44 protein-coding genes (2 of these 44 cut by a window edge) are annotated in these 57,671 nt (G+C 72.1%); 27 read left to right on the plus strand and 17 right to left on the minus strand.

Annotated elements, in window-relative coordinates:
* Positions 1–587, plus strand: the 3' end of a protein-coding gene (locus ACE1OA_RS27460) for an acyl-CoA dehydrogenase family protein (protein WP_356603012.1). The gene continues 604 nt to the left of window position 1, outside the view; only the last 587 of its 1,191 coding nucleotides appear in the window; its start codon lies beyond the left edge, outside the window; its stop codon occupies positions 585–587.
* Between the two features lie 39 nt (positions 588–626).
* Here ACE1OA_RS27460 and ACE1OA_RS27465 read toward each other — a convergent pair whose 3' ends face one another.
* On the minus strand, positions 627–1,061 hold the full coding sequence (locus tag ACE1OA_RS27465) for a cell division protein SepF (RefSeq protein WP_356603014.1): 435 nt from the start codon (positions 1,059–1,061) through the stop codon (positions 627–629).
* A 309-nt stretch (positions 1,062–1,370) separates the two neighbouring features.
* Here ACE1OA_RS27465 and ACE1OA_RS27470 point away from each other — a divergent pair, with 309 nt between their 5' ends.
* Positions 1,371–2,666 carry a DUF5685 family protein gene (locus tag ACE1OA_RS27470; RefSeq protein ID WP_356603016.1) on the plus strand — a complete coding sequence of 432 codons (1,296 nt, stop codon included), beginning with the start codon at positions 1,371–1,373 and terminating at the stop codon, positions 2,664–2,666.
* 110 nt (positions 2,667–2,776) lie between these two features.
* On the opposite strand, the gene ACE1OA_RS27475 is transcribed toward ACE1OA_RS27470, so the two are convergent.
* Both ACE1OA_RS27475 and ACE1OA_RS27480 read right to left on the minus strand, forming a co-directional pair.
* Complete coding sequence (locus ACE1OA_RS27475; RefSeq protein ID WP_432753532.1) at positions 2,777–3,874, minus strand: ABC transporter substrate-binding protein; 1,098 nt, start codon at positions 3,872–3,874, stop codon at positions 2,777–2,779.
* Positions 3,871–4,368: a GNAT family N-acetyltransferase gene (locus ACE1OA_RS27480; protein WP_356603018.1), complete on the minus strand. Its 498-nt coding sequence runs from the start codon at positions 4,366–4,368 to the stop codon at positions 3,871–3,873. The genes ACE1OA_RS27475 and ACE1OA_RS27480 overlap by 4 nt, the downstream gene beginning before the upstream one ends.
* A gap of 543 nt (positions 4,369–4,911) precedes the next feature.
* Here ACE1OA_RS27480 and ACE1OA_RS27485 point away from each other — a divergent pair.
* The 10 genes from ACE1OA_RS27485 to ACE1OA_RS27530 all read left to right on the plus strand — a co-directional run bounded on the left by ACE1OA_RS27485 (position 4,912) and on the right by ACE1OA_RS27530 (position 15,947).
* Positions 4,912–5,757, plus strand: a complete 846-nt coding sequence (locus ACE1OA_RS27485) for an amino acid ABC transporter permease (protein WP_356603019.1) — start codon at positions 4,912–4,914, stop codon at positions 5,755–5,757.
* Positions 5,754–7,547: an FAD/NAD(P)-binding protein gene (locus ACE1OA_RS27490; protein ID WP_432753533.1), complete on the plus strand. Its 1,794-nt coding sequence runs from the start codon at positions 5,754–5,756 to the stop codon at positions 7,545–7,547. Before ACE1OA_RS27485 ends, ACE1OA_RS27490 begins: the two co-directional genes overlap by 4 nt.
* 224 nt (positions 7,548–7,771) lie before the next feature.
* Positions 7,772–8,656 (plus strand): amino acid ABC transporter permease, encoded by an 885-nt coding sequence (locus ACE1OA_RS27495; protein ID WP_356780136.1) that lies wholly within the window; start codon positions 7,772–7,774, stop codon positions 8,654–8,656.
* 17 nt (positions 8,657–8,673) lie between these two features.
* A complete protein-coding gene (locus ACE1OA_RS27500; RefSeq protein ID WP_356603057.1) occupies positions 8,674–9,426 on the plus strand; it encodes an amino acid ABC transporter ATP-binding protein in 753 nt (250 codons plus the stop codon).
* A gap of 139 nt (positions 9,427–9,565) precedes the next feature.
* Positions 9,566–10,540 carry an ABC transporter substrate-binding protein gene (locus ACE1OA_RS27505; RefSeq protein WP_356603024.1) on the plus strand — a complete coding sequence of 325 codons (975 nt, stop codon included), beginning with the start codon at positions 9,566–9,568 and terminating at the stop codon, positions 10,538–10,540.
* Between the two features lie 114 nt (positions 10,541–10,654).
* Entirely contained in the window at positions 10,655–11,671 is a 1,017-nt protein-coding gene (locus tag ACE1OA_RS27510; protein WP_432753534.1) for an LLM class flavin-dependent oxidoreductase, read from the plus strand.
* Entirely contained in the window at positions 11,668–12,993 is a 1,326-nt protein-coding gene (locus ACE1OA_RS27515; RefSeq protein WP_356603027.1) for an NtaA/DmoA family FMN-dependent monooxygenase, read from the plus strand. Before ACE1OA_RS27510 ends, ACE1OA_RS27515 begins: the two co-directional genes overlap by 4 nt.
* The gene (locus ACE1OA_RS27520; RefSeq protein WP_356780142.1) at positions 12,990–13,811 is read left to right on the plus strand and encodes a DUF1684 domain-containing protein; all 822 of its coding nucleotides are present in this window, start codon (positions 12,990–12,992) and stop codon (positions 13,809–13,811) included. Before ACE1OA_RS27515 ends, ACE1OA_RS27520 begins: the two co-directional genes overlap by 4 nt.
* 197 nt (positions 13,812–14,008) lie before the next feature.
* A complete protein-coding gene (locus ACE1OA_RS27525; protein ID WP_356603031.1) occupies positions 14,009–14,863 on the plus strand; it encodes a S1 family peptidase in 855 nt (284 codons plus the stop codon).
* Positions 14,864–15,038: 175 nt separating this feature from the next.
* Positions 15,039–15,947: a S1 family peptidase gene (locus ACE1OA_RS27530; RefSeq protein ID WP_147977315.1), complete on the plus strand. Its 909-nt coding sequence runs from the start codon at positions 15,039–15,041 to the stop codon at positions 15,945–15,947.
* 132 nt (positions 15,948–16,079) lie between these two features.
* Here the strand turns inward: ACE1OA_RS27530 and ACE1OA_RS27535 are convergent, their stop codons facing one another.
* Both ACE1OA_RS27535 and ACE1OA_RS27540 read right to left on the minus strand, forming a co-directional pair.
* Positions 16,080–16,748, minus strand: coding sequence for a hypothetical protein (locus ACE1OA_RS27535; RefSeq protein ID WP_384874690.1), 669 nt, complete (start codon positions 16,746–16,748; stop codon positions 16,080–16,082).
* Positions 16,749–16,829: 81 nt separating this feature from the next.
* Positions 16,830–24,740: a ricin-type beta-trefoil lectin domain protein gene (locus ACE1OA_RS27540; protein ID WP_432753535.1), complete on the minus strand. Its 7,911-nt coding sequence runs from the start codon at positions 24,738–24,740 to the stop codon at positions 16,830–16,832.
* A gap of 492 nt (positions 24,741–25,232) precedes the next feature.
* Here ACE1OA_RS27540 and ACE1OA_RS27545 point away from each other — a divergent pair, with 492 nt between their 5' ends.
* Positions 25,233–28,394, plus strand: coding sequence for a hypothetical protein (locus ACE1OA_RS27545; RefSeq protein ID WP_432753536.1), 3,162 nt, complete (start codon positions 25,233–25,235; stop codon positions 28,392–28,394).
* Between the two features lie 139 nt (positions 28,395–28,533).
* Here the strand turns inward: ACE1OA_RS27545 and ACE1OA_RS27550 are convergent, their stop codons facing one another.
* Entirely contained in the window at positions 28,534–29,577 is a 1,044-nt protein-coding gene (locus ACE1OA_RS27550; protein WP_384869761.1) for a DUF3533 domain-containing protein, read from the minus strand.
* Positions 29,578–29,728: 151 nt separating this feature from the next.
* Here ACE1OA_RS27550 and ACE1OA_RS27555 point away from each other — a divergent pair, with 151 nt between their 5' ends.
* The 3 genes from ACE1OA_RS27555 to ACE1OA_RS27565 all read left to right on the plus strand — a co-directional run bounded on the left by ACE1OA_RS27555 (position 29,729) and on the right by ACE1OA_RS27565 (position 35,467).
* On the plus strand, positions 29,729–33,424 hold the full coding sequence (locus tag ACE1OA_RS27555) for a DNA polymerase III subunit alpha (RefSeq protein WP_432753537.1): 3,696 nt from the start codon (positions 29,729–29,731) through the stop codon (positions 33,422–33,424).
* Positions 33,421–34,380: a DNA polymerase Y family protein gene (locus ACE1OA_RS27560; RefSeq protein ID WP_356601122.1), complete on the plus strand. Its 960-nt coding sequence runs from the start codon at positions 33,421–33,423 to the stop codon at positions 34,378–34,380. Before ACE1OA_RS27555 ends, ACE1OA_RS27560 begins: the two co-directional genes overlap by 4 nt.
* 226 nt (positions 34,381–34,606) lie before the next feature.
* The gene (locus tag ACE1OA_RS27565; protein ID WP_356601121.1) at positions 34,607–35,467 is read left to right on the plus strand and encodes an esterase/lipase family protein; all 861 of its coding nucleotides are present in this window, start codon (positions 34,607–34,609) and stop codon (positions 35,465–35,467) included.
* Positions 35,468–35,498: 31 nt separating this feature from the next.
* Here ACE1OA_RS27565 and ACE1OA_RS27570 read toward each other — a convergent pair whose 3' ends face one another.
* Positions 35,499–36,533: a lytic polysaccharide monooxygenase gene (locus ACE1OA_RS27570; RefSeq protein ID WP_356601120.1), complete on the minus strand. Its 1,035-nt coding sequence runs from the start codon at positions 36,531–36,533 to the stop codon at positions 35,499–35,501.
* 340 nt (positions 36,534–36,873) lie between these two features.
* On the opposite strand from ACE1OA_RS27570, the gene ACE1OA_RS27575 reads away from it, so the two are divergent.
* The 4 genes from ACE1OA_RS27575 to ACE1OA_RS27590 all read left to right on the plus strand — a co-directional run bounded on the left by ACE1OA_RS27575 (position 36,874) and on the right by ACE1OA_RS27590 (position 40,088).
* The gene (locus ACE1OA_RS27575; RefSeq protein ID WP_432753538.1) at positions 36,874–38,334 is read left to right on the plus strand and encodes an HNH endonuclease; all 1,461 of its coding nucleotides are present in this window, start codon (positions 36,874–36,876) and stop codon (positions 38,332–38,334) included.
* Positions 38,331–38,933 (plus strand): hypothetical protein, encoded by a 603-nt coding sequence (locus ACE1OA_RS27580; protein WP_432753539.1) that lies wholly within the window; start codon positions 38,331–38,333, stop codon positions 38,931–38,933. Before ACE1OA_RS27575 ends, ACE1OA_RS27580 begins: the two co-directional genes overlap by 4 nt.
* Positions 38,934–39,100: 167 nt before the next feature.
* Positions 39,101–39,565 carry a GNAT family N-acetyltransferase gene (locus ACE1OA_RS27585; RefSeq protein ID WP_432753540.1) on the plus strand — a complete coding sequence of 155 codons (465 nt, stop codon included), beginning with the start codon at positions 39,101–39,103 and terminating at the stop codon, positions 39,563–39,565.
* A gap of 70 nt (positions 39,566–39,635) precedes the next feature.
* Positions 39,636–40,088, plus strand: coding sequence for a DUF6299 family protein (locus ACE1OA_RS27590; RefSeq protein WP_356601111.1), 453 nt, complete (start codon positions 39,636–39,638; stop codon positions 40,086–40,088).
* A 118-nt stretch (positions 40,089–40,206) separates the two neighbouring features.
* Here ACE1OA_RS27590 and ACE1OA_RS27595 read toward each other — a convergent pair whose 3' ends face one another.
* Positions 40,207–40,701 carry a DUF402 domain-containing protein gene (locus ACE1OA_RS27595; RefSeq protein ID WP_356601110.1) on the minus strand — a complete coding sequence of 165 codons (495 nt, stop codon included), beginning with the start codon at positions 40,699–40,701 and terminating at the stop codon, positions 40,207–40,209.
* Complete coding sequence (locus ACE1OA_RS27600) at positions 40,682–41,605, minus strand: GNAT family N-acetyltransferase (protein WP_356601109.1); 924 nt, start codon at positions 41,603–41,605, stop codon at positions 40,682–40,684. Before ACE1OA_RS27600 ends, ACE1OA_RS27595 begins: the two co-directional genes overlap by 20 nt.
* Positions 41,606–41,676: 71 nt before the next feature.
* Between ACE1OA_RS27600 and ACE1OA_RS27605 the strand changes: the two genes are divergently transcribed.
* The gene (locus tag ACE1OA_RS27605) at positions 41,677–42,051 is read left to right on the plus strand and encodes a GntR family transcriptional regulator (RefSeq protein ID WP_384869750.1); all 375 of its coding nucleotides are present in this window, start codon (positions 41,677–41,679) and stop codon (positions 42,049–42,051) included.
* 180 nt (positions 42,052–42,231) lie between these two features.
* Here ACE1OA_RS27605 and ACE1OA_RS27610 read toward each other — a convergent pair whose 3' ends face one another.
* A complete protein-coding gene (locus tag ACE1OA_RS27610) occupies positions 42,232–43,377 on the minus strand; it encodes a DUF5925 domain-containing protein (RefSeq protein ID WP_384869748.1) in 1,146 nt (381 codons plus the stop codon).
* Positions 43,378–43,650: 273 nt separating this feature from the next.
* On the opposite strand from ACE1OA_RS27610, the gene ACE1OA_RS27615 reads away from it, so the two are divergent.
* The gene (locus tag ACE1OA_RS27615) at positions 43,651–44,460 is read left to right on the plus strand and encodes an SGNH/GDSL hydrolase family protein (RefSeq protein ID WP_432753541.1); all 810 of its coding nucleotides are present in this window, start codon (positions 43,651–43,653) and stop codon (positions 44,458–44,460) included.
* Here ACE1OA_RS27615 and ACE1OA_RS27620 read toward each other — a convergent pair.
* Entirely contained in the window at positions 44,444–46,069 is a 1,626-nt protein-coding gene (locus ACE1OA_RS27620; protein WP_432753542.1) for a serine/threonine-protein kinase, read from the minus strand. The two genes, ACE1OA_RS27615 and ACE1OA_RS27620, sit on opposite strands and share 17 nt — an antisense overlap.
* A gap of 337 nt (positions 46,070–46,406) precedes the next feature.
* Here ACE1OA_RS27620 and ACE1OA_RS27625 point away from each other — a divergent pair, with 337 nt between their 5' ends.
* Positions 46,407–46,670: a hypothetical protein gene (locus ACE1OA_RS27625; protein WP_356601104.1), complete on the plus strand. Its 264-nt coding sequence runs from the start codon at positions 46,407–46,409 to the stop codon at positions 46,668–46,670.
* A gap of 192 nt (positions 46,671–46,862) precedes the next feature.
* Here ACE1OA_RS27625 and ACE1OA_RS27630 read toward each other — a convergent pair whose 3' ends face one another.
* The 3 genes from ACE1OA_RS27630 to ACE1OA_RS27640 form a co-directional block, all read right to left on the minus strand.
* Complete coding sequence (locus ACE1OA_RS27630; protein ID WP_356601103.1) at positions 46,863–48,059, minus strand: CaiB/BaiF CoA transferase family protein; 1,197 nt, start codon at positions 48,057–48,059, stop codon at positions 46,863–46,865.
* A gap of 123 nt (positions 48,060–48,182) precedes the next feature.
* Positions 48,183–48,998: an ABC transporter permease gene (locus tag ACE1OA_RS27635; RefSeq protein ID WP_384869741.1), complete on the minus strand. Its 816-nt coding sequence runs from the start codon at positions 48,996–48,998 to the stop codon at positions 48,183–48,185.
* Complete coding sequence (locus ACE1OA_RS27640) at positions 48,995–49,933, minus strand: ATP-binding cassette domain-containing protein (RefSeq protein WP_356778730.1); 939 nt, start codon at positions 49,931–49,933, stop codon at positions 48,995–48,997. Before ACE1OA_RS27640 ends, ACE1OA_RS27635 begins: the two co-directional genes overlap by 4 nt.
* A 62-nt stretch (positions 49,934–49,995) precedes the next feature.
* Between ACE1OA_RS27640 and ACE1OA_RS27645 the strand changes: the two genes are divergently transcribed.
* Positions 49,996–50,742, plus strand: coding sequence for a TetR/AcrR family transcriptional regulator (locus ACE1OA_RS27645; RefSeq protein ID WP_386541889.1), 747 nt, complete (start codon positions 49,996–49,998; stop codon positions 50,740–50,742).
* Here the strand turns inward: ACE1OA_RS27645 and ACE1OA_RS27650 are convergent.
* The 3 genes from ACE1OA_RS27650 to hmgA are packed head-to-tail and all read right to left on the minus strand — an operon-like array spanning position 50,739 to position 54,098.
* A complete protein-coding gene (locus tag ACE1OA_RS27650) occupies positions 50,739–51,950 on the minus strand; it encodes a type ISP restriction/modification enzyme (protein WP_432753543.1) in 1,212 nt (403 codons plus the stop codon). The genes ACE1OA_RS27645 and ACE1OA_RS27650 overlap by 4 nt on opposite strands.
* A gap of 49 nt (positions 51,951–51,999) precedes the next feature.
* Complete coding sequence (locus ACE1OA_RS27655) at positions 52,000–52,752, minus strand: GntR family transcriptional regulator (RefSeq protein WP_356601099.1); 753 nt, start codon at positions 52,750–52,752, stop codon at positions 52,000–52,002.
* Between the two features lie 23 nt (positions 52,753–52,775).
* A complete protein-coding gene (hmgA, locus tag ACE1OA_RS27660) occupies positions 52,776–54,098 on the minus strand; it encodes a homogentisate 1,2-dioxygenase (protein WP_356778728.1) in 1,323 nt (440 codons plus the stop codon).
* A 153-nt stretch (positions 54,099–54,251) separates the two neighbouring features.
* Between hmgA and ACE1OA_RS27665 the strand changes: the two genes are divergently transcribed.
* The 3 genes from ACE1OA_RS27665 to ACE1OA_RS27675 form a co-directional block, all read left to right on the plus strand.
* Positions 54,252–56,528, plus strand: coding sequence for a right-handed parallel beta-helix repeat-containing protein (locus ACE1OA_RS27665; RefSeq protein WP_386541892.1), 2,277 nt, complete (start codon positions 54,252–54,254; stop codon positions 56,526–56,528).
* Positions 56,529–56,830: 302 nt separating this feature from the next.
* The gene (locus tag ACE1OA_RS27670; RefSeq protein WP_384869765.1) at positions 56,831–57,619 is read left to right on the plus strand and encodes a hypothetical protein; all 789 of its coding nucleotides are present in this window, start codon (positions 56,831–56,833) and stop codon (positions 57,617–57,619) included.
* Positions 57,616–57,671, plus strand: the 5' end (the start) of a protein-coding gene (locus tag ACE1OA_RS27675) for a hypothetical protein (protein ID WP_432753544.1). Its footprint extends 1,234 nt past the window's final position; only the first 56 of its 1,290 coding nucleotides appear in the window; it begins with the start codon at positions 57,616–57,618; its stop codon lies beyond the right edge, outside the window. The genes ACE1OA_RS27670 and ACE1OA_RS27675 overlap by 4 nt, the downstream gene beginning before the upstream one ends.

Here is a 57,671-nt window from a genome sequence, read left to right on the forward strand (position 1 = left end):
ACGCGGCCGGATTCTCGGCGCCCGAGATCCGGCACAAGTGGTCGCTGCGCGCCAGCGTCACCAGCGAACTGGTCATGGACGACGTGCGCCTGCCGGCCGACGCCGTCCTCCCGGAGGTCGTCGGCCTGAAGGGACCGCTCAGCTGCCTCTCGCACGCCCGCTACGGCATCGTCTGGGGTGCGATGGGGGCGGCGCGGTCCTCGTTCGAGGCGGCGCTGTCGTACGCGAGGACGCGTGAGCAGTTCGGCCGGCCGATCGGCGGCTTCCAGCTCACCCAGGGCAAGCTCGCCGACATGGCGGTGGAGCTGCACAAGGGCATCCTGCTCGCCCACCACCTCGGGCGGCGGCTCGACGCCGGAAGGCTCCGCCCCGAGCAGGTCAGCTTCGGCAAGCTCAACAACGTGCGGGAGGCCATCGAGATCTGCCGGACCTCGCGCACCATCCTCGGTGCCAACGGCATCTCGCTGGAGTACCCCGTGATGCGGCACGCCACCAACCTCGAGTCCGTCCTCACCTACGAGGGCACGGTCGAGATGCACCAGCTGGTCCTGGGCAAGGCGCTCACCGGCCTGGACGCCTTCCGGTAGGCGGCGGCGCGGAAGGCCCTCCGGTGAGCGGCCCTGCCCTCAGCTCTGGTTGAAGAAACCGTCCTGCGCGCGGGACGCGGGGTCCCCGGTGACGATCTGCGTGTCGGCGGGGGTCAGCAGGAAGACCCGCGTCGCCACGCGCTCGATGGATCCGCGCAGGCCGAAGGCGAGGCCGGCGGCGAAGTCCACCACGCGCTTGGCGTCGGAGGGCTCCATGGCCGTGAGGTTCACGATGACCGGGACCCCGTCCCGGAAGAGCTCACCGATGCCCCGGGCGTCCCGGAACCCGTCCGGGGAGACGGTCGCGATCCGGCGGCCCTGCTCCTGCGCCGAGTCGGACGCCACCCGGACCCGGGGGTCCGTCACCCAGGCGTCGCCGCTCTCGGCACCCTCGGCGTACTCGTCGTCGTAGTAACGCTCGTCGTTGTCCTCGACGAGTCCCAGCCATGCACTCGCCTTGCGCACCGATCCCATGGACGCCTCCTTTCAGCGCGGTCACTTGTGGTTCCGCAATCCCTATCGTCGTCCATGATGCGGATTGCGCGCCAAGTGGATAGTCGGCGCGCGAGGGTTTCGTAACGGTACTGGTGCAGAACGTGAGGCCCGAATTCTGGCGATCAGTCAGGAATCTTGCGGTATGCGGGGCCTGACAGAGGATTGGATGGGGGTGTGCAACTCAAAATATGAAAGTCGGGCCAGAAGGGTGACGACAGGGGCGTACGGGTGAACGACCGGGCTCGGTACGATGCCTGCCGCACAGGCGCGCGAAGCACGGGGGATCACTTGTTCGGAATCGTCAGGCCCTGCACCCACCGCCTCGGGGACGGCCTCAAGACGGAGTGGATGGCCCACCTCTGCGGACTCTGTCTGGCGCTTCGTGCCGACCACGGGCAGTTCGCCCGGGTGGTCACCAACTACGACGGCCTGATCGTCTCCGTCCTGACGGAGGCTCAGACCGGCACCCGCGACGGCGCGGTGGCGGGCGGGCGCCGCACGGCGGGTCCGTGCCCGCTGCGCCAGATGAAGAGCGCCCCGGTCGCCCAGGGCGAGGGGGCCCGGCTCGCCGCGGCGGTCTCGCTGGTGCTCGCCTCCGCCAAGGTCCGCGACCACGTCGCCGACCGCGACGGTCTGCTGGCCCGCCGGCCGGTCGCCGCCGCGGCCCGCCGGGTCGCCAGGTCCTGGGACCGGGCGGGCGCGCGGACCGGGCGGGAACTCGGCTTCGACACGGCCGTCCTGGTCGACGCGGTGGACCGGCAGACCGGGATCGAGGCGCTGGCCGGCCCCGGCACGCCACTGCTGGTCGTGACCGAGCCCACGGAGACGGCGACGGCCGCGGCCTTCGCCCACACCGCGGTACTCGCCGGCCGGCCCGGGAACGTGGAGCCGCTCGCCGAGGCGGGCCGGCTCTTCGGCCGGCTCGCCCACCTGCTCGACGCCGTGGAGGACCGGGAGGCCGACGCCGCCACCGGCGCGTGGAACCCGCTCACCGCGACCGGGACCTCGCTCGACGAGGCGCGGCGGCTCGCCGACGACGCGCTGCACGGCATCCGGCTGGCGCTGCGGGACGCGGAGTTCGTCAACGGCCGGCTGGCCCACGTGCTGCTCGCGCACGAGCTGCGCAACTCCGTGGACCGCGCCTTCGGCACGACCGCCTGCGCGCACCGCGCCGGTCCGGCGGGGCATGCCGGGGACGCGATGCCGGACCCGGCGGGCGCGCACCAGCCCGGCCCCTACCAGCCGGGTCCCTACGCCCCGGGGCCGGTGCCCGGGAACCCGTACGCGCCCGGGCCGGGCGGACCCGGCGGCGGAGGCCCGTTTCCCCCGGAGCCGCCGAACCGCCGCCGAGGGCTGATCGCCGGCTGCGCGGTCTGGATGGGCCTGGCCTGCACCTGCCAGTTGTGCTGCGGCACCTACGAGGACCCCTGGAGCCGGCAGCGCAAGGAGAGCCTGTGCAGCAACTGTGACTGCAGCGGGTGCGGCGACTGCTGCAATTGCTGCAACTGCTGTGGTGGCGAGGGTGACGGCGGTGACGGAGGCTGCTGCGACGGCTGTGACTGCGGTTGCGACTGCGGCTGCTGACGGCACGTCCGGCCGCCCCGCGGCCCCGAGCACCGTGGAGCGGGGCGCCACGCGGCCCCGAGGACCGGGGAGCGGGGCGCCATGCGGCACCCCGCCCCGTACGGCCGTCGCTACTTCGTCGGCGCCGGGATCTCCGGGGGCGAGATGCGGGACTCGGCGATGGACGAGTCCGTCAGCCCCCACTTCCGCAGGATCCGGTCGTACGTGCCGTCCTTCTTGAGCCGGTTCACCGCCGCCTGGAAGGCCGGGGCCAGCGGCGTCCCCTTCTTGAAGGCGAAGCCCACGTCGAGGCGCCGGTACTCGTTGAGGAACCTCACGTTCTCCTGCTGGGTCACCGCGTAGCGCAGGCCGTTGACCGTGCTCATCAGCACGTCGCTGCGCCCCTGCTGGAGCGACATCCACTGGGCGCCCTGATCGGAGAAGCTCTGGATCGTGTAGGGCTTCTTGCCCGCCGCGGAGCACCGGGCCTTGTTCCGCTCCAGCGTCGCCTCGAAGGTCGTCCCGCCTCCCGTGGCCACGTTCAGACCGCACAGCTGGGTGAGGTCGGTGACCTTCTTCAGCGGGCTGTCCGCCCGCGCCGCGAACCCCTGGCCGTCGTTGATGTAGGTGACGAAGTCGATGGTCCGGCGCCGCTCCTCGGTCACCCCGAAGTTCCCGGTGCCGAAGTCGTACTTGCCGCTGCCCAGGGCCGGCAGGATCGCCTCCCAGCTCACCACCTCACGCGTGAGCCGGAGACCGAGGACCTTCGCCACCGCGTCCGTCAGGTCCACGTCCCCGCCGACCAGCGTGCGGCCGTCCGGGAGGTAGGCCGCGCCGGGCAGGCTGCCCGTCGACGAGGCCACCGAGACGGTGCCCCGCCGCCGTACGTCCGCCGGCAGCAGCGCGGCCGCCGCCTCGTCCTTGGTCACGGCCGAGACCACGTCGGCCGTCGGGACCGCTCCCTTCTTCGCGCCGGCCGCCCCGGCGGGCGTGGTCGCGGGGTCGCCCGTACCGCAGGCGGTGAGGGCGAGCGCGGCGGTGGTGATCAGGGCGAAGACGGCGGTGTGGCGCCGTACGCCGCCGGGGCGCGCCGCGGTGTTCCGCGGGGCGGTGGACCGTGCGCCGGCGGTCGCCGCGTCGGCGGGTCGGGTGTCGGTGGGCCGGGCGGCCTCGGAGCGCGTGCCGGCGGGCTGCGGCGTACGGGTGGGCCGGGTGCTGGTGGGGCTCATGGCTTCGGGGTCTCCAAGTGTTTCTCGAACGGCAGCGGGCCGATCGATTCCGGATCCGCCGACACGTCGAAGAGCGGGCGGTATCCGGCGGCCAGGTAGAGGCCCTTGGCCTCGGGCTGGCGCGGTCCGGTGGTCAGGAAGATGCGGGTGTATCCGGCGTCGGCCGCCTCCCGTTCGAGGACGGTCAGGACCCGCCGGGCGAGGCCGCGCCGGCGGTGCGCCGAGTGGGTCCAGATCCGCTTCAGTTCGGCGGTCCCGTCGTCGTAGCGGCGGTAGGCGCCGCCGGCGACGGGCCGGCCCTGTTCGAGCAGGAGCAGGAACGCACCCCCGGGCGCCGCGAACTCCTCGGGCGGATAGCGGTCGAGGTCGTCGGCGGAGCCGTAGCGGAGGTTGTACTCGTACGCCAGCTCGTCGAGGAGCGGGCGGGCCAAGGGGTCGTCGACCGTCGTCCGGCGCACGGACAGCGCGGACGCCGGGCTCGGGGTGAAGGTCATGGGTGTCCTTCGGGCCGCGGAGCGGGCAGGGGAGTCCAGGGCGAGGAGAGCCCGGACCGGGCGGAGGAGTTGGGCAGGGGTGACGCGGTGCGGGACGGCGGACGTCGAGACGCGACGACGTCGCGCCCGGGCAGGGCGAGGAGAGCCCGGACCGGCCGGATCAGGGCAGATCAGGCGAGGCCGAGGCAGGGCGGAGCGAGGGGAGGAAGAGCTCGACTACACAGGTGGAGACGCCGCGGAAGAGAGCGCGGGCAGGCGAAACGCAGGGGGTCGGCTCAACAGGAGGAGGACCACACGCGACCGAAGTCGATGTGGGAGCGCGTGACCAGCCATTGCTGCGAATGCATGGCCCAAGTGGAACAGGCATCCGTTTCCCCGTCAACCAGGTGAGACGTACAGCTCACAGTTCGGACACCCTTGACAGCCAACGGTGTTGACCGCATAGCCTCGAAGGGCGGATCGAGCTGAGGGGCTCGGATCCGCGCTCGTCTCCATGTGCAGGCGCACTCCCGTGTTCGATCGACGCATCCACGGAGCCTTCGCATGTCCGCGACCCTCACCAAAGCGGCCGGCCGCACCCCGGCCGCCGATCCTCCCCGCATCGTCCCCGCCCGCCGCACCGGCCAGTGGACCGCGGCCGCCGCCGTCCTCGTCCTCCTCGCGCTCGGACTCCTCTCGGTCGTCCGCAACGAGGCCTTCCAATGGGACGTCGTCGGCACGTACTTCACCTCGGCCGCCGTCCTGCGCGGTCTCGGTCTCACCCTCTGGCTGACCGCCCTCGTCATGCTCCTGGGCTTCGCGCTGGGCACCCTGCTCGCCGTGTTCAGACTCTCCGCCAACCCGGTCCTGAAGGCCGTCAGCTGGGGCTACGTCTGGTTCTTCCGTTCCACGCCGATCCTGGTCCAGCTGCTCTTCTGGTTCAACATCGGAGCCCTCTACCCGCAGATCCTCGGCATCCACACGGTCAACCTCCTCGGCCCGGTCGCCGTCGCCGTGATCGGACTGACCCTGCACGAGGCCGCGTACGCCGCCGAGGTGGTGCGCGGCGGCATCCTCTCCGTCGACCGCGGCCAGATCGAGGCGGCGCAGTCCCTCGGCCTCGGCCGACTGCGCCGGTTCTCCCGGATCGTGCTGCCCCAGGCGATGCGCTCTATCGTCCCGCCCGCCGGGAACATGCTGATCGGCACCCTCAAGGGCACCTCCATCGTCTCCGTGATCGCCGTCCAGGACCTGCTCTACTCCGTCCAGCTCGTCTACCACCGCACCTACCAGGTCGTGCCGCTGCTGCTGGTCGCCACGATCTGGTACGTCGCGGTCACCTCGGTCCTCGGCATCGGACAGCACTACGTGGAGCGGCACTACGCGCGCGGCACGGCGGGTGCGCGATGACGCCGCGAGCCGCTCTCGTCATCGTGGGAGCCGGGCCGCGGGGGACCGGACTCCTGGAGCGCGTCGCCGCCAACCTGCCCGAGCTGTACGGCGACCGGCCGCTGGACGTCCACCTCGTCGACCCCCACCCGGCCGGCGGCGGGCGCATCTGGCGCACCGGCCAGTCCCCACTGCTCTGGATGAACTCGCAGGCCGAGGACGTCACCATGTTCACCGACGAGACCGTGGAGATCGCCGGACCCGTCCGGCCGGGACCCACGCTCGCCGAGTGGGCGGGCCTCGACGGACGCACCTTCCCCAGCCGGCCCCAGCAGGGCGCCTACCTGCGCTGGGTGTACGAGGAGGCCCGCGCCGCCCTGCCGGCCTCCGTCACCGTCCACGAACACCGCACCAGCGCGGTACGGGTCAGCGGCCCGCGCGAGGGCCGCCAGCGCGTCTGGCTGGCGGACCGCTCCACACCCCTCCTGGCCGACCTCGTCGTCCTCACCATCGGGCATCTCGACGCCGAACCCGGCGAGGACCAGCGGGAACTGGCGGACTTCGCCGCCCGCCACGGACTCCTCCACCTGCCGCCCGACTTCACCGCCGACACCGACCTGTCGGCGCTCCCCGCCGGCGAACCCGTCCTCGTGCGCGGCTTCGGGCTGGCCTTCGTCGACCTGATGGTGCTGCTCACCGAGGGCCGCGGCGGACGGTACGAGAACGGGGAGTACGTGCCCTCGGGCAAGGAGCCGCTGCTCCACGTCGGATCGCGGCGAGGAGTCCCGTACCACTCCAAGATCGGCTACGCCCTGGAAGGCGAACGGCCCCCGCTGCCGCGCTTCTTCGGCCCCGCGGAGGTCGACGAGCTGCTGCGGCGGCCCGGCCCCGCCGACTTCCGGCGTGACGTGCTGCCCCTGATCGACAAGGAGCTCGGCTGGGCCCACTACCACCGGCTCCTCACCGCTCACCCCGAACGCACCGCCGCCGACCGGTCCGCCTTCGAGGAGGCGTACGCGGCCGCCGCGCCCGGCTCCGCCGAGCTCGCCGCGGTCGTCGCCGCCGCGGTGCCCGACCCCGCCGACCGGCTCGACCTCGACGCCCTCGACCATCCGCTGGACGGGCTGCGCTTCGCGTCGGGCGACGCCCTCCAGGACGCGCTGCGCCGTCACATCGGCGACGACCTGGAGCGGCGCCACGACCCCGGGCACAGCCCGGACCTGGCCGTCTTCGGCGCGCTCCTGTCGGTCTACGGCCAGCTCATCCGGCTCGGCGACACCGGCGATCCGGACAACTGGTGGCACGGGTTCTTCAGCTTCCTCGCCTCCGGGCCGCCCGGCCCCCGGCTCCGGCAGCTCCTCGCCCTGTCGCGCGCCGGGATCGTCCGCTTCCTCGGCGCCGGCACGACGGTCGAGGCCGACGAGGAACGCGGCGTCTTCCGGGCCACCTCCGCCAGCGTGCCGGGGGAGTGGACCGAGGCCCGCGCCCTGGTCGAGGCCCGGCTCCCCGACGCGACCGTCGAACTCACCGGCAGCCCGCTGCTGCGCGCCCTCCACGAGGAGGGCGCGCGGGCCACCGACGCGGGACTGCTCGCCGTCGACCCCGCCGACGGACGGATCCTGGGTCAGGACGGCCGGCCCCACCCGCGGCGCTTCGCGCTCGGCCCGCCCACCACCGCCCGGGCCGGCGGCGCCTTCACCCGGCCGCGCACCGGCGGGGTCGCCTTCCGACAGAACGACGCGACGGCGCGCACCGCGCTCGCGTTCCTGCGGGACCTCTCCTGTCGCGCCCCCCTGAGCGCGAGCGCGTGACGTCCGGCAGGTCCGGCCCCCGCCCCCGGCGGGCGCCCACCTCCTCGTAGCCCCACGGTCCCGTAGCCCCAAGTCCCTTGGCCCAAGTCCCGTGGCTCCGGGGCCCAGTGGCCCCGAAGGCTCCGGCCGTCCGCCGCCGCACGGCCACCCGATCCCGGCATCCCAGGCCCGCCCGCACCCGAGGGCGCGGCCCCCGCCTCCGCACCCCTTCCCAAGGAACCGTCATGGCCCTCACCAGCGATCCACCCCTCGACGTGGCGAAACCCCCGGCCGTCCCGGACGGAGCGGCGCTCACGGTCGTCCCCGTCCGCCACCCTTGGCGCTGGGTCGCCGTCGTCGTCACCGCCGTGCTGCTCCTGCAGTTCGCCCACGGCCTGGTCACCAACCCCGGCTGGGAGTGGGACGTCTTCGCCCGCTTCTTCAGCACCGAGACGATCCTCCACGCCGTCTGGGTCACCCTCCAGCTGACCTTCTACGGCACGGCCCTCGGCTTCGCCCTCGGCATCGTGCTCGCCTTCATGCGCCTGTCGGCCAGCCCGTTCCTGAAGGCCGTGGCCTTCGGCTACATCTGGGCGTTCCGCTCGATCCCGCTGATCGTCCAGCTGCTCTTCTGGTTCAACCTGGCCTACCTCTACGAAGAGCTGAGCTTCGGCATCCCCTTCGGGCCGTCCTTCTACTCCTTCGACACGATGGGCCTGGTCGGCGCCATGAGCGCGGCCGTCCTCGGTCTCGCCCTGCACCAGGCCGCGTACGCGGCGGAGATCGTCCGCGGCGGCGTCCTGGCCGTGGACCCCGGGCAACTGGAGGCCGCCGCCGCCCTCGGCATCCCGCGCCTGCGCCAGCTGCGCCGGATCGTCCTGCCCCAGGCGATGCGCTCGATCCTGCCCAACGCCGCCAACGAGATCATCTCGCTCTTCAAGGGCACCTCGATCGTCTCCGTGATGGCGATCGGCGAACTCTTCTACCAGGTCCAGGTCGTCTACGGCCGCAACGGACGCGTCGTCCCGCTCCTGATGGTCGCCACCGCCTGGTACGTCCTGCTGACCACCGCGCTCTCCGTCCTCCAGCACTACGTCGAACGCCACTACGCCAAGGGAGCCGTGCGATGAGCACCCCCACCCCGTCCATGGTCGAAGTCCGCTCCGTCCACAAGAACTTCGGGCCGCTGGAGGTACTCCGCGGCATCGACCTCGACGTCCGGGCCGGCGAGGTCACGGTCGTCCTCGGGCCGTCGGGCTCGGGCAAGTCCACCCTGCTGCGGACCATCAACCACCTGGAGAAGGTCGACAGCGGCTGGATCAGCGTCGACGGCACCCTGATCGGCTACCGCCGCTCCGGCGACAAGCTCTACGAGCTGCGCGAGCGCGAGATCCTCAAGCAGCGCACCCGGATCGGCTTCGTCTTCCAGAACTTCCACCTCTTCCCGCACCTCACCGTCCTCGAGAACATCGTCGAGGCCCCGGTGTCGGCCCTCAAGCGCCCCCGCAAGGAGGCCGTCGCCGCCGCGGAGAAGCTGCTCGCCCGTGTCGGACTCGCCGACAAGGCGACCGCGTACCCCCGGCAGCTGTCCGGCGGCCAGCAGCAACGGGTCGCCATCGCCCGCGCCCTCGCCCTCGAACCCACCCTGCTGCTCTTCGACGAGCCGACCTCCGCGCTCGACCCCGAACTGGTCGGGGAGGTGCTCGACGTCATCAAGGACCTGGCCGCCTCCGGAACCACCATGATCGTCGTCACGCACGAGATCGGCTTCGCCCGCGAGGTCGCCGACACCGTCGTCTTCATGGACGAGGGCCGGATCGTCGAGCAGGGCCCACCCGCCGAGGTCCTCGACAGCCCCCGCCACGCGCGCACCCGCGCCTTCCTCTCCAAGGTCCTCTGACCTCCCTGACCTCCCTGTCCGCCTACCTCCGCCTACCTCCGCCTACCTCCGGCTACCTCCGGCTACCTCCGCCTACCTCCGGCCACCTCCGGCCATCGACTCCTCTCCCTTCCCGCCCCGTCAGCAAGGAGCCCGCACCATGTCCCTTCGCCGCCCGCTCGCCGTCGCCCTCGCCGCCCTCACCTCCCTCGGTCTGCTCACCGCCTGCGGCACCAGCGACGCCGCCACCGACGAGATCCGGCCCAAGGGGCAGCAGGACGCCGGGATCAACCTCGGCCCCGACCAGAAGCGCATCCACACCGCCAAGGTCGACGCCATCGCGGCCCAGGTCCCCGAAGCCGTGCGCAAGCGCGGCACCCTCGCCCTCGGCGTCTCCACCGGCAGCGCGCCCCCGCTCGCCTTCTACGCCACCGACGACAAGACGCTGATCGGCGTGGAGGTCGACCTCGCCACCCTGGTCGCCGACACCCTCGGCCTGAAGCCCGAGTTCAACGCCGTGTCCTGGGAGAACCTCTTCGTCGGCCTCGACAGCGGCAAGTTCGACGGCGTCTTCTCCAACGTCACCGTGACCGAGGAGCGCAAGGACAAGTACGACTTCGCCACCTACCGCCTCGACGACCTCGCCTTCGAGGCGAAGAAGGGCTCCGGCTGGACCGTCAAGGGACCGCAGGACGTCGCCGGGAAGACGATCGCGGTCGGCTCCGGCACCAACCAGGAGAAGATCCTCGTCGACTGGTCGAAGGAGAACGAGAAGGCCGGCCGCAAGCCCGTCGACATCAAGTACTTCCAGAACGTCTCCGACTACTACCTGGCGCTCCAGTCCGGCCGCATCGACGCCTACCTCGGCCCGAACCCGACCGCCGCCTACCACGTGGCCTCCGCCGGACAGACCGAGGTCATCGGGAAGTTCTCGGGCGGCGGGGCCTCGATCCAGGGCAAGATCGCCGCCACCACCAAGAAGGACAGCGGCCTCGTCGCCGCCTACGCCGCCGCGCTCGACCACATCGTCGAGAACGGCACGTACGGCCAGGTCCTCAAGCGGTGGGGTCTGAACAGCGAGGCCGTGAAGAAGTCGGAGATCAACCCGCCCGGCCTGCCCCGTACCAAGAACTGACCCCGGACTCCCCCGTATCCGGGGGGTGCCGATCCTGCCGGGCTCCCGGTGTCCGGCCCGATCGACCGGACACCCCCGGGAACGACCGGCCACGACCGCCCCGAAAGAGGCCGCATGCCCGCCATCCGACCGCTCCACCTCGCCGCCGAACTCGGCGGCGGGGTGGGCACCACCCCCTTCACCGACGCCACCCGCCCGGTGGCCCTCGCCCGGCTCGCCGAGGAGGGGAGGCTCGACTTCGTCACCCTCGACGACTCCTTCACCCGGCCGGGCCTCGACGCCCTCGCCGTCCTCGCCCGGGTCGCCCCCGAGACCAGCCGCATCGGTCTCGTCCCGACCGTCACCACCACCCACACCGAGCCGTTCCACGTCCAGGCCGCCGTCGCCACCCTCGACTGGGTCAGCCGCGGCCGGGCCGGCTGGCGGGTCGGCGTGTCGACCGGGGACGCCGAGGCACGGCTCTTCGGCCGCCGCCCGGCCGCCCCGCTCGGCGCCGTCTGGCACGAGGCGGGCGAGGTCGCCGACGTCTCCCGCAGACTCTGGGACAGCTGGGAGGACGACGCCGAGATACGCGACGTGTCGACAGGGCGCTTCGTCGACCGGGACAAGCTGCACTACGTCGACTTCGAGGGCTCCGCCTTCTCCGTGAAGGGCCCCTCGATCGTGCCCCGGCCCCCGCAGGGCCACCCGGTGACCGTCGTCGACGCGACCCGGCCGGCCGCCCGGGACACCGCCGCCCGGTACGCCGACGTCGCCCTCGTCCGCGCCGCGTCCGCCGAGGAGGCCGCCGCGCTGCGCTCCGCCCTCCACGAACAGGCCCGGGCCCACGGCCGCGACCCGCAGCAGCTGCGCGTCCTGCTCTCGCTCACGGTCGACTTCGACACCCACGAAGGAGGGGACGGGGCCCTCGCCGGGCTGATCGCCGGCTGGCACGGCGGCGGCGCGGTCGACGGCTTCCACCTCGTGCCCGCCGTGCCCGAGCGGGACCTGGAGCGCTTCGTACGCGGGACCGTGCCGCTGCTCACCGACCGCGGCCTGTTCCCCACCTCGTACACGGGCACGACGCTCCGCGAGCACCTGGGGCTCGCCCGCCCCGCGAGCCGGTACGCCCGCCTCGGGGAGACGGCGTGAGCGCGGCGGGCGGCGACCGCCGCACGAAGCCCCTCCACCTCGCCGCCCACTTCCCGGGCGTCAACTCCACGACCGTCTGGGCCGATCCCCGCTCCGGCTCGCAGATCGACTTCTCCTCCTTCGAGCATCTGGCCCGGACCGCGGAGCGCGGCCTCTTCGACTTCTTCTTCCTGGCGGAGGGGCTGCGGCTGCGCGAGCACAACGGGCGCATCCACGACCTCGACGTGGTCGGCCGCCCCGAGTCGATCACGGTCCTCAACGCGCTCGCGGCCGTCACCGAGCGGATCGGACTGGCCGGCACCGTCAACGCCACCTTCAACGAACCGTACGAGCTGGCCCGGCGGTTCGCCTCGCTCGACCACCTCAGCGGCGGGCGCGCGGCCTGGAACGTGGTCACCTCGTCCGACGCGTTCACCGGCGAGAACTTCCGGCGCGGCGGCTATCTGGACCGGGCCGACCGCTACCACCGCGCCGCCGAGTTCGTCGCCGCGGCCCGCACCCTGTGGGACTCCTGGACCCCCGGCGGCGTGGCGCAGCCGTTCGCCCACAGCGGCCCGCAGTTCACCGTGGAGGGCGAGTTCACCGTCCCCCGCTCCCCGCAGGGGCACCCCGTCGTCATCCAGGCGGGGGACTCCGACGAGGGCCGCGAGTTCGCCGCGGCCACCGCCGACGTGATCTTCACCCGGCACTCCACCCTGGAGGCGGGCCGGGCCTTCCGCGCCGACGTGCACCGCCGGCTCGCCCGGCACGGAAGGCGACCAGACGACCTCAAGGTCATGCCGGGCGTGACCTACGTCCTCGGCGACACCGACGCCGACGCCCAGGAGAAGGCGGCCGAGATCCGCCGGCAGCAGATCTCGCCGCAGAACGCGATCCTCGCCCTGGAGCAGGTCTGGGGCCGCGACCTGTCCGCGTACGACCCCGACGGGCCGCTCCCCGAGATCGACCCCGACCCGGACTCCGCCCTCGTGCAGGGCCGGGTACGGGTCGCCGACCCCCTCGCCGTCGCCGCGAAGTGGCGGGCGTTGTCCGAGGCCAAGGGACTCTCGATCCGGCAGACGGTCGTCGAGTCCACCGGCCGGCAGTCCTTCGTCGGGTCCCCGCAGACCGTGGCCGCGGCCCTGGAGTCCTTCGTGGCCGCGGGCGCGGCGGACGGCTTCATCCTCGTCCCGCACCTGACCCCCACCGGCCTCGACGACTTCGTCGACCGTGTCGTCCCCCTCCTCCAGGAACGCGGCGCGTTCCGTACGGAGTACTCCGGCACGACGCTGCGGTCGCACCTCGGGCTCGCGGAGCCCGTATGGAAGGGTGGAACACCATGAGCACGGATCCCCAGCAGGACGCGCGCCAGGACGCGCGGGACGCGGCGCAGGAGTGGCGGGACTGGCACGAGCAGCGCACGGCGGCGGTCTCCTCGTCGTACGGTCCGCTCTCCCTCACCGGCACCCACTGGCTCTCCGACCACCCGGAGGGTCGAATTCCGGCCGTTCCCGGGCGGTGGCGAGAAGAGGGCGACGAGGTGCTGCTGACCGCCGACGCCGAGGACGCGATCACCGTCGACGGGAAGCCCCTGATCGGCAGCGTCCGGGTCACCGCCGACCACGCCCCGATCCACGAGTCCCGCGTCGAGTCGGCCGGGCGGCGCCTGGTGGTGCTGCGCCGCGAGGGCCTGTGGGCGGTACGCGACTTCGACCCCGAGTCCGCGGCGCGCCGCGCCTTCCAGGGCATCGAGGCGACGCCGTACGACGAACGATGGGTCGTGCCGGGCACCTACCGGCCGTACGAGGCGGCCCGCAGCGTGCGGGTGGAGAACGCGGACGGCAAGGAGCGCGGCCTCGGTCTCGCCGGCGTCCTCTCCTTCGACCTGCACGGAGCCGAGCACACGCTCCAGGTCGCGGTCGAGGACGACGGCACGCTCTGGGCGGTCTTCGCCGACGCCACCAGCGGCCGGGACAGCTACCGCTTCCGCTTCCTGCGCCCGGAGGCCCCGGCGGAGGACGGCTCGGTGACGGTCGACTTCAACCGCGCCCTGCTGCCGCCGTGCGCCTTCGTGGACCACTTCATCTGCCCCTTCCCGCCGCCCGGAAACACCCTCGACACGGCCGTGCCGGCGGGGGAGCGACGGGTGGTCGGGGGCTGACCAGGGGGCTTCGCCCCAGGCAGGCGCTCCGGGCGCCGGCGGTCTCGCGGCCGCCGGCGCCTTTTCCCGTGCGCGGTCTTGTGTCCCCGGCCGCGGGAGGCCACCATCACTGGCGGTGCATGTCAGGTACACCACATTCTGACGGCGCCTCACGGGCCCGCCACCCTCGGGCCCCTCCGCTTTTCCCAGGAGGATTAGTGAGGAACAGACGCACCCGACTGCTCGCCGTCGTGACCGGCCTCGTGGCCGCCACGGCCGTCGCACTGCCCGGCGCCCAGGCGGCCCCCACCCCGGCCCCCGCCTCGGCCGCCCAACTCTCCCGTGCCGACGCCGCCGTCCTCGGCGCCGACGTCGGAGGCACGGCCTGGCACGTCGACCGTGCCGCCGGCCGGGTCGTCGTCACCGTCGACTCCACCGTGACCGACGCCGCGATCGCCAGGATCCGCAGGGCCGCCGGAGCCGACGCCACGGCACTCGCCTTCACCCGCACCCCCGGAGTGTTCACGCCCCTGCTCGGCGCCGGAGACGCCATCTACGGCAGCGGCTACCGCTGCTCCCTCGGCTTCAACGTACGCAGCGGCAGCACGTACTACTTCCTCACCGCAGGCCACTGCGGCAACGCCGTGAAGACCTGGTACGCCAACTCCGCCCAGTCCACCCTGATCGGCCCCACGGTGGGATCCAGCTTCCCCGGCAACGACTACGCCCTGGTCCGCTACGACAACGCCGGGCTCAGCCACACCGGCGGCTTCACCGCGGCCGACGCCTACGTCGGCGAGTCCGTCAAGCGTTCCGGCTCCACCACCGGCACCCGCAGCGGCACCGTCACCGGCCTCGACGCCACCGTGCACTACTCCGGCGGCGGCACCGTGCGCGGCATGATCCAGACCAACGTGTGCGCCGAGCCCGGCGACTCCGGCGGAGCGCTCTACGACGGCACCAAGGCCCTCGGCATCACCTCCGGCGGCAGCGGAAACTGTTCCACCGGCGGCACCACCTTCTACCAGCCGGTGCCCGAGGCCCTCGCCAAGTACAGGGTCAGCCTCTACTGAACTGTCCGTCACATCCCTTGCTCCGCCCGGTAGTTGAGCGTCGTACGGCCGAAAGGCGCCCTTGCGGCGCCGCCCCGGGCGGGCCGAGACTCCCCCACAGCGCCGGCCCATGGCCGCGCCTCACGGGCCCGACACCCCACTGCGGGCCCCCGATTCCCCTCTGGAGGAACGCGAAGTGAGGATCAAGCGCACCACCCCCACCACCCCCCGCGGAGCCACGAAGCGGCTCCGTCTCGCCGCCGTCACCACCGGTCTCGTCGCCGCGGCGGCACTCGCCGTCCCCACCGCGAACGCCGACACCACCCAGACCTTCAGCACGAGCCAGCTCTCCGCCGCGGGCCAGGCCGTACTGACCGCCGACGTGGCCGGAACCGCCTGGCACGTCGACCAGGCCACCAACAAGCTGGTCGTCACGGCCGACTCCACCGTGTCGCAGGCCGAGATAGCCAGAATCAAGCAGCAGGCGGGTGCCAACGCCGGAGCGATCCGCGTCGAGCGCACCCCGGGCACGTTCAGCAAACTGATCTCCGGCGGCGACGCCATCTACGCCACCAGCTGGCGCTGCTCCCTCGGCTTCAACGTCCGCGACGGCGCGGGCAACTACTACTTCCTGACCGCCGGGCACTGCACCGACGGCGCCGGCACCTGGTACTCCAACTCCGGGCGCACCACCGTGCTCGGCACCACGTCGGGATCCAGCTTCCCGAACAACGACTACGGCATCGTCCGCTACACCAACAGCTCCGTCACCAAGTCCGGCACGGTCGGCAGCGTCGACATCACCAGCGCGGCCAACGCCACCGTCGGCATGTCGGTGACCCGCCGCGGCTCCACCACCGGCATCCACAGCGGCTCGGTGACCGGCCTCAACGCCACGGTCAACTACGGCGGCGGCGACATCGTCTACGGCATGATCCGCACGAACGTGTGCGCCGAGCCCGGCGACTCCGGCGGCCCGCTCTACTCCGGCAGCCGCGCGATCGGCCTCACCTCGGGCGGCAGCGGCAACTGCTCCTCGGGCGGCACGACGTTCTTCCAGCCGGTCACGGAGGCACTGAGCGCGTACGGGGTCTCGGTGTTCTGAGCCGGGTACCCGGTGAGCGATACCGCACGGAGGCCCTGCCTCCGTGCGGTAGCCGTGACCCGACGGCGTGAAAGGTTCCCCGGCCGGACGCGGCGGGGGACACCGATTCACCAGCTTCTGCCGCAGGGAATGTCACCATTCATCGTCGAATTCGACCTCGATCCACTCCACAGTCGAAACGGCATCCAGATAGCCGAGAGCCGATGGTGTGACACCAGCGATGCGTACCGATGAGTAACCATCCCTGTTCAGCCAAGGGGAGATGGGATCCACGGCAGGGCCGACGCTCGCGATCAGTGAGTCACTCATGTACGTGCGATAGCCGGAGCGTGGCCACTGCCATTCGCCGAAGCCAACCTCCTGCATGGGGGAAAGGATCCCGGGGAGCTCCTCATTAGGTACTTGGTCGCCAATCCTGCTGGATTCGGACACCGTGATTGTTTCGGTCACGGTGAGGTGCACCAGGAACTCGGGAAGCCGCTCGGGGACTCGCTCGAGCGTGGCACCCGGACTCCCTTCGTACACCAGATCAGGATTCTCCGAATCAAAGGCCCAGATCCAATCGCCAGTTGCGTCCGTCATGAACACGGCCCTCCCTAGATCGACTTGGATCCGGGACGGCTCGCTCATGCGATTGGCGCCCGAACGCAGCTTCTTCCATTGAAGCGCGAGGGCATGCCACTCCCGAAGGGGGGCGGGAAGCCAGGAAGCCTCGGCTGGAAGCGGTTGCTCGGAACTCAGTGGCGCACCGTGCCAGCGGGTCAGGAATTCGGACAATTCGATATCAGCGGGATCGATCACCCTGTCATTATGTCACGGCAGGTGAGACGAAAAAGCTCCCACCGGGCGGGTGCCGAGTGGGAGCCTTTTCGTCACTATCTATCAGCCACCAATGAACATTCTGTTCCTGATGGCACCGGCTTCATTCCTCCAGATCACCAGCATGCGCCCGCCTTGCGGGAGCATGGTCCGGATGGTCGCCCTGCAGTGCTGGCAGGCACCGTAGGTTCCGGTGATGTAGAGCGTCGCATTCACTCCGGGATTGCGTCGCATGATGGCAGCGGTCTGGTTCTCCAGGTGATGGAAGTTCTCCGGCGTCGTGCCCGGAGGCGCCACGTGCCCCGGAAGGCAATTGCGGCACCCTCCGCCCGGGGCTATACCCGACGACAGGTCGAAGCGTTGACCGTCGGCGAGGACGAGATGTCCTGACATTCCGCCGGGCTCGGCGAAGCTGTTTGCCGCCTCGTGTGCCCGGTTGAGGCCGTCCTCCATATCCGCTTCACAGGGAAGCGAATTGTGAGAAAGGACGGAGGAGTCGCCTGCCAGTACATAGTAGGTGTGGACGTTACCGACGGTGAGGTTGTGGACGACGGCGTCCTGCGCCGTCCAGCGCTCGATCGCAGCGATCTGGACGTAGGTGCCGGCGCTGGTCCGGAGCCATTCACCGGCTATGAGGTCGGTGGCGTCGACCCAGTCGTTGAGTTCGGGGACCCAGAAGGGGTGGCCGTCGGTCGCGGTGACCTGGGCCGTCTTCGTGCCCTTCTTGCCGTCGGTGTCGATCGTGATCTTGACGAGGTGCTTGAGGCCCTGGCCCTTGATCTCGGCGGTGACGGTCTCGATCCGGGTCTCCCCGGTCTTCGGGTCCGTGGCGACGACCTTGTCGCCGGCCTTGACCTTGTCGATCGGCTTGGTTGAGCCATCAGCCATGAGGACGTTCGTGCCGGGGACGAAGCTGTTGCAGGTGCCGCCGTCGGCCTTACCGTCGCCCCCACTGCCGCTGCTTCCGCCCTTACCGCGGGAGGAGCCACCGGAGCTGCCGCCAGGCTTGGAGCTGTTGGCCTTGCCGCCGCCCTTGCCGCCGCCCTTGCCGGAGCCCCCCACGGAGGAGGATTTGGGAGCGGCCTTGGACTGGGCCTTCTTGTGGACTGCGTTTCCGGTCTTCTTTGCCTGGGCGGCTGCCTTGTCGGCTGTTCTCTTGGCCTGCTCGGCTGCCTTCTTTTTGGCTCTCTGTGCGGCTTCCTTCTTGGCCTTCTCAATGGCCAACTTTTTGGCCTTCAAGGCTGCTTCTTCCGCGGCCTTGGCTGCTTTGAGGACGATCTCGGCGGCCTTCTTGGCTGCCTTGAACGCCTGAATGGCGTTGATCGTGCGGTCGATCGCCCTGAGAACCGAGGGAATCTTGCCGATCTTGCCCCACGGAATCGCGTCCAGGATCAGTCCGGCGCAGGACCACATGTCGCCGCCGAAGCAGGCCATGGCGTCGTTGATGCCGATGAAGTCCTTCAGCGTCTCCCACGCGATGGCGAGGATGACCGAGCTGAGGGACTTGCCCTGCATCGCCTGTGCCTGAGCGACCTGTGCCGCGGACAAGCCCGCGCCCGCGAGGGCCGCCGCTTGCTCCGAGGCGGTCAGGGAGATGGACAGACCGGTCGGGTCGGAGTAGGTGACCGGGTTGTTGTGGGCGTACGCGTACCCGTTGGACTGCAGGGGATCGTTCAGGTCGAGCACCGGGTCGGCGGACAGGAAGCGTCCGACCACCGGGTCGTACAGACGGGCACCCAAGGGCGTGTAGCCGGAGGCGTCGTCGCGGGTCTTACCGAGGAAGCCCTTGTGATCCTGCAGGTTGGCGACAGCCGTGCCGCGCTCGTTGCCGAACGCGTCCTGCTTGCGGATGCGGACCGACATGCCGCCGTAGAGAGCGACCTCCGCATACGCACTGCCCTGGTGATCCATGGTCTGGGCGACCAGGGTCTCCGAGCCGGTGCCGTAGGCGTAGCGCATGACCGCTCCGCCGGGGGCGGAGTAGGTGCGCTGGGTGTTGACCAGGATTCCGCCCTGCTGGACGGTCACCTCGGCCTCGCCCAGGTGCAGGGTGGCCTGCTTGCCCTGGATCGTCAGCAGACGGCTGCCGTCGGGGCCGTAGATGTGACGGGTGTCGTTCTGCGGCGCCCACAGCTGGGCGGCGGACGCACTGTCACAGGTGGCCAGGACGATCGCGGTGCCGCTGACGTTCGCCGCACCCTGCACCGCCACACACAGCCCGGAGGCCACGTGGGTGAGCTGGCCGGCGGTGCTCCGCTTCAGCTGCTGGGCAGCCGAACCGTTGCACTTCTGCACCTGAACCGCGGAGCCGGCTGTGTTGGCCGCCGGCTGGAAGCACCAGTTGTCCGCGACGGCCAGGGTGCCCAGGTTCGGGTCACTCTGCGCCGGACTCGGGGTGAATCGGAAGTTCTGCGCCGCGGTCGCGTTGCAGCCGTACAGCTGAATCGGCTGACCCGCCACCGGCAGACCCGACTTCAGGTCCAGGCACTTCTGGCCCAGACCCACGTACGGCGTCTTGCCGGCGCTGCCCTGCCCGGTGATCCGGTCGACCTGACCGTCATACGTCCAAGTGAGGTCCTGCTTGTCACCGTTCTGGAGCGAGGTGACGGACTTCGTCTCGCCCGTGAGCTCATAGAGACGCTCGGCCTCGGCCTTGACCGCGGCACCGGCAGGCGTCTTGTACGCCTTCGACACCTTGGTCAGCGTCCGCGGCTGGGAGCCGTCGGCCTTGCCGTAGGTGTAGTCGGTGACGGCGTCCTTGGTGGTGTCGCCGGTCAGGTCCTTCTCGCTCAGCTTCTTGCGGTTGCCGAGCAGGTCGTACTCGTACTCCTGCCAGTAGCCGGAGCTGTCCTTGCCGGCGGCCACGTTCAGGCTGCCGTCGGCGTTCTTCGGGGCGGTGCAGCCGGTCTGGTCCTTCGAGGTCCAGGCCGTCTTCAGCTGACCCAGCGGGTCGTAGCTGAAGCACTGACGCTCCTCGATCCCCACCGACTGCTCGCGGATCGAGGTGACGTTGCCCGCCGGGTCGTAGGTGTACGACCGGTTCGAGACCAGGTTGCCACCGACGACCGAGGTGTCCGCGCCCGTGCCCGACTTCTCACGGAAGACCAGCTGGTCCTTCAGCTCACCGCTGCCCTCGTCGAACGAGTTCTGCGTCCACACCCGGTACGGCTGCGCACCCAGCGTCGAACGGAGGACCTGGCCGTACGGGGAGTACACCGTCTCCGCGCCGTACCAGTCCTTGCCCGAGATCGAGAGCGGCAGACCCTCCTTGTTGTAGCGGACGACCAGCTTCTCGGCGGCGAACTTGCCTGCCGCCGGAAGCTGCGCCTCCTCCAGCGCACCGGTGTCCGAGTAGGAGTAGCCGTAGGTGTAGTCCTTCGCCAGGCCCCAGGTGTCCGCGATGGTCTGCGGCAGGCTCAGGGTCGTGGACGTCGGCTGGTAGTCCTTGGTGTAGCCGTTGACCTTCTGCGTGTACGCCAGGCCGTCGGTGTAGCGAACGGCGGTGGCGGGCATGCCCTTGCCGCCGGCGACGGTGTCGTAGGTGAAGTCGGCCAGGAGCGTGCCGTTGGCGTCGTTCAGGCGCTGCTGCTTCGGCCGCGACAGCTCGTCGTAGTCATTCCAGACGGTGTGACGGGCAGTGGTCGTAGTCAGCAGACGGTCACGGTGGTCGTACGTCGTCCGAGTCGTCCCCGAGTCCGGGTCGGTGGAGGTCTCCATCCGGCCGCGGTGGTCGTAGGTCCACGTCCACGGGCGGGTCGGGTCAGCCGACTTGGTGGCCTTCACCATCAGGCCGCGCGTGTCGTACTGGTAGCTCGTCGAGGTGATGCCGCCGGGAGCCGCCGGGTTGAACGTGTCCGTGCGCGAGGTGCGGCCGAGGGCGTCGGTGTAGACCCGGTAGGACGAGGCGCCCTGCGGGTTGATGACCTTCGACCAGTCGGAGCCGTACTCGTACTTGGTGGCGCGGTCCTCGTACGCCTTGGAGGAGGACTCCTTGGTGACGGGGTCCACGTACTTCATGTACGGGGTTTCCTGCACCACGCGGCCGAGGCCGTCATAGGTGTAGCGGGTGATGTTGGGGATGGCCGTGTCGGAGAGCGGGACGAACAGCTCGCCGGGCTTGGCCTCCTGGGTCAGGTAGGCGTTGTTGGTCTGGAAGACCTCGCCGGAGGTGTTGTAGAGCGTGTCCGTGATGAGGTGACCGCCTCCGTCGGCCTCCTCCTGCGACTGGCGCTCGCGGCCGAGACCGTCGTAGAGCGTGACGGACGTTTCGATCCGGTCCTCGTAGCCCCGCGCGTACGTGGTGACGAACGGGGGCTTGCGGATCTTGAGGTTGGCGTCGGTCGGGTCGGTCTCCTCGGCCGGGATGGTGTAGACGGCACGGAAGTCCGGCACGGTCGTGGTGGCGCGGCCCGGCCCCCATGCCTGGTCGAGACGGCCCAGCGGGTCGTACTTCGCCTCGCTGACGTTTCCGTTGGCGTCGGTCGTCTTGAGGCTGACCGCGCGACCCGGCTCCAGCTCCTGGACCTGGCTGTGGCCGAGGGGGTTGGTCTGGGTGACCTTGAAGACCTGCCCCGTGGGCGGGTCGAAGGTGATCGTCGAGGACTTCTGGTCCGGGTCGGTCTGCCGAGTGACACGGCCGATGGCGTCGAAACCAGTGGTGCCGTTGGTCTGGAAGCCGGTGCCGTCGCCCTTCAGCGACCAGGACTCGGTGGCAAGGCCGCGGGTCGAGGTGCCGAGAGCGGTGCCGTAGGCGGTGCCATCGAAGGCCGTCCGGGTGGCGCCGCTCAGGGTGGTGAGGTCCGCCCAGTTGGCGTTCGCGCACGTCGTGGGCGAGTTCAGGACCTGCTTGGACAAGCCGATGAGGTTCTTGTCGGTCTGGTGCAGGTACTCCAGCTTGGTGCAGGACTCGTCGCCGGTCTTGCCCGTGTCACCGAGCGACTCCACCTGCGTCGGCAGGCCGTACGTGGCGTCGTAGGTGGTGTTCGTACGGACTTCGCGCAGCGTGCGCGGGTCGTCCGTGTTCGTGCCCGAGGACTTCGTGTACGCGATCTCCTCCGGCTCCGTGACCCGCCAGGCCTTCAGCGGATCCAAGCCGTCGTCGCGGTCGCGCTTGGCGAGTTCGGTCGCTTCCAGCTTGGTGATGCTGCGCGTCAGCCAGTTGGAGTCGGCGTCGGTCGCGTTGGTGTAGGTGAGCTCTTCGGCGACGCGGCCGGCGAAGGGCTCCTTGTCCTTGGCGATCTCGGTGCCGGTGATGTCCTTGACCGAGACGGTGTCGCCCATGCCGCGGAAGTAGCGGGTGACGGCCTTGGTGCGCGGGCTGTCGAGGCCGGCGATGCCTTCGCCCTCGTTGCCGTTGTCCTCGGCGGCCTTGTCCGGGCCGGTCAGGACGGTGGTCTGCTCGAAGCCGGCGAACTGCGAGTACGTGCGGGTCGACTTCTTGGTGAACTCGCCGTCGGCGAACTTCCAGCCGGCGTTCTTGTACTCGTAGGCCGTCTTCGTGCCGAAGGACCCCTCGATGTTGGGGAGTTCCTCGATGGAGGCGACGACGTACTTGTGGAACCAGTCGATGTCCTCGACCTCGGGGTCGGGGTTCCAGAACGACGGGTAGCACAGCTCCGTGTTGGCCTTCAGCGCTGCGGTGTCGGTCTTGCCGGGCAGGCCGCCGGAGAGGCACTTGCCGGTGATCGGCTTGTACTTGACGACCGTCTCGCCGCCGTACTCGTTGATCACACGCGCGATGCGCAGGCGGGAGAAGCCCGGGCGCTGCGGGTTGACCGCGAGGACGCGGTTGGGCATGTCGTCGCTGTTGGACTCGAAGCGGACCGAGTTCAGCTTGACGGACGCGTCGGTGGAGCCGTTGCGGGCGTAGCCGGTGCGCTGGATCGATTCCAGCCACAGTGCCGTGTTGGGGCCGGTCTTCAGCTCCGCGAAGCTCTGGTTGAGCTGGTACTCGTCGACGACCTGGCGGGCGGTGGTGTCGGTGCGGCGCTGGGCGGAGGTGGTGATCTTGTCCAGGCGCTTACGGGTCCAGAACGTCGGTCCGGCGTTCCAGCACTTCTTCCCCGACTCGCAGCGAAGGTCGGCCGGGGTGTCGAACCAGATCCGGTAGTCGCCCGGATTCTTCGACTTGAAGTTGGTGTCGGTGCAGGTCACCGTACCGACGTCGTAGCAGCGTTCCTTGACCTCGAAACCGATCCGCGCGGGCGCGGTGGCGGAGAAGATCGTGTCCTTGCGCTGTCCGTAGTAGATGTGGGACAGGTAGCCGTCACGGTGGTACTCCACCGGGGACTTGAAGTTGAAGTTGCGCGCGTAGTAGTTGCTGTCGCGCTTCCACCACAGCGACATCGCGTTGCCGTGGACGTCCTCGACGTAGTCGAGGTTCCAGCGCCAGGCCTGGTTGCAGTAGGAGTGGGCCCAGTCACCGGCCTTGTAGCAGGGCTCACCGGCGTGGTTGCCGTAGACCGGCGTCGCGAGGACGGAGTCGGTGTACGGGTCGTCGGCGGCGGTGCCGTTGTCCGACCAGCCCGGGAGCTTGTTCAGGCCGAAGTGGTACTTCGTGCCGTCCTTGGTGGTGACGACCCAGTACTCGCCGTCCGCGTCCTTCATGCCGGAACGCGGGTCGGTGGAGGTGTCCTTGACCCGCTCGATCTTGGAGCCGTCGCCGTTGCCGGTGAACCACTTGCCCTTGGACTCGTCCCAGACCAGCTCGGTGGTCATGCCGCCGAGCGAGAGGGTGGCGTTCTCCGAGCCGTAGCAGAGGTCCGCGGTGCGGTGCGTGGCGTTGTTGGAGCCGGCCTTCTTGGAGTCCTGACGGCAGTTGACATACGTACGCGTGATGGAGCCCGCGTTGTAGTCCCAGCCGTCACCGATCCACGACGCCTGGTTGTTCGTCGACGAGGTACGGCCGTCCACGGACTGCGAGGAGTAGGACAGCGCGACCTTCGGCATCAGACCGCCGGCGGTCTCCGGGCTCTGCACCTGGTACGAGTACGTGAAGGCACCCGACGAGGAACCCGCCGACCACGAACCCGACGACAGCAGCGGGGACGCGGTGAAGTCACCCTGCACGGACGAGCCGGTGTCCATCGCGCCGATGACCTGCGAGCCCGAGGCGTCCGCGGCGGAGAACGCCGCGGTGCGGGCCGAGGCGCCGGAGACCGTCGAGCCGGTCTCTCCGCCGAGGAGGTCGGCGACCGGAACGGAGCCGGTGAGGATCTTGCGCGCCTTGGCGTTCTTCGCCGCGGTGGTCCTGGTGGGGGCGTCCTTCGGAGCCACGACCTGGACCGAGCTGCGCAGCCGCTCGAACGACTCGGTGTCGTCCTTGCCCGCCATGGTCTCCACGCCCTCTTCGACGGCGCAGTCGCCGGTGTCGGGGGAGGAGATGACGCATTCGGGCAGCAGGACCAGACCGAAGCGGTCGGCGGCCTGCGGTCCGTAGAGGTCGGCGAACGCCGTCGTGTCGACGCTCAGCGAGACCTGCGCGGCCGGGTCGACCGTCGCCGGCGGCGTGACCTTCATGATCAGGCCGGAGACGCCCGCGTCCTGGGACGTCTGGGGGGCGGTGAGGTCGACGGTCCACTGGCCGGCGAGGGCAGCCGGGTCCGTTCCCTGGGGAACTCCGAGGGCGACCGGCAGACCGTTGGAGACGGGAACCGTCTCACCCGCCGGCACCGTGCTCAGGTCGGCGGATCCCGTTCCCTGCGTCCACGGGGTGGTGTTCTTGGGGTCGTACGGGTCGACCGGGACCTCGGGCGCCAGGGTCAGCGCCTTCTCGGCGGTCGAGTCCCCGTCGGCCTCCGTGGCCTCGGGCAGGTCCGGCAGGTCGACCTGCGCGTTCTCCTGCTCGCGGCTCATGCCCGGGCCGGGGATGGCGAGCGCCTGCCCGCCCAGGCTCGTCACGGTCAGCGTCGAGGACAGCAATAGGACGATCGCCGCGCGGCTTCGCCGCCGGCGCCGTCGTTGTGACTCCGTCATGGCTAGGCGTCCCCGCCCCAGCCATGACAGTGGACCTGAAGCACGCATGCGCGTTGACTCCCACCCAGGCAGATCGATCATCGGACGAGGTGCGGAAACACCAAAGAGCACGCACCTGTCTCAGGCGCGTGCGTGCGCACTCTCTGTCATGAACGCCTCGCATGACAAACGGAGAAAGCCGAGGTCAGAGGGGGTGGAGTGAGTTGGATCACGGCTGAGTTCAGGCCAGAGGACCCCACGGGTGATCTTCAGCGCGCAACGGTCATTTCAGTGCAACTGCATCACCATGGCCGGGCAAATGCCGCAGGTCAGCGCATTGTTGATCGCACGTCAAGGCCACCCCACCTCCAGGTAACGGATTCATAAAATCCTCATGTGTGGACGGCATGTGGCGAGTGTGTGATCGTGTGCCCGCCCTCTGCCCCGCGGCCTGCCGTTCGGGGCTGTCTGTGCTGTCCTCAATCCGCCTGGTTCACACGGGAGTAGACCGCAGTGACTGCGCTGCCTCGTTTTCTCAGCCCCTTCGTGCGCACGCGCACCAGGCTGATCTGCACTTTCGGCCTTGTTCTGGCCGCTCTGACCGCCTCGTTGCTGCCCTGGTGGCAACCCGATGCCCCGCCCACCGCCCATGGCGGTTCGGCGACCGAAGCGAAGCCGGCCTCGACCGGCCCCCGCGACGCGACCGCCGCCAGGGCCGAGGCGCGACGTACCCGCAAGCAGGTGCTCGTCGACACGGCGACCACCGCCACCGAGCTCACCTGGGCGCTGCCGAACGGGCAGTTGCGCACCCGGATCCACGCGCTGCCCCAGCGGGCGAAGAACGCCAAGGGCCAGTGGGCCCCGATCGACAACAAGCTGACCCGGACGAAGAAGGCCCCCCGCGGCCTCGGCATCGCGCCGGCCAACCCGGCCGTCCCGGTGCGCTTCTCCAGCGGCAGCACCGACGCGACCCGGGCCGACCGCTCGTTCGCGCGCGCACCGCAGCCCGGCGAGACGACGCTGGCCGAGGTCGACCTCGGCGGCCACACCATCGCCTACACCTGGCCCGGCACCCTGCCCGAGCCCGTCCTCGACGGCCCCCGTGCCCTCTACTCCGAGGTCATGCCCGGCGTCGACCTGCTGCTCGTCGCGCGCGAGGAAGGCGGCTTCGCCCAGGCCCTCATCGTGAAGACCCCGGAGGCCGCGAAGCAGGAGGCGCTCACGTCCGTCTCGTACGGGCTGCGCTCCGCCACCGCGACCTTCCAGCACGACACCAGGAGCCACCGTGTCCTGGTGCTGGACAAGGGCGGCAAGGAGGTCGGCTCGATCCCGACGCCCTTCGCCTGGGACTCCAGCGGCCGTGACCCCGAGCTGCCCGAGGGCACCGTCAACCGGACCGCCACGGCCACGCCGGCCGACGTGCTGAAGCTGTCCGGCCTGACCGGTATCGAGCCGGGCGCCAAGTCCGCTCAGCTTCCGGTCCAGCTCGACGGTGACAAGACCGGTGCCGCCCGCCTCGCGCTGAACGTCGCTGCCACCAAGCTCCTCGACGACAAGAACGTCACGTTCCCGCTCTTCGTGGACCCGACCATCAACTCGGGCTGGCAGGCGTGGACGACGGCCTACCGCCCGTACCCGAGCAGCAGCTTCTGGAACGGCACCAACTTCTCCTCCGGCACCTCCGACGCCCGCGTCGGCTACGAGTCGGACACCGGCGGCCTCGGCCGCTCCTTCTGGCGCATGGGCTTCTCCTCCAGCATCAAGGGCGCCACGATCACCCGGGCCTCGTACAAGGTCCTCAACAACCACTCGTGGTCGTGCACCACCCGTGAGTTCCAGTTCTACCTGACGGGCGCGATCTCCTCCGGCACCACCTGGAACGCGCAGCCGAGCTGGACCACGCAGCTGCAGAAGAAGTCCTTCGCGCACGGCTGGTCCTCCAGCTCCTGCCCCGATGACTACGAGATCTTCGACAACGCCACCGTGAAGGCCGCCGCCCAGACGGCCGCCGACAACGGCTGGTCGAACATCACCTTCGGCATGCGGGCCACCTCCGAGTCCGACACCCAGACCTGGCGCAAGTTCCGCGCCACCTCGGCGACGTTCGAGGTCGACTACAACACCAAGCCGTCCGAGCCCACGGCCGGCACGACGTCGCCCGGTGGCGACTGCGTGCCCGGCCCCGGCGGGGGTCTGACGGTCGCCAAGACCAACATCACCCTGTCGGCGAACGCCAAGGACCCCGACGGCAACCTGTCCAAGCTGCGCTTCCGCTTCCTGAAGACCGGTGGCACGCCGACCGAGTACCTGGCGACCCCGAACGCCTCCGGTACGGCCACGGTGACGATCCCCGCCACCTTCCCGCTGGACGACAAGACGATGTACTCGTGGGACGTGCGGGCCGAGGACTCGACCGGCGCCGTCTCCACGTTCTTCCCGCCCGGCACCGAGCCCTGCCGGCTCACCATCGACGCGACCGCGCCGCCGCAGCCCGACGTCACAAGCACCGTGTTCAAGAAGGCCACGTCCGACGGTGCGACCTGGGCCACGGTGAACTTCGGCGGCACCGGTGCGATCACCTTCAAGTCGGCGGGTGCGGCGAAGTTCCGCTTCGGCTTCGAGGGCATCAACTACGTCGACGTCAACGCCGTCAACGGCGAGTACACGAAGACCGACCTGACACCTCCGCACGCCGGCCCGAACTGGCTGCACGTCTTCGCCCTCGACGCGCTCGGCAACGTCAGCGCGCGGACGGACTACAACTTCTACGTCCCGCCGCGCGACACCGCCGACGGTCCCGGTGACGTGGGCGGCGACGGCATCGCCGACCTGCTCGTCATCGACGCCAACGGCAACCTGTTCTCGTACCCCGGCTACCCGGGCGGCGAGCTGTACGCCGGCCTGGCCGGCTCGTACACGACGGACAAGAAGCTCCACCCGGCGGGCCACTGGTACGACCCGGCCACCGGCAAGCCCGCGCTGATCAGCAAGTACGGCGACGTCTACCCCGGCGACGGTACGACCGACGTGTTCGCCCGTACCCCGGACGGCGGCTTCTGGCTGTACCCGGGTGACGGCTACGGCACCTTCAACGTCGACGACCGGATCAGGATCCGGCTGCCCGCGAACGCGCCCGCTCCCTCGACGTGGACGCAGATGAAGGCCGTCGGCGACATCACCGGCGACAAGCTGCCCGACGTGGTCCTGCGGGCCGGCACGGCCTTCTGGACGCTGTCCGGTTACACCGGCGCCACCTTCCAGACGGCGACCCTGATGAACGCCGACGTGTGGGAGCGCCGCGAGATCGTCAACGTCGCGGACATCGACCTGGACAACACGCCCGACATGCTCTGGCGCAGCCTGGACTCCGGAACGATCTACCTCCGGTACGGCAAGCCGGGCCCGGTGGCGGGCAGTGTCGACATCAACTCGCTGATGGTCGCGGCCAACTCCCGCGGCGGTGTCGACGTCTCGTACGGCACGAACTGGACCGAGGCCAACATCTCGGCGATCGTCGGCATCCCCGACGTCAACGGCGACCGGATCCCCGACCTGTGGGTCCGTTACGCCTCGGACGGCACGATGAAGGTGTACTACCCGTCCACGACCAACACCAACGCGGCGGTCAAGACCGTCCTGTCGGTCAACTGGAGCGGCATCAAGTCCTTCGGATGACGCCGGGCGGACGGTGACCCGTCTGCCGTGACCGAGCCCCGGCCGCCCCTTCGGGCGGCCGGGGCTCGGCCGTTTCCCGGCGGCACTCCCGCGCGCCGATCGACCAGGCCTGCGCGCCCGCTTCCCGCCCGCCCGACTTCTACGCGCCCGCTTCCTGCCCGCCCGCCTCCCGCGCGATCGGCTCCGCCTGCGGCTTCCGCCTCAGTGACGCCGTCACGAGCGTGATCGCGGTGCCGGCGACCGCCCACGCGGAGAGGACCAGCAGCGGGCCGGTGACGTCGTTGCCCTTGAAGTAGGCGATCGAACGGGCCACCCAGGTGCCGGCGCCCGGTGGCAGGGCCGGGCCGATCGCGTTCCAGAAGGGGGGCAGCATCGGCAGGGGGAAGGCGCCGCCCGCGCTCGGGTTGCCCGCGACCACGATCAGCAGGATCGCGAGGCCGATGCCCACGATGCCGAAGACGGACTGCAGGGCCAGGGTCGCCGCCCCGACGGCGAAGACGACCAGCGTGCCCAGGCCCCACAGGGCCGCGACGCTGCCCGGCAGGGCGCCCAGGATCGGGCCGACGATGACCGCGCCGCCGAGTCCGCCGATCGCCGAGTAGACCGCGAGCGTGCCGAGCCGGATGACCGCGCGGGTGGTGTTCGCGGGCCGGGAGCCCGCGCTGATGGCCAGGATCGCGGCGCAGATGTAGCCGCCGACGCACCAGCCGACGACCAGGTAGAAGGCCGAGAGCCCGTCGAAGTCCTGGGGGGAGGCCGGGGCCACGTCGACGGTGCGGACCGTGCGCCGGTTCGCCGCCTCGACCTTGGTGAAGAGCGCCTCCAGGGTGGAGGACAGTACGGTGCCGCCGCCGGAGGCGACGAGCAGGGTGTCGGTGGACCCGGCCGGGTCCACCAGCAGGGCCCCGTCGATGTCCCGGTTCATGATCTGGCGCCTGGCCTCGTCCGCGTCGGAGACCGGCCGGGGGTCCAGCGGCTCGCCGGGGAGCCGCTCCAGCCGCCCGACGAGCTGGGCCGAGACCTGTTGCGGCGCGACCACGCCGAAGGGCACGTCCCGCGGCTTCGGGTTGTGCAGCGCCCCGACGTAGGAGGCGATGAACAGCAGCTGGAGGGCGAGGACGCCGACGACGAGAAGGGCTGCTCGGGGGGTGACGGCACTCTTCAGCTCATCGACGAAAGTCATGCCCCCCACGCTCCGGGTCGAGGGGTGTCCGCGCAGGTGGGGTGGGGCCGGATGGCTGACGTGCGCGCAGTATCGTACGCACGTTCGAAATAAGCTAGGGTGAAGAAGAGGGGGGTGGGAACAAACGTACGAATCGATGCGGGAGGTGCGCATGCCGGGATTCACGCATCTGCACACCGCGTCGGGTTTCTCCCTGCGCTACGGCGCCTCGCACCCCGAGCGGCTGGCCGAGCGGGCCGCGGAGCGCGGCATGGACGCCCTCGCCCTCACGGACCGGGACACGGTCGCGGGCGTGGTGCGCTTCGCGAAGGCCTGCGAGAAGGCGGGCATCCGTCCCCTGTTCGGCGCCGACCTCGCGGTCGCGTCACCCGCGCTCCCGCCCTCCTCGTCCGGGACTCCCTCGTCCTCCCCGGGCCGTCGTGGCGCCGGCGCGGGCCCGACCGCCTCCACGCCGCCGGCCGGCGCCCGCGGCCGGAACGGCTCCGAGGGCGCCACCGCGCCCGGTGACCACGACGTCTCCGGACGGTCCCGCACCGCCCACGGGCGCGCCCCGTCCGGCACGGGAGCGTCCGAGGGCGAGCGGTGGCCCGGGTCCGGAGAGGCGCGGACCTCCGCGCGACGGGTGCCCGTACGGGGCGGGGCCTTCGTGGACGAGTCCGCGGCCCGGGCCGTCCTGCTCGCCCGCTCCCGGGAGGGCTGGGCCGCCCTCTGCCGGATGATCACCGCCGCCCACGCCGGTGGCGGGCAGCCCCTGCTCCCCTGGGACGCCAACCACGGCGACGGCCTGTTCGCGCTCCTCGGCCCCGACTCCGACGTCGGCCGGGCCCTCGCCGCCGGCCGCCCCGACCGGGCCGCCCGGCTGCTCGCCCCCTGGCGCGAGCGGTACGGCGACGCGCTGCGGCTGGAGGTCGTCCACCACGACCGCGCCGGCACGGGCCCCGGGTCGCTGCGGCTCGCCGCCCGTACGCTCGGCTTCGCCGCCGAGCAGGGCGTCCGCCCGGTCCTCGCCAACGCCGTCCGCTACGCCGACCCCGGCCAGGGCCCCGTCGCCGACGTCCTCGACTCCGCCCGCCGCCTCGTCCCCATCGACCCACGCAAGCAGCTCGACAGCGGCCGGTCCTGGCTCAAGGGCGCCGACGCCATGCTGGCCGACGCCGAGCGGATCGTCGAGGCCGCCGGTTTCCGCCGGGACACCGCGTACCGGCTGCTCGAACAGACCCGGACGGTCGCCGAGGCGTGCCTGCTCGACCCCCGGGACGACCTCGGCATGGGATCCGCCCACTTCCCCGAGCCCCGGCTCGTCGGCGCCGGTCACCGCACCGCCCAGCGCGTCCTCGCCTCCCGGGCCGCCGCGGGGATGGTGCTGCGGGGCTACGACCGGCGCCGAGACCACCGGGTCTACTGGGACCGGATGCACCACGAGCTCGACATCATCGCCCACCACGGCTTCGCCACCTACTTCCTGACGGTCTCCCAGGTCGTCGACGACGTGCGCCGGATGGGGATCCGGGTCGCCGCCCGCGGGTCCGGAGCCGGCTCCCTCGTCAACCACCTCCTCGGCATCGCCCACGCCGACCCGGTCGAGCACGGTCTGCTGATGGAGCGCTTCCTGTCCAAGAACCGCACCGCCCTGCCCGACATCGACATCGACGTCGAGTCCGCCCGCAGGCTGGAGGTCTACCGCGCGATCATCGACCGCTTCGGCGCCGAGCGCGTCGCCACCGTCTCCATGCCCGAGACCTACCGGGTGCGCCATGCCGTACGGGACGTGGGCGCCGCCCTGTCCATGGACCCGGCCGAGACCGACCGGATCGCCAAGGCGTTTCCGCACATCCGCGCCCGCGACGCGCTCGCCGCCCTCGACGAACTCCCCGAGCTGCGCGAACTCGCGGGGGAGGTCCGGCGCGGCGGGGAGAGGTACGAGAGGTTCTGGCAGCTGGTCGAGGCCCTCGACGCCCTGCCGCGCGGCATCGCCATGCATCCGTGCGGGGTGCTGCTCTCGGACGCCTCGCTGCTCACCCGTACCCCTGTCGTCCCCACCAGCGGCGAGGGGTTCCCCATGTCGCTGTTCGACAAGGAGGACGTCGAGGACCTCGGGCTGCTCAAGCTCGACGTGCTCGGAGTGCGGATGCAGTCCGCGATGGCGCACGCCGTCGCCGAGGTCGAGCGGGCGACGGGCGCCCGGGTCGACCTCGACGACCCGGAGCGGGTCCCGTCGGGGGACCCGGCCACCTACCGGCTCATCCAGTCCACCGAGACCCTCGGCTGCTTCCAGATCGAGTCGCCCGGCCAGCGCGACCTGGTCGGCCGGCTCCAGCCCGCCACCTTCCACGACCTCGTCGTCGACATCTCGCTCTTCCGGCCCGGCCCGGTCGCCGCCGACATGGTCCGCCCGTTCATCGAGGCCCGCCACGGCCGGGCACCCGTCCGCTACCCGCACCCGGACCTGGAGGGGGCGCTGAAGGAGACGTACGGCGTCGTCGTCTTCCACGAGCAGATCATCGAGATCGTGCGGATCATGACCGGCTGCGGCCGCGGCGAGGCCGACCAGGTGCGACGGGGTCTCTCGCACCCCGAGTCGCAGGGCCGGATCAAGCTCTGGTTCGCCCGGCAGGCCGCGCTGCGCGGGTACGAGGACGACGTCGTCGCCCGTACCTGGGAGATCGTGGAGGCCTTCGGCTCGTACGGCTTCTGCAAGGCGCACGCGGTGGCGTTCGCCGTGCCGACGTACCAGTCCGCCTGGCTCAAGGCGCACCACCCGGCCGCCTTCTACGCCGGGCTGCTCACGCACGATCCGGGGATGTACCCCAAGCGGCTGCTGCTCGCGGACGCCCGCCGGCGCGGGGTGCCGGTACTGCCGCTGGACGTGAACCGGTCCGCGGCCACTCATCGGATCGAACTGGTGTCCGAGTCGCCCGAGGTGTGGGGGCTCCGGCTCGCGCTCGCCGACGTCCACGGCATCAGCGAGGCGGAGAGCGCCCGGATCGCGGCGGAACAGCCCTACGCCTCGCTGCTCGACTTCTGGGAGCGGGCCCGCCCCCGCAAGCCGGTCGCCGAACGGCTCGCGCAGGTCGGCGCGCTGGACGCCTTCGGCGCCAACCGCCGCGACCTGCTGCTGCACCTGACCGAACTCCACCGCACCCAGCGCGGAGCCGCATCCTACGGCGGCCAGCTCCCGCTCGCCCAAGGCCGCAGGACCGCCCCCGTCGGCCTGCCCGACCTCGACGAGTCCGAGCGGCTCAGCGCCGAGCTGGGCGTGCTCGGCATGGATGCCTCACGTCATCTGATGGGCGACCACGACGCCTTCCTGCGCGAACTCGGCGTCGTCTCCGCACGGCGGCTGCGCGAGACCCCGCACGGCGCGACCGTGCTCGTCGCGGGCGCCAAGGCGGCCACCCAGACCCCGCCGATCCGCTCCGGCAAGCGCGTCATCTTCAGCACGCTCGACGACGGGACCGGCCTGGTCGACCTCGCCTTCTTCGACGACGCCCACGAGGCCTGCGCGCACACCGTCTTCCACTCCTGGCTGCTGCTCGTCCGGGGCGTGGTGCAGCGCCGCGGCCCGCGCAGCCTCAGCGTGGTCGGGGCCGCGGCCTGGGACCTCGCCGAGCTGGTCGAACTGCGGGCGGCGGGCGGCCTGGAGGCGGTGGGCGCGCGGCTCGCGGAGCCCGTGCCCACGTCCGCCGGCTCCGGCTCCGGCTCCGGTGACAACGGTCGCCGGATCACGATGGGGACCGGATACGAGATGAACCCCTGGGCGGACCTGAGACCGGCCGGCGAGGGCGCGCAGCCCGCGGCGAGGAAACTGAGGAAGCTGTGGCACCAGAGTCAGGGGAGCGCGGGATGATCCTCTGCGTACGGTTCCGGCTCGAGCCGATGCACGAGGCGCTGCTGCCCCGACTGGTCGCGCTGCTGGGCGAGTTCACCCCCGTCGTCGAGGCAGCCCCGCCCGACACCCTGCTCGCCGACGTGCGCGGCGCGCTGCGCTATTTCGGCTGGAGCCCGACGGAACTGGCCTCGGTGGTACGGGTCAGGGCGCTCGCCCTGTACGGGGTCGACTGCGCCATCGGGGTCGGGCCGAACCCGATGCTGGCCCGGATGGCGGCCCGCGACGCCCTGCCGGGCACCACCCCGGTCGTCGAGGACCCGGCCGCCTTCCTCCGGGACCGGCCGGTCGTCGCGCTCGACGGGGTCGGCCGCGCCCTCGCCCGTACGCTCTGCGGCTACGGCCTCGACTCCGTCGGCCGGGTCGCGGACGCGCCGCTCGCCGTCCTCCAGCGGCTCGTCGGGGCGAAGGCCGGCCGTGACCTGTCCGAGCGGGCGCGGGGCATCGACCGCACCCCCGTCGTCCCGAACGCGGTCTCCCGCTCGACGGCGGCCGAACGGTCCTTCCCGCACGACGAGCTGGACCACGCCGCCCACCGCAGGGCGCTGCTCTCGCTCGCCGACGAGCTGGGTGCCCGGATGCGGGCCGAGGGGCAGGTGTGCCGGTCCCTGACGGTCACCGTGCGCTACGCGGACCGGTCCGTCACCAGCCGGACCCGGACACTGTCCGAGCCGACCGCCCACTCGGCGGCGCTCACCGCCCTCGCCTATACGGTGCACGCGTCGTTCGGGCTGCAGCGCGCCCGGGTGCGGGGGATCGCGCTCCGGGCGGAGGGGCTGTCCGCGGCGGAGGGGACGGCCCGTCAGCTCTCCTTCGACCCGGCGGACGAGAAGGCCCGGCGGATCGAGGCGGTGGCGGACCGGGCCCGGGCGAAGTTCGGCCCGAGAGCGGTCCTGCCGGGCTCGCTGGCGGCCTGAGGGGACGGTCCGAGGGCCGTCGGAACGTCCCGGCCGCGGCGGTGGGGCGGTCTCCGGGGCGGCGCGTTGGGCCGTCTTGACGACAGGTCAGTTTTTACCGACGCGTAACTTCCCAGTGAAGGCTACCCGTCCGTAGCTTGTTGAGTGCAGAGCATCCCCACTTGTGGTCCGGACCGCAGGGCTCCACGCATCCATCACTCCCCTTGAGCCGCAAGGAGATCACCCGATGCTGCCCTGGAAGCACGCGCTCAGAGCTGTCTCCGTCCTGCTGCTGACCGCCGCCGCCACCCTCGCCCCCACTGCTTCTGCCCAGGCCACCGCCGCCCCCAGCCGGGGCTGGAACGACTTCGCCTGCAAGCCCTCCGCCGCCCACCCCCGCCCGGTCGTCCTGGTCCACGGGACGTTCGGCAACTCCATCGACAACTGGCTGGCCCTCGCCCCGTACCTGGTCAACCGCGGGTACTGCGTCTTCTCGCTCGACTACGGCCAACTGCCGGGCGTGCCCTTCTTCAACGGGCTCGGCCCGATCGACAAGTCGGCCGAACAGCTCGACACGTACGTGGACCGGGTCCTCGCCGCCACCGGCGCCGCCGAGGCCGACCTCGTCGGCCACTCGCAGGGCGGCATGATGCCGCGCTACTACCTGAAGTTCCTCGGCGGCGCCGACAAGGTCAACGCACTCGTCGGCATCGCCCCCGACAACCACGGCACCACGCTGCTCGGCCTGACCAAGCTGCTGCCGTACTTCCCCGGCGCGGAGGACCTCCTCAACGCCAAGACCCCCGGACTCGCCGACCAGGTGGCCGGCTCGCCGTTCATCACCCGCCTCAACGCGGGCGGGGACACGGTGCCGGGCGTCCGGTACACGGTCATCGCGACCCAGTACGACGAGGTCGTCACCCCGTACCGCTCCGGGTTCCTCTCCGGCCCGAACGTCACCAACATCGTCATCCAGGACAAGTGCGCCCTCGACCTCTCCGAGCACGTGGCGATCGGGACGGTGGACCGGGTGACGTTCCACGAGGTGACCAACGCCCTCGACCCGGCCCACGCGACCCCGACCACCTGTCTGTCCGTGATCGGCTAGGGCTCCTGGGAACAGCCGCCGGCTCCGGTGGCTAGCGGCTGTGCCGGCCCGCCGGCAGCGACCTGCGGCGGACCGTGGTGAAGAGCAGCGCCGCGCCCAGCGCCAGCACCGTGGCGCCACCGGCCGCCAGGTAGGCGGTCGAAGCGTCCCCTCCGGTCTCGGCGAGGTTCTCGCCGGAGCCGGCGGCGGCGGGCTCGTTGGGCGCGGCGGGCTCCTCGGAGGCCGGGGCGGCCGGGACCGTCCCGGCCTCCGTGCCGTCCGCGTCCGTCGTGGCGGCCGGAGCCGCGGCGGTCTCCTTCGCTCCCGTCCCGGCGTCGGCGTCCCCGTGCCCGCCGTGCTCGACCGAGGACTCGTCCGCGCCGTCCTCGATCTGCTCGTCGGTCGGCGCGCTCGCCGTCGGCGCCGGGGCACCGCCCGCGCTGCCGTTGTCCTTGCCGAAGACGACGTCGGAGCAGGTGTAGAATGCCTCGGGGGAGTCGGAGCGCTGCCAGACCGAGTAGATCAGGTGCCGGCCGGACTTGTTCGGCACGGTTCCGTCGAAGACGTAGTCACCGTTCTCCATCCGCGGGTCGGTCACCGTCGCGAACGGCTTCTCCTCCAGGTCCGACCACTTCAGCGGCTTGGTGGGGTCGTAGCCGTCCTTGGTGACGTACAGCGCGAACGACCCCTTGTGCGGGGCGGTGCCCTTGTAGCGGAACGTGTGCTTGCCCGAGGCGAGGTTGCTGGCCGGCCAGTCGCCGCGCGCGAGGTCCAGCCCGCGGTACTTGTCGTTGCCCGCGCTGCACAGCTTGCCGTCCGGGATCAGCTCACGGTGCTTGCCGGCCGCGTTGGCGATGTTCACCGCGTTCCAGTCGTAGAACGCCTGCGTCCCGCTTGCCGCCACCGCCGCCTTGCACGCGGCCGACTTCGGGCTCTCCGGCCCCTCCGCGTAGCAGGCGGACACCCGGCTCACCGGATCGGTCATCGACCCGTGCGCGACGGCCGGCGCGGCGCCGATCCCGGCGAGCGCGAGGGGCGCGATGCCGAGCGTGAGAACGGTGGCGACCGTACGACGACGAGAGGTCATGACGGGGCAACTCCTTCGAGGGGGGGAAGTGGGCCGCGGAACAGCCGCGGTCCACGGACCCGCTTGCTCCGGCGCTCAGCAAGCTAGCCCCTGCGATCGCCGAATTCGGCTGCCGGGACGGGGTGACGGTGATCCTTATGGTCGCTTTAAGGGGCTCGTAAGAGGCGGCTCAGGAACACACCGCCGAGCCGGGGGAAGGACCTGCGGGCGGCTCCTCCTCCAGGAGTCGCTGCCGTCGTGTCAGGGCGTCGCACGATGATTTCGCTGGGACCAAGGGGCGTTGTCAGCGCCATGTGCTGGGATGGACGGTGGGGCGGACGACGCAGAGGAGACGCAGAAAGTGGCGACGGACACGGACTTCATCCATCGTGTGGGGGACCTCGCACCAGCCCTACGGAGTGGTGGGCAGCGCCTGCACCGTCCGCTCCTCCTGCTGTGGGCTCTTGCGCAGGCCGTCAACGGGAAACCGCGCCAGCAGCCCTGGTCGGCGATACGTGCCTCCGTCACGCCACTGCTCGCCACGTATGCGGCTGCCCCGGGCGACCAAGCTGCCGTGTACCCCTTCTGGGTGCTCCGGAACAGCAACCTCTGGGAGGTCGAAGGGGGCGAGGAGCTGTCTCTGACGAGCGATGGTCGCAGGCCCACCCTCAGCGTGCTGAATGAGCGCGATCCACTCGCTGGCTTGCTGGCAGAGGACCATGACCTGCTCAGGCGGGAGCCGTCCGTCGCAGCGAGGACTGCAAGTAGCGTGCTGCTGCGCTTCTTTCCTGACGTGATGGCCGACTTGGCACGCGACCTGGACCTGACGACGTTGCTGGCCAGTGGCATCGACGGAGCGCTGCGTCCCCGCGTGGGCGAGCCGTACGCCAACCGAACGGCGATTGCCGCTGTCTACGGGGGTAACGGGGTCGGAGGAATCACCCCGCTCGCGGACGGCATCCTCAGCGTGTACTCCGACGACAAGGGGCCCTACGACGACAGGCGCGTCGCAGGGATGGACTGGATCGCTTACACCGGAGACGGTCTCTCGGGCGACCAGAAGATGTCCGGCGGAAATAGGTCCATGTCCGCGTACCGTGCCGAGCAGCGCCCCCTGCGCTACTGGCACAAGCCCCACGGTGGCGTCTTCACCTTCGAGACCTGGGTGGTCATCGTCCAATGCCGGCAGCGGTGGGGTGTGGGGCAGAACCGAGAGCCTCGACGCGAGTACGTCTGGATCCTTGCTCCGGTCCCTTCGCCTCTGCGCGCCACGTGGCCGGAGGAGGTGAAGGAAGCTCTCGCGCAGGACGTTGCGGATGACCTGAAGGTGCACGACGACCTGGACGTCGACCTGCCGCCCGTCTCTTTGGGCGATCCTCAGGGGGCCATGACCGACATGGAGCGTTACCGGAAGCTGTCGGCGGCGGCGCGGCGCACGGCAGCGGGGCGCACTGACCGTTCCAAGCTCACCAAGGTAGAACGCTATGTGCGCTCGACCGCAGCGCGGCAGGCGGTGATCCTACGGAGCGGAGGGCGCTGCGAGAATCCGACATGCCTGGGGCATCCCACGGAGTTGACGGACAAGGGCGATCCCCTGCTCGAAGTGGATCACGTCCACGAGCTCAGTAGGGGTGGGGGAGACACGCCGGAAAGCATGATCGCGCTCTGCCCGAACTGCCACACCCTCAAGACGCGGGGGAGTGGCCGGCAGCAGCTGCGTCAGGCCTTGCTGGTGCGCGCGAAGGCACTGCACCGGTCGTTCGCAGGCAGCCAGGGCGAGAACGAGAAGAGGCGGGAACCGACGACCGGGCGGCCCCTGTGACCGGCACCGGAGTGCCGTTGCTCCCGCGCGTGCTGCGGACGCTGCCCTTCGACTGGGGGGCCTGGCCCGCCGAGGAGAGTGGCGAGCTGGTCGCTCTCGCGCGGGCGGTGCTCGAAGCCGGGCTGCCGGATCGGCGGCTCGACGTGGCGGAGCCGCCGGTGGAGGTGGACGAGTCGTGGCTTCCGGACGGTGACCTCCCGCCCGACTGGGTCGACATCCGGGCCGTCCTGCTGTCGGCGCAGCGCAGCCTTCCGGCCGTCACCGTCGGGCAGTTGGCCGCCGTCGAGGCCGAGTGCGCCCGGCGGGGGCTCGACACCACGGACTTCGAGGAGGTCTGGACGCGGCGGATCACGGCGTGGGTGGTGGAGCACGCGCTGGTGTGGTGCGGGCTGATGGTCGACGATCTCGACACGCTCGCCCCCTGGTTCCCCCCGCTCGCCGGACTGTACGTCCGGCGCCGCATGGCCGTCGACGCGGCGGTCGGGGCCCTCATCGCCACATGCGAGCTGCCGGGGAGCCGGGCGGTCCTGGCCGGGCTGGCCGCGGACGCCGGCCTGCCGGGCGAGACCCGCGAGAGGATCACGGACGCGCTGGGGTAGCGGCGCGCACCGCCCCCTCCGCGTCAGCCCGGTCGGCGGTAGCGCCGCTCCGGGCGACCCGTCCCCCCGGCACCGCAGCGTGATCTCCGCGCGGCCCGTCTCCGCCGGCCGTCATCGGGCGGGCCGCTGCTGAGGAAGGTGATCACCCGCCGCCGTAACGTGACGGTATGACTCACGCGCTGCCCCGCCCCGCCGTCGCCACCGACGTGCCGGCCGTCAAAGGCCTGATCGACGCCGCCTTCGGGCACTACGTCGAGCGGATCGGTCTCGTACCCGCCCCGATGCGGGCGGACCACGCGTCGAACGTGGCGGCGGGGCGGGTGTTCGTCCTCGGCGATCCGGTGCGGGGACTCGTGGTCGTCGTCCCCGAGGACGACCACCTCTACCTCGACACGATCGCCGTCGACCCCGCGGTCCAGGGCACCGGCCTGGGCCGCACCCTCATGGAGTGGGTCGAGGCGCGCGCCCGGGCGCTCGGCCTGCCCGAGGTCCGCCTGCTCACCAACGCGATGATGTGGGAGAACCAGAGGCTGTACGAGCGGTACGGGTACGAGGCCGTCGAGCGGCGCGCGGACGGACCGTACGACCGTATTCACTACCGAAAGCTGCTCAACTCGCCCCCGATCGGGTGAGTTTCGATGCCGGAGCGGCATGATCCGGTATCCCTGGCGGGCGACATCACCCCCACCGAAGGACCTTCCCATGCGTCTCCGACTCGCCCTCGCCCTCGGCACCCTGCTGCTCGCCGCCACCCCGGACGCCGCGACCGCCGCCCCGGCCCGTCCCCTCGACCGGGCGGGAGTCCTCCTCGCCGACGGGCTCACCGTCGACGGGACCGGAACGGTCGCGCCCGACGGGACGGTCACCCTCTCCGGCACCTACCGCTGTGCCGACGACAGCGCCGGAGCGGTCTTCGTGAGCAGCTCGCTCGTCCGGCAGGACCGTTCCACCGGCATCGGCGGCACCCGTGCCGTCTGCGACGGCCGGGTGCGCGCCTGGTCCCACTCGGGTGTCGTCGAGGAGCCCCTCCAGCGCGCGGGCGCCGCCCAGGTGCGGGCCGCCCTGATGCAGCTCGCGCCGGGTCCGATGGGGCTCCCGCTGCCCAGTGTGCGCGCCACCGAGGAGGCGGACGTCGAACTGGGACCGCGTGCCTGACCGGTGTGCGACGCGCCGGGCCGCCCGCCGACCCGCCTGTCCGGCGGGCACCGCGCACAGCCGACCCGCCTGTCCGGCGGCCGGCGCGTCCGATCGGCTCCGCGGCCACTGCGCCCGATCAGTGGGACGGGCCGGCGCCCAGCAGGTCGATCAGACCCTCGCGGCCGAGGACCTCCAGCTCGTCGAGGGCGACGACGGCGCAGGCCGCCGCCTCCGGGTCGGCGGCGGCCAGGCCGCTCGCCGCGAACTCGTCCTCGTCCAGCCGCAGCACCTCGCTGCCGTCGGCCGACACCCACAGGTCCAGGTCCAGGTCCTCGACCACGACCTCGTCGCCGTCGACCGCGGCCGGCCGGGTGACGTCGCAGTACCAGCCCTTGAGCGTGCCGTCGGCGGAGCGGACCTCCTTGACCGCGTACCAGCGGTCGCGCCAGTAGTGCTCGACGAAGACGTCCCCCGGCTCGAAGCGGACGAAGCCGAAGTCCCGTACTCCCTCGGCCGCCCAGGGGGCGCGGACCGTGAGCCGGCGACCGTCGTCGGACACGACGTCGGCGGGATACCGGATCTTCGTCCGGCCCGCCTTCGTCAGCACCACCTCAACCGACCGTGCGGACATGGCGCACCTCCGTCGCGCAGATCTCGTAGCCGAACCACTTGTTGATCGCGAGCATCGGCTCGTTTCCCGTGTCGTTGCCGGTGAACGCCTCGGTGCAGCCGGCGGCGCGGGCCCGGTGCAGCGAGTGGTTCTTCGCCAGCTTGGCCAGGCCGCGGCCCCGGAATGCCGGATCGGTGCCGGTCATCCCCGAGTTGTAGCGGCCCAGGCCGTCGGTCTGGGCGGCGCTGAACGCCGCAGGCCGGCCGTCGACGACGGCGACGGTCGTCAGTTCGGCGTCGAAGAGGGGGTGGTTCCAGGTGGTCGCCAGCCAGTGCGCGTAGTCCGTGAGCTCGGCCCCCACGTCACCCGGCTCGTCCGCGGTCGTCAGCGCGTCCAGCGTGAACAGCGGCCGAGGGTCGTCCGCGTACGCCGAGGCCGGGCGCAGTTCGACCCCCGCGGGCGGCTCGGCGAGGGGCGGGAGCGCGGCACCGGCCAGGTCGAGACGGAGGAAGTGGGCGGAACGGCGGGAGAGGTAGCCGTGCCGTTCGGCGAAGGCCCGGTTCGCCGGGGCGTCGAGGACCCAGCTGTACAGGGTGGTCGCGCCGCGTTCCGTCAGGTGCTCCTCGGCGGCCCGGGCGAGCAGGGTGCCGGCACCGAGGCCCTGGTGCTCGGGATGCACGTAGATGTTGAGGGAGCCGACGTGCGGTTCCGGTGCGTCGTGGGCGATCCGGACCTGCGCGCTGCCGATGATCTCGCCCTCGGCGGTCACGGCCACCAGCGGCCGTTCGTGGCCGTCGGGGTGGGCGTGCGCCCAGTCGAAGGCCACCTGCTCGGCGGTGGCGAGCATGAAGGGGAGGGAGGCGCGCCGGACGCGGGCGAAGCCCTCGGCGTCCTCGGGCCGGACATCGCGGACGATCACAGTCATGGCCCGAAGGTACGCGCGGGTAGGGGACGGTCGCCTCCCAATTTCGCCGGGATCGGGGGCAGAATCAGGCCGTGACCTTGCGAATCAACGTGGACACCGGCGCCACCACCGCTCCGTACGAACAACTCCGCGCCCAGATCTCGGAGCGCGCCCGCTCCGGGGCGCTGCCCGTGGGCTACAAACTGCCGACGGTGCGCGGCCTCGCCGAGGACCTGGGCCTGGCGGCGAACACGGTCGCCAAGGCGTACAAGGCGTTGGAGGCGGACGGGGTGATCGAGACGCGCGGCCGGCACGGCACGTTCGTGGCGGCGGCGGGCGACGCGGCGGACCGGCTGGCGGCCGCCGCCGCGGCCGGCTACGCGGAGGAGGCCCGGCGGCTGGGGCTGACACGGGAGGCGGCCCGGGCGGCCGTCGAGGACGCGCTGCGGGCGGTCTACGGCGGCTGACCGCGGGCGGGCCGGCGCGGGGCCGGGGCGGCGGTCGGGCGGCGGTCGGGCGGCGGTCGGGGACACCCGGCCGATGGCGCACCGGGAGCCGTGACCGTTCCCGGCGGCGCCGGTCCGGCGCCCGTCCCGTTCCGATCCCCGTTCCGGCGCCCGCCCCCTCCCGGCGGTGCCGGCCTCGGCTCACAGGTAGAGGCCGGCCTCCGGGGCGCGGGAGCCGGGGACGCCGGCCGCGGGTGTGCCCCGGCGCAGCGCGAACAGCTCCGCGAGCGTGGCTCCTTCGCGCCCGATCCCCTCCTCGGTGCCGAGCCAGGTGGCCGCCTCGCGGTGCGTCAGGGCGCCCACCTCGACCCGCGCCAGGCACCGGCCCGGGCGGACGACCGCCGGGTGCAGCCGCTCCAGGTCCTCGTTGGTCGTGACGCCGACGAGGACGTTGCGCCCCTGCCCGAGGAGACCGTCCGTCAGGTTGAGCAGCCGGGACAGCGCCTGGCCGGCGGTGTGCTTCGCCTCGCCGCGGATCAGCTCGTCGCAGTCCTCCAGGAGCAGCAGCCGCCACCGCCCCTTGGCCGTGCCCTCGTCCTCGCCGATCGCGATGTCCATCAGGTAGCCGACGTCGTTGAAGAGCCGCTCGGGGTCCAGGACGCAGTCCACCTGGCACCAGTCACGCCAGGAGCGGGCGAGGGTGCGCAGCGCCGAGGTCTTGCCGGTCCCCGGCGGCCCGTGGAGGAGCAGCAGCCGCCCCGCGATGTCGTCCGGGGTGACCTTCATCAGCCGGTCCATCGCGTCGGCCACCGGCGCCGTGTAGTTGGGACGGATCTCCTCCCAGGTGCCGGCGCTGATCTGACGGGTCGTGCGGTGCGGGCCGCGCCGGGGCGAGACGTACCAGAAGCCCATCGTCACGTTCTCGGGCTGCGGTTCGGGATCGTCCTTCGCCCCGTCCGTCGCCTCCCGCAGGATCCTCTCCGCGAGGTCCGCGTCCGTCGCGGTGACGGTGACGTCCGCGCCCCGGTTCCAGCGCGAGACGAGCAGCGTCCAGCCGTCGCCCTCGGCGAGTACGGCGCGCCGGTCGTCGTCCTTGGCGGCGCGCAGCACGTGGGCGCCGGCCGGCAGCAGGGTCGCGGCCGGCTTCACCCGGTCCAGGGTGGTGCTGTGGGAGTGCGGCTGCTCGCCGGTCGCGAAGCGGCCGAGGAACAGCGCGTCGACGACGTCGGCGGGGGAGTCGCTGTCGTCGACGTTGAGCCGGATCGGCAGCGCCCGCCGCGGGTCGGACGACTCCGACGGCCCCGGCGGCCCGGACGGTACGGGCGAGGTGGCAGACATGGCGCCCATGATCCGGCAACCGGGCATTTCGCGCACGGTGTTTTGAACGGGACGGTCCGCGCGTCGCATCGGACCACGTCACCGGCTTGAACCCGCTGCTCCATCCGGGGATTTCGAGCCACGCGGCCAGGGTCGTCGCCGTCCCCGAAAGCGGCTTCGGGGGCGGGTTCGTGACGGCGTCTCAGTGAGCGCTTTCCAAATGGTCTTGGCATGGACACTTCCAGGGCGCCGGGTCCGCTGCTACTACCAAGTAACGCAGAGGTCCTGCTACAGGGAGGTTTCATGAAACTGTCGCGCATCACGGCGTTCACGTCCTCACTCCTGCTCGGCGCCGTCCTCGCCCTCACCACCGGCGCGGGGGCCGCCCAGGCCGCCGAGACCGCCGCACTCGACTACGTGGCTCTCGGCGACTCCTACTCCTCCGGTGTGGGGGCCGGGAGTTACGACAGCGCCAGCGGCGACTGCAAGCGCTCCACGCGTGCCTTCCCGGTTCTCTGGGCGAACGCGAACTCCCCCTCCTCCTTCGCCTTCACCGCCTGCTCGGGCGCCCGAACGGGTGATGTGACGAGCAGCCAGCTCGGTCCGCTGTCCGCCGCCACCGACCTCGTCTCGATCACCATCGGCGGCAACGACGCCGGCTTCGCGGACGTCATGACGACCTGTGTCCTCCAGGCCGAATCCACCTGCATCAACCGCGTCAATCAAGCCAAGGGCTACGTCGACAGCACCCTGCCCGGGAAGCTCGACGCGGTGTACTCGGCGATCAGGACCAAGGCTCCCGCCGCCCGGGTCGTCGTCCTCGGCTACCCCCGCTTCTACAAGCTCGGCGGCGGCTGCATCGCCGGACTGAGCGAGAACGAGCGGACCGCCATCAACAACGCCGCCGACTACCTCAACGCGGCCACCGCCAAGCGCGCGGCCGACCACGGCTACACCTTCACGAGCGTCGTCCCCGCCTTCACCGGACACGAGATCTGTTCCGGCTCGGCCTGGCTGCACAGCGTCAACTGGCTCAACATCGGCGAGTCCTACCACCCCACCGCCTCCGGGCAGTCCGGCGGCTACCTGCCCTCCTTCAGGAGCGCGGCGTAACCGCACCCCCCGCGCCGGTGGCCCCGCCCGTCGGGGTCGCCGGCTCGCAGGTCACCGAGAACGCCTCCCAGTCCGACTCGACCCGGGCCGGTGCGCGGACCTCCAGCCGGACCCGGTCGCGATGCGCGCCGGCGCCCCGATCGGCCGTCTCCGTGTGGTCCAGCTGCCGCGAGGCCGGGCCGCCTTCGGGGAACTCCAGCTTCCGCCAGTCGGAGCCGGACCCCTCGCCGCTCTCCGTGACCCAGCGGTACTCGACCGAGGCGGGTGTCCGCCCCACCGCCACGGCCGCCGTGAAGGCGGGCGCGGCGTCCTGCAGAGGCGGGCACGGACCGGTGTACCGCGCACGTACGGCGGTCACGAACACCTGCACCGTCTGAGCCGGCGGTGTGGGGCTCCCGCTCGTCGGCCCGCTCGTCGTGGGGCTCGGCGTCGGGCCCGTCGAGGTCGTCCCCTCCGACGGGGTCGACGAGGCGCTCGTCGGGGCGGTGGTGGTCGCGGGCGCGCCGGTCGTGGTCCCGCCGCCAGGAGGCGTACCACCGGGCTCGTCGTCCCGCAGCAGTACGTACGCCAGCCCGCCCACGGCCAGCAGCAGGAGGGCGATCGCGACGGCGAGCACCACGACGGCACGCCTCCGCCGATCCTCGTCCTCCCCGCGCCGCACGAGCGTCGGCGACTCGCCGCCGGGTCCGCCGGCCGGCGCCGGCGGAGGGGTGGGCGGAGGCGTGGGAGCGCCCCCCTCGGGTGATCCCGCGGGCCGCGCCGCGCCCGCCGGCTCCGCCCGCACCGGCCCCGAACGCGGCGTCCCGCCCGCCCCCACCAGCCGCAACTGCCGCTCGGCCTCGGCGGCCTGCAGACGCTCCTCCGGGTCCTTGCGCAGCAGCCCCTCGATCACCGGGGCCAGCGCGCCGGCCCGGAGCGGCGCCGCCGGCTCCTCGTCCACCACGGCCCGCAGGGTGTCGAGCGCCGAGTCCCCCCGGAACGGCGGACGGCCCTCCACGGCGCGGTACAGCAGCACCCCGAGCGACCACAGGTCCGAGGCGGGCCCCGGGGTGCGCCCGAGTGCCCGTTCCGGAGCCAGGTACTCGGGCGACCCGACGAGCTCTCCGGTCATCGTCAGCGGGGAGGTCCCCGCCACGGTCGCGATGCCGAAGTCGGTCAGCACGACCCGGCCGTCGTTGGACATCAGGACGTTGCCCGGCTTCACGTCCCGGTGCAGGACCCCCGCCTCGTGCGCCGCGCGCAGGGCCGCCAGCACCTCGGCGCCGACGTGGGCGGCGCGCTGCGGGGGCATCGGGCCCTCCGCATCCAGGACCTCGGCGAGGGTGAGTCCGCGGACCAGCTCCATCACGATCCACGGGCGGTCGTCCTCGGTGGCCACGTCGTAGACCGTCACGACGTTGCGGTGCGAGATCCGGGCCGATGCCCACGCCTCCCGTTCCAGGCGGGCGTACAGCCGGCGCCGGTCGTCGGCGGGGAGCCCGGCCGGGGCGCGGACCTCCTTGACGGCGACGTCACGGGCCAGGGCCTCGTCCCGGGCCCGCCAGACGGTCCCCATGCCGCCCTCGCCGAGCACGTCCAGGAGCCGGTACCGCCCTGCGATCACGGTCATGGCGCGTCCCCTGTCCGGCGATGGGTGCAGTGGGGCATATCTGCCCCCGGGCGGGGTATTTCGAACTCACCCGGCCGGGTGCGCGTTGATCTTGGTGGTGGAGATCACACACCGTCAGGTGATCAGGAGTGACGACCTTGAGTGCAGGATGGTTCGTGACGGTTCGGCAGGTGTTCGATCGCTGTCCAACTCGCCCTGGAATCACACGGATTCGGAGAGTGACCGTCAACCCCCGTACGAGTGTGGTCAATCGCGTCGTCGGGATACACGGGTGTCACAGCGGGGCGATAGGGTTAACCTGCCCGGGCCGGGTGCCCTCGTTAGGGTGGGGAGTGACATGGAACAGATAGCAATGCGCAGCAGGCCGCGAGTGCCTGCCATCACCTGCGGTAGCAGCGCGACCAGTTCGCGGCTCGACCGTCATCTCGCGGTGCTCGGCGGCCCCGCCGTGCCGCAGCGCGAGGCGGCGGAGGCGACGCTGCTGATGCGCGAACTGACCGCACGCGACCGCACGCACAGCCGTCGCAGCAAGAGCGCGCGCGTCTCGCTCTTCGCCCCGCTGCGCCGCCTGCGCCGCTCGCTCTTCGGCAACCACGGCTGACGGGCCGGGACCGGTCGGACCGGGACGCCGCGTGCTCCTCGCACGCGCACCCCGCCCGCTCCTCGCTCGGCCCGACCGCCGGCCTCCGCCTCACCAGCATGATCGTGGGCATCTGTTCCGCCCCCGGGTCCCGCCCGGGAAGCCGGCGGAACAGATGAACGCACCCGGCGGCGCCGCCTCCCCCGGCGTCCGTCAGGCCACCACGCCCCGCTCGCGCAGCTCCCGCAGCTCGTCCTCGGCGACCCCCAGCTCCCCGAGCACCTTCGCGGTGTCCTCGCCCAGTGCCGGGATGCGGCCCATGCGCGGCTCCGGCCCGTCCGGGAACGTCACCGGCGGGAGCAGCGCACGCAGGGACCCGACCGGCGAGTCCACGGAACGCCAGCGGTCCCGCGCCGCGAGCTGCGGGTGTTCCGCCAGGTCCGCGACGGTGTTGAGCCGCGCGCAGGCGATGCCTGCCGCCTCCAGCCGCGCCAGCGCCTCCGCCGCGTCGAGCGGCGCCAGCGCCGCCGCGACAGCCTCGTCGGTCCTGCCGCGGCCGGCCACCCGCGCCGTGTTCGTGGCGAACCCGGGGTCGTCCGCGAGCTCCGGCCGCTCCAGCACCCGTTCGGCGAGCCGCCGCCATTCCCGGTCGTTCTGCACGGACAGCAGCACCAGGCTCCCGTCCGCGGTCGGGTAGGCGTCGTAGGGCGCGATGACGGCGTGCGCCAGACCCGTACGCGCCGGGGCCGTGCCCCCGTGCATCACATGGTGCAGAGGGTGACCCATCCACTCGGCCAGCGCGTCCAGGAGCGAGACCTCCACCGGGCCGCCGCGTCCGGTGGTGCCGCGCCGGACCAGCGCGGCGAGGACGCCCGTGTACGCGTACATCCCGGCCGCGATGTCGGCCGCCGGGACACCCGACTTGACCGGCTGGTCCGGCGTCCCGGTCACCGACACGAGCCCCGCCTCGCACTGGACGAGCATGTCGTAGGCCCGCTTGTCCGCGTACGGTCCGCCCGGTCCGTACCCCGAGACGTCGACCGCGATCAGCCGCGGATGCGCGGCGCACAGGGTGGCGGCGTCCAGGCCGAGCCGGGCCGCCGCGCCCTGGGCCAGGTTCTGCACGAACACGTCGGCCCCGGCGACCAGCCGCCGGACCAGGGCGAGCCCCCGCGGATCCTTGAGATCGACCGCGACCGACTCCTTGCCCCGGTTGCACCAGACGAAGTGCGAGGCGAGTCCGCCGGCCGCGGTGTCGTACCCGCGGGCGAAGTCGCCGCCGTCCGGGCGCTCGATCTTGACGACCCGGGCGCCGAGGTCGGCCAGCTGGCGGGTGGCGAAGGGGGCGGCCACGGCCTGCTCGACCGCGACGACCGTGATCCCCTCCAAGGGGAGTGGCTGAGTGCTCATGGAAGCCCTGCCTACCCTGCGGGTGCCGCCGTTGTCACCTGCCGACCGTTCCTCGGTCACCCGGCGCGGACCGGCGCCCGCGCGGGGCGGGCGCGGCTCACCCGGCGGCCGCCCCGCACCGGCTCACCCGCGCGCGTACCGGCGTACGGCGGGCGGCGCGAAGAGGGCGATCAGGAGCAGGGACCAGAGCACCGCCCCGGCTACCGGATGCGCCACCGGCCAGGCGGCGTCCGTGGGTGCGGACGCGTTGCCGAAGAGCTCGCGGACCGCCGTCGTCACCGCCGAGATCGGGTTCCACTCGGCCACCGTGCGGAGCCATCCCGGCAGACCCTCGGTCGGGATGTACGCGTTGGACAGGAGCGGCAGCATGAACGAGGCGCTGCCGAGCTGGCCGGCGGCCTCCTCGCTGCGCGAGGCGAGGCCCAGCAGGATGCCCGCCCAGGTCGTCGCGAAGCGGAAGAGGAGCAGCAGCCCGAAGGCGCCGAGCGCCTCCCAGGCCGTCCCCTCGATCCGCCAGCCCATCGCCAGCCCGGTCAGCAGCAGGGGCACCATGCCGACCGCGCTGACGAGCACGTCCGCGAGCGCCTGGCCGAGCGGCACCGCGGCCCGGCTCATCGGAAGGGTCCGGAAGCGGTCCATCACTCCCCGGTGGGCGTCCTGCGCGGCCTGCATCATGCCGGTCATGAGGCCGCCGGCCGCCGTCGCCACGAGGAGGCCCGGCACCAGGAAGGCGCGGTAGTCGGCGCCGGGCATCGCGAGCGCGCTGCCGAAGACGTACCCGAAGAACAGGAGGAAGACGATCGGCATCGTCTGGGTGAGGACGACGATCGCCGGGGCGTGCCGGACCCGACGCAGGTGCCGGCCGAGCATCGCCGACCCGTCGGCCAGTGCCGCCCGCGCGGACGGCGCCTCCGTCCCGCCCGGGACCCATACGCTCATGCCGCGAGCTCCTTCCGGTGCGTGAGGCGCAGGAACACCTCGTCGAGGGTGGGCGGACGCAGGCTCGCGTCGACGATCCCGACGCCGGCCGCGTCCACCGCGCGGACGAGCCGCGGCAGGGTGAGCGTGACGTCCGTGGTCACCACGCCGACCGTGCGGCGCTCGGGGTCCAGCACCGGCGCGGAGCCGGTGAGCTGGTCCAGGACGGCGGCCGCGGCGGTGAGCAGGGCGGGGTCGGCGACGACCACCTCCGCGCGGTTGCCGATCGCGGCCTTCAGTTCGGCCGGGGTGCCCCGGTGGGCGGCCCGGCCCTCGTCGATCAGCACGATGTCGTCGGCGAGCTGGTCGGCCTCCTCCAGGTACTGGGTGGTGAGCAGCACGGTCGTCCCCTGGGACGCCAACCCCCGTACGGCGTCCCAGATCCCGTTCCGGCTGTGCGGGTCGAGCCCGGTGGTGGGCTCGTCGAGGAAGAGGACCCGGGGCGGCACGAGGAGGCTCGCGGCCAGGTCCAGCCGGCGGCGCATGCCGCCCGAGTAGGTCCGGGCGGGCCGCCCGGCGGCCTCGGCCAGGCCGAACCGCTCCAGGAGCTCGTCGGCGCGGGCGCGCGGGGCGCGCAGCAGCCGGGCGAAGAGTCGCAGGTTCTCGGCGCCCGTGAGGTCGCCGTCGACCGAGACGTGCTGCCCGGTGACCGCGATGCGCCGGCGCACTCCCGCCGGGTCCCGGACGACGTCGTGCCCGGCGACCCGCGCGCTGCCCCCGTCGGGGGCGACCAGGGTGGTCAACACCCGTACGGCGGTGGACTTGCCCGCGCCGTTCGGGCCGAGGACGCCGCAGACCGTGCCTTCCGGGACCGCCAGATCGAGCCCGCGCAGGGCATGGACCTCCCCATAGCGCTTCTGCAGACCTTCACTAAGTACAGCGTACGTAGTAGTCATGGCCTGACCATACCCCACTACGTACGGCGTACGTAACTACGATGGAGGCGAGGTGATGATCCATGGCGGGCCGAGCGGCCGAACCCGAAGTGATCTGGGCGCGCCCCGAGCGCGCGGGTCGCGGCCCCAGGCCGACGTACAGCCGTGCCGACATCGTGGCCGCGGCGGTGCGCATCGCCGACGCCGACGGCATCGACGCGGTCTCGATGCGCCGGATCGCGGCCGAGGTCGGCTGCGGCACGATGTCGCTCTACAACTACGTGCCGCGCAAGGAGGATCTGTACGAGCTGATGGTCGACGCCGTCAGCGCGGAGTACGACCTGCCCGACCCGCCGAGCGGCGACTGGCGGGCCGACATGCTCGCCGTGGGCCGCCAGGCCCGGGCGATCCTGCGCCGCCACCCCTGGGTGATCCGGCTGATGACGACCGCGTACGCCTTCGGCCCCCAGGCCCTGCGCTTCCTGGAGGGATGCCTCGCGTGCCTGGACGGGCTCGACCTCCCCGGCGGCACCAAGATGGAGCTGATCGCGACGGTCAACGGCACCGTGATGACGATCGTCGCCAACGAACTCGCCCTCGCCGAGCGGGCCCGGGGTCTGCCCTGGTCCGAGGAACAGGAACAGGCCGTGCGCGGCGCCTACCTGATGGGACGGCTCGCCGAGGGCGGCCACCCGCGGCTGGCCGCGGTCCTGAGCGAGTCCGGCGGCGCGCCGCTCGACCCCGAGGAGATCTTCGAACGCACGCTGGGGCGGGCGCTCGACTCGTTCGTGGTGGGTCAGGTCCTCGAAGACCGCCCGGACAGGACCTAGAGCAGCGCGAACTGGCCCTCCGGGCCTTCCTCCTGATGGTCCAGGACGGACGCCGGGCGGCGCGCCGCCGCCGGTACCGGGAGCACCCCGGCCGACCGGAGCTCCGCCCGGGTCGTGCCCGGGTGCGCGGCGAGCGCCGCACGCTCCGGCTCCCGCTGGGCCAGCAGCGCGAGCACCGTGATCAGCTCCAGCAGCTCCGAGGTCCACTCCTGGGGCCAGGCCGCCGGGCCCATCGCCTCCAGGCTGCCCGGCTCGGCCTGCGCCGTACGGCGCGCGAACCACTGCTCCAGCATCCGCGCGCCCGACACGTGGAAGTCCCACGCCTCGGCGGGCACGGGGGAGATCCGACCCTCGCCCAGCTGCAGGGTCTCCCCGTCCGCGTCGTACGCCACCGTGGCGGGCCGGGCCGGGAGGGGCGCCCGCACGTAGGGCCGACGCCCGCCCGGCAGCCGCGGCTTCTCGCCGCCGTGCGCGCCGCGCAGCTGGATGTCCGTGAGGCGCCGCCCGAGCTTCACGCCCGAGCGCCACACGTCGGGGTCGCGCGGCAGCGGCACCCGGCACCCGGCGGGGGAGGGGAGCGCCGCCGCCACCACCCAGGCCGCCAGGTCCGCGGCCGTGACGGCCTGCCCGTACCACTCGCACAGCAGGGGCAGCAGGCCGGGCGTGACGTTGGGCTCCAGGCCGCCGGGGCGGCGGAACAGGGGGCGGATCCGGCCCGGCCGTCCGGCCGGCGAGCGGCCGTCGGGCACCGCGGCGGTCACCAGCAACGCGGGCCCGGCGGCCCCCGGCACGTGACCCTGCTCGACGACGAACAGCTGGGAGGCGTCGGCGACCCGCCACAGCTCGGGCCGGGCGCTGTCGATCAGCCGGTGGTCGGGGAGCAGCCACTGTTCGTCGAAGGGCCCGTGGGCGAGGCGTACGGGTGCGGGGCAGGGGCCGTCCTCGCGGGCGAACCGGCCGGTGCCGGTGCGCTGACCCGGCAGCGCCGCCACCGAACTCGCCGTCGTACGCGCCCTGCTGGGTCGGAACAGCTCCTCCCGCTCCTCCCCACGGGCGGCCACCAGCCGCTCCCAGCGGGCCCGCAGCGTGCGGACGTCGGGCGCCACGATCCAGGACCGCCCGAGCCGCAGCGGTGCCACGGACCAGGGCATGAGCTCGTCGAGCAGCGGCATGTCGTCGAGCCGCGGGTCTTCGGTCACGCCCCGCATGCTAGGGGCTGTCATGCCGGTCGTGCCGGGCCCGTGGTGCGTCCGCCGCTCAGTGTTGGGCCTCGACCGTGACCGTGAAGGAGAAGCGGTCGCCGCGGTAGCGGATCCGGGCCACGTCCACGACCCGGCCGTCCTCGTCGTACGTCACGCCCGTGTAGTGCAGGATCGGCGACAGCAGCGGCACCTGGAGCAGCGCCGCCGTCTCCGGGTCCGCGAGCCGGGCCTCGACCGTGTCCGTGATGCGGCTGATCCGGACACCCACCACGTCCCGCAGCACCTTCGTCATCGGCCAGCGTTCCAGGTCCGCCGGATCCACCGCGGCCGCCAGCTCGGGCCGCACGGCGTTCTCCGCCCAGTTGGTGGGTTCGCCGCTCTCGCCGTCGCAGCGCAGCCGCCGGTACGCGACCACCTCCGGCAGGTCCGGGAAGTACTCGGCCAGCTCTCCCGGCACCGGCTCGGTGCCGTGACCGAGCACCGTCGTCCGCTCGCCCGACTGCTGGGCCACGATCGCGTCGATCGAGCCGAGCAGCCGGCGAGGGCTCGAACGACGGGCGCCCGGCTCGATGAACGTGCCGCGCCTCCGGTGCCTGCTGATCAGCCCCTCCTCCTCCAGCTCCTTGAGGGCCTGGCGCATGGTCAGCACGCTGACGCCGTAGTGCGTCGCGAGCTGCTCCTCGGTGGGCAGCCGCAGGGAGGCGTCGGGCGTGCGGCCGAGTATGGACGCGCGCAGGGACTGCGAGACCTGGTACCAGAGCGGCAGCTTGCGGTTCAGGACCAGCGAGTCGGGGGCGAAGGCGGTCACGGCGTTCTCCGTACTACGGCGTACTACGACCGGAAGTGGCGCTCAAGACCCTGCCACACGTCGTCGTACCCCTTCTGCAGATGGTCGGCGTTCGCCGCCTGCGCGGTGGCCGTGACGGGCCAGCGGGTCTCGAACATGAAGGCCAGGCCGTCGTCGATCTTCTGCGGCTTCAGCTTGGCGGCGCTCGCCCGGTCGAAGGTCTCCCGGTCCGGGCCGTGCGCGGACATCATGTTGTGCAGCGAACCGCCGCCGGGCACGAAGCCCTCCGCCTTCGCGTCGTAGGCGCCCTCGATCAGGCCCATGTACTCGCTCATCACGTTGCGGTGGAAGTACGGCGGGCGGAAGGTGTCCTCGCCCACCAGCCAGCGTGGGGCGAAGACCACGAAGTCGACGCCCGCCAGGCCGGGGGTGTCGGACGGCGACGTGAGCACCGTGAAGATCGACGGGTCCGGGTGGTCGTACGAGATCGTCCCGATGACGTTGAAACGGTGCAGGTCGTAGACGTAGGGCGTGTGGTTGCCGTGCCAGGCGACGACGTCCAGCGGGGAGTGGGTGTAGGTCGCCGACCAGAGGTTGCCGCAGTACTTGTTGACGACCTCGACCGGGCCCTCGACGTCCTCGTAGGCGGCGACCGGCGCGCGGAAGTCGCGGGCGTTGGCCAGGCCGTTGGCGCCGATCGGGCCGAGGTCGGGGAGCTGGAAGGGGGCTCCGTAGTTCTCGCAGACGTAGCCGCGGGCGCTCTCGTCGAGCAGGTCGACGCGGAAGCGGACGCCGCGCGGGATCAGCGCGATCTCTCCCGGGCGGACGGCGAGCAGCCCGAGCTCCGTGCGCAGGAGGAGGCCACCGCGCTCCGGCACGATCAGCAGCTCGCCGTCGGCGTCGCTGAACACCCGGTCCATGGAGGCGTTGGCGTGGTAGAGGTGCACGGCCATGCCGGTCCGCTGGGTCGTGTCGCCGTTGCCGCCGAGCGTCCACAGGCCGGCCAGGAAGTCGGTGCCGGGCGCGGGGTCGGGCAGCGGGTTCCAGCGCAGCCGGTTCGGGTCGGGGACGGCCTCGGTGAAGGGGGCGGACCGCAGCGCGCCGTTGTCGGTCCGGGTGAACGGCGGGTGCGCGGCCGACGGGCGGATCCGGTACAGCCACGAGCGGCGGTTGTGGGCGCGCGGCTCGGTGAACGCGCTGCCGCTCAGCTGCTCGGCGTACAGGCCCAGCGGCGCGCGCTGCGGCGAGTTCCGCCCGTGCGGCAGTGCGCCCGGTACCGCCTCCGAGCCGTGCTCGTTGCCGAAACCGGTGCTGTACGCCAGCGACTCGGCCGTCTTTCTCGCCTGCGCTGTGGTCTCCGTGGTCATCGCCCGCTCCTGTCCTGAGCCCGCAAGGGAATCCTATGGATGACCGTAGGATTCCGCGACCGCTCGCGTCAACGGGATCCCGGCAGGTCTCGATTCGACGTGGTGCGTGCACGGGGGGTTCCAAAAGATGAACATTGCTCTACTCTCACGCCCATGTCGTGGACCCGCAGGCTCCTTGTCGCGCTCTCGGTCGTTCTCGCGGCGCTCGCCGCCGCGCTCGTCACCGCCCCCGGGGCCCTGGCCCACGAGGAGCGGCCCGTCACCTTCCCCGACGGCTCCGGCAGCGTGCCGGTGCTGCGCACGGGGGAGCCCGATCTCCTGGTCTGCAAGACCGACCGGGCCGACTTCGCACGCCGGACGGCCGGCTTCCCGGCCGATCTCAGGGCCCGGAACCAGGCCCTCTTCGAACGCTGCGCCCGCAGCGGATACCGCCACCTCCAGCAGGCCGTCGACGCCGTCGACCGCCCCGGCATGACGATCGCCGTCCTGCCCGGCCTGTACGAGGAGGAGCCCTCCCTCGCCCCGCCGGCCGGCGCCTGCGCCTCGCTGAAGGCGCCCAAGTCGGCGCTCGGCTACCAGATCCTGTCGTACGAGCAGCAGAAGCAGTGCCCCCACAACCAGAACCTGGTCGCGATCCTCGGCAAGAAGAACCTCCAGATCGAGGGCACCGGAGCGTCACGCCTCGACGTCGTCGTGGACGCGAAGTACGCCAAGCTCAACGCCATCCGGGCCGACGAGTCGGACGGGATCTACTTCCGCAACTTCACCGCGCAGCGCACCACCTTCAACTCGCTGTACGTGCTCGCGGGCGACGGCTTCGTCATCGACGACGTCCTGACCCGGTGGAACGACGAGTACGGCTTCCTCACCTTCGCCTCCGACCACGGCCTGTACAAGAACTGCGAGTCCTACGGCAACGGCGACTCCGGCATCTACCCCGGCTCGGCCTCCGACATCAACGACGGCCGCGGCTACGACGTCCCGCGCCACTCGATCGAGATCACCGGCTGCCGCAGCCACCACAACATGGTCGGCTACTCCGGCACGGCCGGGGACTCCGTCTACGTCCACGACAACGAGTTCGACCACAACATGGGCGGCGCCTCCATGGACTCCGCCTTCCCCGGCCACCCCGGACTCCCGCAGAACCACGCCCGCTTCGAGCGCAACCTGATCCACGACAACAACCAGAACTACTACCGGTACGTCGCCGACGGCACCTGCGCCAAGCCGCCGGTGGAGCGCGGCTACGAGCAGGGCGTCGTCTGCCCGCAGATCTCCATGCCGCCCGGCACCGGCATCATCACCGCGGGCGGCAACTGGAACCTCTACGAGAACAACTGGGTCTACGGGCACCAGCGCGCCGCCTTCTTCCTCAGCGCCGTCCCCGCCTTCATCCGCGGCGAGTCGGCGTGGGGCAAGCAGACCGACACCTCCCACCACAACCGCTACGCCGGGAACCGACTGGGCGTCGACGCGTCCGGCGCCTCCCGCCCCAACCGCACGGACGTGTGGTGGGACGGCCAGGGCGGCGGCAACTGCTGGCAGGCCGACGCGGAGGTCTCCACCCCGGGCTCGCTGCCCGAGTGCGGAGCGCGCTGGGGCGAGGTCTCCGGGAACACCGGCCGGCTGGTCGGCGAACCGGTCAAGATCGCCCAGCTGCTGGTCTGCGCCGACTACAACGTCCAGGCGCGGCGGCTGCCGGCCGGCTGCGACTGGTACGGCGCCCGCGGCGTCCAGCGCGTCGAGACCCAGCTGGCCCTGGCCTGTTCGCTCGTCCTGGCGCTGGTGGGCGGCATCCTGTGGTGGCGCCGGCTGCGCGGCAGCCGGCTCGCCGGCACGGCGACCCTGCTGGGCCTCGCGGGCCTGGTCCTGGACGTGGCCGGGTCGACCCTGCGGCTCGCCCCGGGCCCGCTGCCCGCGTTGGCACTGCTCCTGATCGGCGCCTGGTGGGTCGGCGTGGGCCTCGCCCTGCGCCCCACGCGCCCCGCCTTCGCCTGGACCACGCTCGCCCTCGGCGCCCTCACGCTCCTCGACGCCTTCGACAAGGCCGTCCTGATGATCCCCTGGATCCCGCTCAGCCCGGCCTGGCTGCGTGCGCTCCTCGCGGTGGTGTGGGTGCTCTGGGCCGTGATCGCCGCGGGCCGCACCACGAGCCCCGCCCCGGACGGCGGTACGGAACGGGAAGGCGGTACGGCCCCGGAAGGCGGTACGGCACGGGGCACCGCGGCCCCGGACACCGAGGCGGCCGACACGGTGGCGACGGGCGCAACGGTTCCGGGCGCGGCGGTCTCGGGCCCCGCGAACCCCGCACAGCCCAGCGCGGCGGCACCCTCCTCGCCGGGCTCCGCGCAGACCACCGCGGCGAACCCGGCCACCGAGCCCCCCGAGCGGCCGGGAACGGATCTCCCGGCCGGAGGTGCGGCGTGAGGACCGGAACGACGCCACGCACAGGCGGCGACGCCGACCCCGCCCACGGCGCCGCCCCCGTCGACTCGGCCCGCGGCGATTCCACGGGGGACCCCGCCCGCGGCGCCGACACGCCCGACCCCGCCGGCGCCGCCCCCGTCGAATCAGCCCACGGCGCCCGGCGCACCGGGTCCGGCAGGCGCACCGGGTCCGCCCGGCGTGCCCGGCCCGGCGACCGTACGGCGTCGCGCCCCGCCGCGACCCGCGGCACGGCAACGCGCCCTGCCGCCTCCCGCGGCGCCGCGTCGCGGCCCGGCGCCTCCGTGGCCGTCGTCCTCGCCGTCGTCCTGACCGCCCTTCTCGCCGGCGGCTGCGGCGGGCGGGCCACGACCCACCACAAGCCGGGGACCACTCATCAGGAGGCGACCGGGAGCAGCGGCACGCTGCTCGCGGCGAAGGACGAGTCCGGACACCGGCTGCGGGAGGTGCCGGCCGCCGGTGCCCCCGCCGTGCGGGTCGAGGCGCGGCCCGACTCCGAGGGCGGCTGGAACATCCACCTCACCGTGGAGAGGTTCCGCTTCACCCCGGAGAGCGTCGGCGGCGCCGCCATACCGGGCCGGGGGCACGCCCGGCTCCTCGTCGACGGACGCGAGACCGCCCGCCTCTACGGCCCGTGGCACCACGTCCCGGCCGGCGCCCGCACCCTGACCGTCCGCCTCCACGCGGACGACCACACCGTCTGGGCCGTCGCCGGGAAGCCCGTGGAGGCCACCCTCCGCCCGGGCGCCGCAGCCGCCCCCCTGCCGACGGCGGCGTCCTCGGCTCCGTCCCCCTCTCCGACCGCCGACCCCGGCCGTACCGTCGCCATCACCGTCACCGGCACCTCCGTCCGGCCCCGCCCCTCCCGCGTCGAGCTGAAGAAGGGCGACCGCCTCACCCTCCGCGTCACCGCCGACCGCGCCGACACCCTGCACGTCCACGGCTACGACCGCGAACTCGCCCTCCAGCCGGGCCGGCCGGGGACGATCAGCCTGACCGTCGACCGCACCGGCCTCTTCGACGTCGAGACCCACGAGTCCGGACTCGTACTGACCCAACTCGTCGTCCGGTGACCGCCGCCACCCCCGTCCCCTTCCTGCCGCTCGCCCACGGCGTCGGCTCCCG

The organism is Streptomyces sp. JL2001 (assembly GCF_050917515.1).
In the GTDB taxonomy this organism is placed as follows: Bacteria; Actinomycetota; Actinomycetes; order Streptomycetales; family Streptomycetaceae; genus Streptomyces.

Coding starts and splice junctions, on each gene's coding strand:
- ACE1OA_RS27465 (WP_356603014.1), bottom strand. CDS start 1,061: ATGGGATCGGTGCGCAAGGCGAGTGCATGGCTGGGACTCGTCGAGGAC.
- ACE1OA_RS27475 (WP_432753532.1), bottom strand. CDS start 3,874: ATGAGCCCCACCAGCACCCGGCCCACCCGTACGCCGCAGCCCGCCGGC.
- ACE1OA_RS27480 (WP_356603018.1), bottom strand. CDS start 4,368: ATGACCTTCACCCCGAGCCCGGCGTCCGCGCTGTCCGTGCGCCGGACG.
- ACE1OA_RS27485 (WP_356603019.1), top strand. CDS start 4,912: ATGTCCGCGACCCTCACCAAAGCGGCCGGCCGCACCCCGGCCGCCGAT.
- ACE1OA_RS27490 (WP_432753533.1), top strand. CDS start 5,754: ATGACGCCGCGAGCCGCTCTCGTCATCGTGGGAGCCGGGCCGCGGGGG.
- ACE1OA_RS27495 (WP_356780136.1), top strand. CDS start 7,772: ATGGCCCTCACCAGCGATCCACCCCTCGACGTGGCGAAACCCCCGGCC.
- ACE1OA_RS27500 (WP_356603057.1), top strand. CDS start 8,674: ATGGTCGAAGTCCGCTCCGTCCACAAGAACTTCGGGCCGCTGGAGGTA.
- ACE1OA_RS27505 (WP_356603024.1), top strand. CDS start 9,566: ATGTCCCTTCGCCGCCCGCTCGCCGTCGCCCTCGCCGCCCTCACCTCC.
- ACE1OA_RS27510 (WP_432753534.1), top strand. CDS start 10,655: ATGCCCGCCATCCGACCGCTCCACCTCGCCGCCGAACTCGGCGGCGGG.
- ACE1OA_RS27520 (WP_356780142.1), top strand. CDS start 12,990: ATGAGCACGGATCCCCAGCAGGACGCGCGCCAGGACGCGCGGGACGCG.
- ACE1OA_RS27540 (WP_432753535.1), bottom strand. CDS start 24,740: ATGACGGAGTCACAACGACGGCGCCGGCGGCGAAGCCGCGCGGCGATC.
- ACE1OA_RS27550 (WP_384869761.1), bottom strand. CDS start 29,577: ATGACTTTCGTCGATGAGCTGAAGAGTGCCGTCACCCCCCGAGCAGCC.
- ACE1OA_RS27555 (WP_432753537.1), top strand. CDS start 29,729: ATGCCGGGATTCACGCATCTGCACACCGCGTCGGGTTTCTCCCTGCGC.
- ACE1OA_RS27560 (WP_356601122.1), top strand. CDS start 33,421: ATGATCCTCTGCGTACGGTTCCGGCTCGAGCCGATGCACGAGGCGCTG.
- ACE1OA_RS27565 (WP_356601121.1), top strand. CDS start 34,607: ATGCTGCCCTGGAAGCACGCGCTCAGAGCTGTCTCCGTCCTGCTGCTG.
- ACE1OA_RS27570 (WP_356601120.1), bottom strand. CDS start 36,533: ATGACCTCTCGTCGTCGTACGGTCGCCACCGTTCTCACGCTCGGCATC.
- ACE1OA_RS27585 (WP_432753540.1), top strand. CDS start 39,101: ATGACTCACGCGCTGCCCCGCCCCGCCGTCGCCACCGACGTGCCGGCC.
- ACE1OA_RS27590 (WP_356601111.1), top strand. CDS start 39,636: ATGCGTCTCCGACTCGCCCTCGCCCTCGGCACCCTGCTGCTCGCCGCC.
- ACE1OA_RS27595 (WP_356601110.1), bottom strand. CDS start 40,701: ATGTCCGCACGGTCGGTTGAGGTGGTGCTGACGAAGGCGGGCCGGACG.
- ACE1OA_RS27600 (WP_356601109.1), bottom strand. CDS start 41,605: ATGACTGTGATCGTCCGCGATGTCCGGCCCGAGGACGCCGAGGGCTTC.
- ACE1OA_RS27610 (WP_384869748.1), bottom strand. CDS start 43,377: ATGGGCGCCATGTCTGCCACCTCGCCCGTACCGTCCGGGCCGCCGGGG.
- ACE1OA_RS27615 (WP_432753541.1), top strand. CDS start 43,651: ATGAAACTGTCGCGCATCACGGCGTTCACGTCCTCACTCCTGCTCGGC.
- ACE1OA_RS27620 (WP_432753542.1), bottom strand. CDS start 46,069: ATGACCGTGATCGCAGGGCGGTACCGGCTCCTGGACGTGCTCGGCGAG.
- ACE1OA_RS27625 (WP_356601104.1), top strand. CDS start 46,407: ATGGAACAGATAGCAATGCGCAGCAGGCCGCGAGTGCCTGCCATCACC.
- ACE1OA_RS27630 (WP_356601103.1), bottom strand. CDS start 48,059: ATGAGCACTCAGCCACTCCCCTTGGAGGGGATCACGGTCGTCGCGGTC.
- ACE1OA_RS27635 (WP_384869741.1), bottom strand. CDS start 48,998: ATGAGCGTATGGGTCCCGGGCGGGACGGAGGCGCCGTCCGCGCGGGCG.
- ACE1OA_RS27640 (WP_356778730.1), bottom strand. CDS start 49,933: ATGACTACTACGTACGCTGTACTTAGTGAAGGTCTGCAGAAGCGCTAT.
- ACE1OA_RS27645 (WP_386541889.1), top strand. CDS start 49,996: ATGGCGGGCCGAGCGGCCGAACCCGAAGTGATCTGGGCGCGCCCCGAG.
- ACE1OA_RS27650 (WP_432753543.1), bottom strand. CDS start 51,950: ATGCGGGGCGTGACCGAAGACCCGCGGCTCGACGACATGCCGCTGCTC.
- hmgA (WP_356778728.1), bottom strand. CDS start 54,098: ATGACCACGGAGACCACAGCGCAGGCGAGAAAGACGGCCGAGTCGCTG.
- ACE1OA_RS27665 (WP_386541892.1), top strand. CDS start 54,252: ATGTCGTGGACCCGCAGGCTCCTTGTCGCGCTCTCGGTCGTTCTCGCG.